Source organism: Burkholderia sp. RF7-non_BP4, from assembly GCF_001521935.1.
Lineage (GTDB): Bacteria > Pseudomonadota > Gammaproteobacteria > Burkholderiales > Burkholderiaceae > Burkholderia > Burkholderia diffusa.
The window spans coordinates 1-56,070 of record NZ_LOTA01000011.1 but is presented as its reverse complement, the minus strand read 5'-3'; the positions used below and the strand labels follow the sequence as shown (position 1 = coordinate 56,070).

Here is a 56,070-nt window from a genome sequence, read left to right as displayed (position 1 = left end):
TCGTTAGCGTGTTGCTCGTCCGTCGAGATGAAACCGTGCGTCGCCGTGCGCGGCGTCCACCGCCGAGAGCGCCGCGCCGGGCCGCTTGCGTCCCTGCGATGCCCCGGCGTCACCGTCCCGCGCGCCGCGCTCGCGATGGCCGAACCCTTGCCCTTGCCGCACCACGACGGTCACATCGCCGTGCTGTCGCGCGGCGAGATCCTGTCGAAGCGCATCGACGACCGCCTGCAATTGGCGTACGACGTCCTCGTGCGACGCGACCATCCGGATCTGCAGCGCGCCGTCCTCGTGACGAATCGCAATCTGCAACGTGCCCATCGATTGCGGCTCGAGACGAATGACCGCGTGCCCGACGCCGCGCTGCACGTTCACATCGATCTGCTCGCCCAGCGCCTTCAGGAGCTGCGGCCCCCAAGGCAAGGTGCCCGCCTGGCCTGCGGCAACGCGCACGCCGGCGCCCGATCCGTCGGCCGCCGCCGGCCATGCGATGCCAGCGTGCGGCACGCGCCCATCCGGCACGGCCCCGCTGGCGCCGATCGGCTGTTTGTCGACGACCACCGCGACGGCTGCTGGTACCGCCAGCGGCCGCGCACGCTCGCTGCGCGGCTGCATGGCGGATGGAACGGACCGATTCTCCGCACTCGATTCGCGGTCGGCGCCAGCGGCAAATCGATCGCCCCCGCTTCGCTGCGAAACAGGCCGCCGGATCGGAACGGATTCGATGACCTGGTTGTCGCGGAACGCGTGGTGCACGCTCACTTCCGGGCTGAATCCCGGACCGCCCTTCACGTCCGGCCCAGGCGCGACCGAAACGTCGCCGTCGGCTGACGCGCCATCCGTTCGACAGTCCGCCGACAAGGGCGCCGCCGGCAGGTCAAGCGTGTCGAGTATCGCCATCACATTCCGGAATGATTCGGTGTGGAAATTAATCGGCGACGTCACCGGATGTAGCACTGCGTCGCCGGCAGGCGCGACGGTCTCGTTCGTTTCGCCCCGACTATCCGGCATGACTGGCTCCGCTACGGCCCGGTCGCCGACCGCGTTCCCCGCCGCGCGATCGCGCAAGTGAGGTGTCGTTGAAATGGTTCCATTCATCTGTCGCTCCCGTTCGTCGCCGCGTAGGCCATCCCCCGTTCCTCGAACTCGCTCATACCGGCCAGCGCGTGGCCTATCACCGCGCGCGCGTCGGCGAGACCGCGAATCGCCACCGCGTATGCCCGTGCGAGGTCCCGCAACGTCGTGTCCAGCTCCGGATCGCGCGCGCCATCGCCCGCGCAGTGCCTCGCCAGTGCGCTGACGTCCGCGTCGAGCGCCGGCAGCTCGGCCCAGCGGTGTTCGTGCACGATGGCCCTCAGCAGACGGGCATGCGTGCGCAGCGCGACACGCAGACGCACACGCACGGCCGACGCATCGTCAACCGGCTGCATCTTCCGCACCTTGCCATCCCTCCCGGAGCACCGAGATCAGTCGCACGGCTTCGTCGAGCGGGGCGACGTCGAGTGCGATGCTCGCCTCGTTCAGACGTTGAACGCAGTAGTCGTACAGCGCGACGAGATTCGTCGCGACTTCGCTGCCCGACGACACATCGAGTGCGCTCGACAGGCCGTCCACCAGCTCGATGCACTTGCCGATGCTCGCGCCTTTCGCCTCGATGCGACGCGCAAGAATGTGCGCCCGCGCACGGGCCATTTCGTCGAGCAGCCCGTCGGTCAGCAGCAGCACGAGTTGAATCGGCGATCCGTTCGCGATCCGCGATTCCAGGTTGGCAGCGTGGTAGCTGCGATATCCGATGTATTCCAAGATGCTTGATCCTCCAGCCGACTGGCGCGGCACGACCCGCTGTCAATCCTTGTTCGTCGAGAACAGGGCCTTCAGCTGCTCGAGCGTGCTTTCCATTTTTTGCTGCATGATCTGGAGCTGGGTGAACTCCTTCGTGTAGCGCTCGAGCACGCTCGCATGGCGGCGATCCCAGTCCGCCTGCCTTGCGACGATCGTTTTCTCGCTCGCGTCGATCGATTCCTCGCGCCGCTTCAGCTGACCGCTCGCGGCGTCCAGCCATCGATCGAGCACTCGGGTCAGATTGCCGGCCAGTCCGCGCGTCGCGTCGCCGAAGAATTCGTCGAGTGCGGCGGCGTTCGTCCTCAGTGTCGCGTCGAGCGACGACGCGTTGACGTTCAGCATTCCGTAGCGATCCGTATCGATTCCGAGGTCGTAAAGATTGAGACCCTCGACGCGCTGGCGCAGCGCCGCCTTGATCTGACCGACCAGCGCGCGCACGCCCGCATCGGCCGAGAACGGCCCGCCCGGGTCGCCCCGCGCCGCGTCGCCGGAACGCGTCAGATCGGCGATCGAGCGCATCAGTGCGTTGTACGCATCGGCGAACGCTTTCACGCCATCCACGGTGCCGGCGTTGTCGACGGCGACCGACACCGAGCCGGACGCTCCGGCCTGGTTGAACGCGATGCTCACGCCGTCGATCGAATCGAGCGTGTTCGATGCCTGCTCGATCGCGAGGCCGCTCTGCCTGTCGCCGAGGATGATTCGCGCATCCTGCGCCTTCACGGTTTCTCGCGCCCCCTCGAAAGCGACGGCCAGCGTCGGATCGGTCAGCGTGTCGGTGGCGAACGTGATCCGGCTCTGCGCGCCCGTCCGGGCCGCGGTCAAGACGAGCTTGTCGCCGACGATTGCCGCGCGCACTGCGCCATTCGTGCTCCGGTCCGTATTGATGGCGCGTGCAAGTTCTTGCGCAGACACCTTGCCATCCGCATCCTTGTCCGCGCTCGCGATATCGACGACGACTTCGACGTCGTCACCGACCTTGATCGTCAGTCGACCGGCGTCGCGTGCGTCGATTGCGGCCGGCAGGTCGATCGCCTGCTGGTTCGCGGTGGCGAGCCGTTCGACATGAAACTGGTACTCACCTGGCTTGGCGTCCGGCGCCAGCGTCACCGTTGCGAGTTGCGGATTCGACAGCGTCGCCACGCGCCGCATCAGGCTGCCGCCCGCGACCGCGTCGCCCAGCGCCTTCTGGAACATCGTCAGCGTGTTTCTCAGCGACAACTGCGCCTTCTTGTCGTCGCTCGTTCGCGCCACCTGCATCGTCAGCAGATCCTTCGAACGCGCCATGTAAATCTGCGCGAACTGTTCCGCCGTCGCCTTCGGATTCGTCACTTTCAGCATAGGTTTCTCTCCATTCATCCAATTGGCATCCACTGCCCTGCGCTCGCCGCGCCTGCCGTCATGCCGACGCCCACCACCACACCTGCACGGCCAGCGCATCCTGCGTGCGTTGCTCCGCACGCTGCCGGACGGTGGCCAGCGCGCACCGTCGCCGCGCAAGCTCGCGCCGCCAGATCTCGCACCGGGCCATTTGCGCGGCCAGCAACTGACGGCTCAACTGCATGTCCTCCTCATGCAGGCGCAACGTCTCGCGCTGCCTGGCAATCGTGTCGCGCAACGCCTGCCGATATCGCCAGTCGTTCCCGGCCATCGCCGCCGATGCCGTGCCCGACGGCCGGGCCGCGCCATCGAGCAGCGCGCGCAGCGCGCCGAGGCTGCTCTGGTGACGCCGGCGTATCGCCTCCTGCCGCGCGAGATCCACGGCGATCCGGTCGATTTCGGCTTCGCGCGCGCGCACCAGGCCCGCGAGACTCGCGATCGTGCGTCCGTCGTTCATTCGGTCAGCGCCTGAAGCAGCGCGAGCGTCGCGTCGCAGCGCGCGATCTCGTCGAGGTCCTGCCGAAGGAACGCGTCGATTCGGGCAGCCTTCGCCACCGCTTCGTCCGTCGCCGGGTCCGCCCCCTTGACGTAGCCTCCCAGCGGAATCAGGTCCCTCACCTGTTCATGCCGGCCGATCATTTCCTTGACCTTGCGCGCACACGCGACGTGCGCGCCGTCCGCCACCTGCGTCATGCAGCGGCTCACCGAGCGGGTGACGTCGATCGCCGGGTAATGGCCCCGCTCGGCAAGCTCGCGAGTCAGCACGATGTGCCCGTCGAGAATCGCGCGCGCGGTATCGACGATCGGATCGTTCTGGTCGTCGCCCTCCGCGAGCACCGTGTAGATCGCGCTCATGCTGCCGTCGCCCTCGCCGTTGCCGGCGGTCTCGACGAGATGGGGCAACATGCCGAACACGGATGCCGGATACCCGCGCGTTGCCGGCGGCTCGCCGACCGCCAACGCGATCTCGCGCTGCGCCATCGCATAGCGCGTCAACGAATCGACGAGCAACAGCACGTCCGCGCCGGTATCCCGGTAATGCGCGGCGATCGCGTGACACAGGTCTGCGGCCTTGACGCGCATCAGCGGCGATTCGTCCGCCGGCGCGACGACCAGCACCGCCTTCGCAAGCCCCGCTTCGCCGAGCGCGTGCTCGACGAATTCGCGCACCTCGCGGCCCCGCTCGCCGATCAGCCCGACCACGACGACGTCGGCGGCGGTCGCGCGCGTGATCATGCCGAGCAACATGCTCTTGCCGACGCCGCTGCCCGCCATCAGCCCGACGCGCTGGCCGCGCCCGAGCGTCAGCATCCCGTTGATCGCCCGCACGCCGACGTCCAGCACGTCGCGCACCGGACGCTTGCGCAGCGGATTGACCGCCTGCCCCGGCTTGAGCAATACGCCGCCCGTCAGCGGGCCGCGGCCGTCGATCGGCTCGCCGAGCCCGTTGACGATGCGGCCGAGCCACGCGCGACCGATGCGCAGCTCCGCCTGGCGATCACAGGCGAACACCTGTGCGCCGGCCACGAGCCCGACCGGTTTCTTGAACGGCATCAGCAACAACTCGTCGCGGTTGAATCCGACCACCTGCGCGTCGATCCAGCCGCCGTCGCCCGCCTCGATCACACAGCGCCGCCCCGTTTCGAGCGGACAGCCCGACGCCTTCAGCAGCAGCCCCGTCACGCCGGTGAGCCGGCCGGTCAGCCGGGCGACGGGCACCTGTTCGAGCGCGACATTACGCAGTGCAGACAAGATCACGAGCGTCCCTCCCCGGATGCCGGCGTCGGCGCGACGGTGTCCACCGGCACTTCGCCGTTCGGCGCCGCGAACAACTGTTCGCCAACGCGCTCCATGCACGACTCGAACCGGTGCCGGCATCCGGCATCGGCTTCATTGCCGCCCAGCAGGACGCGGCATTCGCCGGCCTCGAGCCGCGCATCCGGGACCAGCCGCCATTGCTGCGCGCGCTCTGGAAACAGTTCGAACAGGCGCGCGCATTCGTCCGGATGCAGGCGCACTTCCGGTATGCCGGACGCGGCCGGCATCAACGCCAGGGTTTCGTCGATCAGCGCCGCCATCTGGCCGGGTTGCAGCGTCAGTTCGCAGCGGATCACCTGCCGCGCGACCCGCGCCACGAGGTCGACCAGTTCGGTGCGGCGCGCGGCGAGATACTCGGCGTGCATCCGGCCGAACGCCTCCCGCATCGCGTCGAGCACCTCGGCGGTGCCCGCATGCTCGCTCCGCAGCGCGTCGCTCGCCTCCTGCGCGCCCGTCGTGCGTCCCTGCCGCAAGCCGTCGGCCTCACCGCGCTCGAAACCCGCGCGATAGCCGTCCGCCACGCCCTGCCGGTAGCCCGCTTCGATGCGCGCGTCGAATGCCGGATCCAAAGGCTCTGCCGCGGACGCGAGCGCGCCGGCCGGCGGCGGCGTTGTCCCGGGCGATCGGAGCGGCGGAAATCGGTAACGCTGATAGGTCTTCACTCGACGACGTCCTCATCAACGAGCCGCAACTCGATTTCCTTGTCGTCGGCCAGCGCCCTCACGCGCGCCATGATGTCGCGGCGCGCCTGCTCGACGCGCGTCCCGGGCAGCGGCCCGGTGCGGCGAATCGCGTCATCGAAGACCTGCACCTGACGCCTCGGCATCACGCGTTGCAATGCGGCCAGCACGCCCGGCTCGGCGCCCTTGAGCGCGACCGCCCATTCCTCGACCGGCGCGATCTCGATGATTCGACCGAGCGCCGCATCGTTCTGGCGCGCCAGCATGTCGAAGCTGTACATGCTGGTCTCGATCTCGGTTGCGACACCCGGGTCGTGCGCGCGCATCAGCTCGATCATCCGCAGACGGTCGCCCGACAGGCGATTGATGATCTCGGCGGCCTGACGGATGCCCTCGACGACGGCGCCGCGCCGATCCAGATCGGTCAGGCAGTGCTCGATCAGTTCCTCGAGCTCCGCGATCAACGCGTGCTCGACCTCATCGAGCTTCGCGATGTTGAACAGCACGACGTCACGCGTCTCGGGCGGCAGCGCCTCGATCACTTTCGTCGCCTGGTCCGACGGCAGGAACGCGACGAATACCGCCTGCATCCGGACGTGCTCGTTCATGATGCGGTCGGCGAGCCAGCGCGGCGACACCCACTGCAGCCGCGCCATCTTCGGGCGGATACGGTCGCCGTAGACGCTGTCCAGCACCGTGTTCGCGATGTCGTGTCCAAGCGCGAGATCGAGCGCGCGCTGCAGGTACATGCGCGACGCGCCGTGAATGCCGCTCTGCTCGCGGTATTCGTCGAAAAAGAGCTGCAGCGCCGCCTTCACGGTGTCGACCTTGAGGCCGCCCATGCCGGACATGGTCTGCGTGATCTTGAGCAGCTCGTCGCGCGACAGGCAGCGCAGCACGTCGGCCGCGCGCGCCTCGCCGACGCTCAGCAAAATGATCGAGGCCTGCTCGATCGAGCCCCGCACGCGGGCGTCAGTGACTGGCGTGTCCATCGTTCCTGATCCATTGTTTGACGACTTCGGCAACCCGCTCCGGCTCCTTCTCGGACAGCGTGTGCAGGTAGTCGATCAGCACTTCGAGGCCCGAGCCGGCGGGCGGCAATTCGATATCGCCGAGGAGCGGCATGCCCCGGCCCGGCCCTGCTCCTTCACTGCCTTGCCCGGGCGCCGCATGCTCGTCATGAAGCGGCGCTGGCGTTGCAGTGGCGCCGGCGGGGCCGCCGTACGTGTGCTGAACCCATTGCTGCATCATGCGCAGCAGCGGACGCGCGATCACCAGATAGCCGAACAGCGCAGCCAATCCGTAGGTCAGATACCATCCGCCCTGTTCGAGCGTGTCGGCCCGCTGCCACCACGGCTGCTCCGGGGGCGCCTTTGCAAAGTCGAGCGACGAAACGATCAACTGGTCGCCTCGCGCGGCATCGATGCCCAGACCGCCGCGAAGAATTCCGTCGATCCGCCCGAGCTGATCCGCCGACCACGGCTTGCCCTTCGTGGGCGACGCCGCGTTGTCCAGCACGACGGCCACGCTCAGTTTCTCGAGCTGACCGCGCCCGCGCTTGATCTGCCGGATGCTGCGGTCGTACGCGAACTGGCGGGTCGTCGCGTTGCGCCGTGTGCCGCCATCCGCCGCCGCGCCGGACGCAGCGGGAACGTCCACCGGGCGATTGCTCAGCGAGCCCGGCACGCCGAGCGCGACGCGATCGCGATTCTGTTCGTCACGCGTCGCCTCGTTCAGCACCTTCGGCTCGGCGCCGTATTGCTCGCGCGTCTCCTCGACGCGGTCGTTGTTCACGACGGCCGTCACGCTCACGCGGAAGCTGCCGCTGCCGAGCGAAGGGGCGAGCAGGCTATGTACGTTCCGTGCGACCTCGTCCCGGATGCGGGCCGCCGCGTCGTCGCCGAACAGGTCGCCGTCCAGATCGACGCGCGCCGACAGGAACGCCCCGTGCTGATCGACGATGGCCACCTGCGCCGGCGCGAGATTGGGCACGCTGCCGGCCACCAGATTGATGACGGCGGCAATCTGCTCCTTCGACAACCGACGCCCCGGCTTGAGTGTCAGCACGACCGACGCCGCACTTTTCTCGCCGTCCATCATCACGAACGACGACGACTTCGCAATCGACAGATGGACGCGCGCACGCTCCACCGGGTCGAGCGTCGCGATGCTTTGCGCGAGTTCCGCTTCCAGGCCGCGGCGAAACCGTACGTCCTGCACGAATTGACTGGTGCCGAGCGGATCGTCACGGTCCACCTGGTCGAGTCCCGGCGCCGGTTTCGCCGTCACCCCGCGCGCCGCGAGAATCATCCGGGCACGCGCCAGATCGCCGTTCGACACCAGCACCTGCCCCGTGTCGGGATGAATGCGATAACCGATGCCATCGGCGTCGAGCACGGACACCACGTCGTCGAACTGCACGGGCTCCCGCGCGCCGAACAGCGGTTTGTAGTTCGCCTGGTCGTAGCGCATGTAGAGCGTGGCGAGCGCCGTCAACGCAATCGCGAACATGACGAGCGGCAGCAGCCGCGTCAACGTGGTCGACGACGGTAGTCGCAACGGCAGATCGGACGGCAGCCAGCCGGTAACGGCGGTTTTCAGTCTTGCAAACACAAGCGGGCCCTTTGGGAATGATCGTGATCGTGGTCTCGCTCAGATCTGCATCTTCAGCAGATCGTCGAGCGCCGTCGTCAGCTTGTTGCGCACCTGCGTGAGCATCGAGAATGAAAGCGACGCCTCCTGGCTCGCCAGCATCGCGCCGATCAGATCGTCGCTCTGACCGCTGTCGACGGCCGCCGCCCGGTCGGCCGCGTCCACCTGCTTCCGATCGACGGCGTTCAGCACCCCGCGCATCACGTGCGTGAAGTTGATGTCGTCGTGTTGCTCGCGCCCCGGCGCGGCGGCCGGCAAACCCGTCGGACTGCCGAGCAATGTCATTTCGCGGTCCAACCCGGACCGCGCCTGCTGAATCGTTTCCATGGTTCCTGGCTCATTCATTGATTGAGGATCAAACTCGTTTTGAACGGCGTCCGATTCGGCACGAACACGTCACGCGTCAATTCGAAATATCGAAACCCGATGCCGCATATGTCGGTTGGCAGCTCGGTAATTCATTCTTGTCGATGCGAGATTGGGGCGCCACTGATATACCGAGAATCCGGCTGAATAATCATCAGGCGCACCGCAATGCGTCTGATCATGCGATTTCCACGGGGCCTCATCCGACTCGAACACCCGCGAAACCGCGCTTGAATTGCGCCCTGATTCAGGGTCAATTTCCAGAGTCCGACGATGTTGCGCGCGGAATTCATCGCATCCGCCCGCAGGCAGCACTGACCGCGCCTGACGACGCTATTCAGGGCCGGTCAGCACCACTCACAATTTCTCGGCGGCGGACGTTTTTATTCATTCGGATCGATCGCGCAGGTCGATGCACACTGTATTCAACGAAACGGAATTCGGCGCGATCGGCATTTGCGCCATGGCGCTTCAACGAGTCGCCTGTCGCGTGACACCGATTCATTGCGTCGCCGAATTCAGACCGCTTGCATTCATGCGACGACATTTCGACCATTCACTGCGATAGCGCATGAGATTCATCAAGCGAAAACAAGGCAATCCGAAAACGACTTGAATCCGATCGAGAACCGATGACACATTGTTCGAATAGAACGACGGCCCAGCTCGGCCCTCACCGAACCCTTGATCCGCGCATGCTCGGGCGTCCCACGCACCGGCTCGACGCGTTCGGCGACACGCTCGCGCGTCGCATCGAAGGCGTGTTCGACGTGCACGCGGAACGTCGGCAAGGCGTCGCGCTGACGATTCGTCGCGTCTCGTTCGGTTCCGACGCGGGCGCCCTCCCGACGTTGCCGTGGCGATACGAACGGCTCGACGAAGGCGAGATCGGCGTCCATGTCGATCGCGCCGTGCTGCTCGCGTTGCTGGAGCAGCGGTACGGGCCGGCAGTCATGCCCGTCGCCGTCGCGCCGTCCGCGGCGGAAAACCCGAAGGACCCCGCCGACGCGCACGACGCAGCACCGTTGCCGGCGACGCCGCTCGACGACCTGCCCGCGCCGGATTCGCCTCCCGCCCCGGAGACGTCCACCGAGCGACGATTGGCGCAGCGATTCGCACGCGACCTCGCGCTTGCGTGCGCCCGCTCGATTCCCTCCGCACGAACGCCGGAGGAATCCGCGCCGCCCGACGCCTCCCGCCCCCGTCTGTTCGTGATGTGCGACGTCGCGGATGCGGCTCGACGCGAACTCGGCCAGATCGCCCTGGCGCTCGACGACGCGTGGCAGCGCCGGCTGTTCGACCATCTCGCCACGGCGATGCGCCGCACCACGCCCGCCGGATGCCACGACGCGCCGCTCGCGACGCGCCTGCAACTGAAGCTGACCGCGCAACTGATCGACGTCGAGGTGCCGTTCGGCGACGTGCTGCGGCTACGCGCGGGCTGCCTGTTGCCGGTGCGCCTCCATTCGCCGGCGCGCGTGCTGGTGGCCGGCGCGCGGCTTTTCTCGGCAACGATTTCCGAACACGACGGAAAGCTCTGCCTCAACGATTTTGACGCTATGGAGTAGTCGATGGATTCGCACAAACACGATGATCTGGATGCGCTTCTGGACGATCTGCGGCCGGACCTCCCCGACGATGCGCACGAGGCCGCCGCGACGCCGCGGCGCGATTCGCGTCGGCTGCTGACGAAGATCCCGGTACAACTCACGCTCGAAGTCGGCGCCGCGACCGTGTCGCTCGCCGAGCTGATGAACATCGACGCCGGCTCGGTGCTCGAACTCGACAGGCTGGCGGGCGATCCGCTCGTCGTGAAGGTCAACGGCACGACCGTCGGCCACGCGGAAGTCGTCGTCAGCGGAGAGAACTACGGTCTGCGTATCGTCGATCTCGAGCAGCTCGGCGATTTCACGCCATGACGTCGACGCTGCCTCCAACCCTGCGCGCGGCTGCAACGTTCGCGCTCGTGCCGATGCTCGCGGCCGTCGGCGCCGCGCCGGCCGCCGCCGATACGTTGACGCTGCCCGCTGCGGAACTCGGCCTGAGCAGCGATTACAGCGTCAAGACGCAGATCCTGCTGTTCATGACGCTGCTGGGCTTGCTGCCCGCGCTCGCCATCGTGATGACGAGCTTCCTGCGCTTTGCGATCGTGCTCGCGCTGATGCGGCAAGCGCTCGGCCTGCAGCAAGGATTGCCCGCGCGGGTCATCACGAGCGTCGCGCTGTTACTGACGCTGCTCGTGATGCGTCCGGTCGGCATCGACGTGTGGCGCGTCGCGATCGAACCCTTCGACCGCAACGAAATCACGTTTCGCGAAGCCATCGCGCGCGCCGAACAGCCGCTTTCCCGCTTCATGCTCGCGCAGACCAGCAAAGCGAGTCTCGCGCAGATTTCACGGCTGTCCGGCGAGCGCGACATAGCGCGGCCGGACGATCACGCGTTCGTCGTCAAGGCCGCCGCGTTCATGTTGAGCGAACTCAAGACCGGTTTCCAGATCGGCGCGATGTTGTTCCTGCCGTTCCTGATCATCGACCTCGTCGTCGCCTCGACGCTGATGGCGATGGGGATGATGATGCTGTCGCCGCTCGTCATCTCGCTGCCGTTGAAGCTGCTGCTGTTCGTGCTCGTGGACGGCTGGACGCTGACCGTCAACACGCTGACTACCAGTATCCGGGCCTATTGATGCTGACTTCCGATCTCGCCGTCGAACTCGTCGGCAACGCGATTCGCCTCGTCACCGTGATGGCCGCGGTGATCATCGTCCCGAGCCTGCTCGTCGGGCTCGTCATCGCGCTCTTCCAGGCCGCGACGCAGATCAACGAACAGACGCTCAGCTTCCTGCCCCGCCTGCTCGTCACGCTCGGCATGTTGATCGTCGCCGGGCACTGGCTGGTGCAGACGCTCATGGACTACGCCGTCGCGACCTTCGCGCGCGCGGCGCAATGGGTCGGATAGGCGTATGGATGCGCTCCTTGCCGCCGCGCCGGATGGGCTGGCGCGAATCTGGTGGCCGTTTTGCCGAATTCTCGCCGCATTGAGCACGGCGCCCTTCGCCGGCGACAACGCCGTGCCGATGCGGATGCGCACGATGATCGCGCTGTTGCTCGCGACCATTGCGCTGCCCGTGGCCGGCGACGCGGGCGTGCGCGTGTTCTCCGCGCAAGGCGCGCTCCTGTGCGCCGAGCAGATCCTGATCGGCTTCTTGTTCGGGGCGGCGTTTCATTTCGTTCACTCGGTCTTTCTGCTGCTGGGCTATCTGGTCTCGACGCAAATGGGGCTCGCGATGGCGGTAATGAACGATCCGCTGAACGGCGCGACGTCGGATGTCGTGTCCGGTCTGATGCTCGTCGCCAGCATCCTGCTGTTCTTTTCGATCGACGCGCATCTGATCGTCGTGCAGGTGCTGTATGCGAGCTTCCGGGTCTGGCCGGTCGGGCAGCCAATCGACATGGTGTCGCTTCGGCCGATCGTCTTTCAGGTCGGCTGGGTGCTGTCGACAACCACCTTGCTCGCCGCGCCGCTGGTATTCGCGACGATCGTGCTGCAGATCGGCAAGAGCTACCTGTCGCGTGCGACACCAAGCATCAACCTGTTTTCCGTCGGTTTCGCGCTCACGACGCTGTTCGGGATGCTGATGCTCGGCGGCGTGGTGACGGGCCTGCCCGGCGACTACCTGAAGATGACCGCACACGTGCTGGACGTGCTCGAGCGGCATCTGGGAGCCGGCCGTGGCTAGCCAGGATTCGGGAAACAAGACCGAGAGGGCGACCCCTCAGAAGCTGCGCCGCGCGCGCAAGAACGGGCAAGTCGCGCGCTCCCGCGATCTGACGACCGCGATCGGCGTGCTGCTCGCCCTGAAAGCGATGACGATGCTCGCGCCATGGTGGCTCGACGCCTTTCGCGGCCTGTTCTCGCTCGCGTTCGCCGACATGACGGGCGACGACACGCTCGCCAACCGATGGTCGATCGCGATGCCGGCGTCGCTGCTGATGTTTGCAAAGATGGTCGCGCCATTCCTCATCGTGCCGCTGTGCGTCGCGGTCGGCGCGCTGTATCCGGGCGGCTGGCTGTTTGCCGTCGCCAATCTGAAGCCGAAATTCAGCCGGCTCGATCCGGCGACGAATCTCGGCCGGCTCGTGACGGCACGGCATCATGGCGCGTTCGCGCTGTCGGTCCTGAAGGCGTTCGCCATCATCGGCGTGCTGACCTTCATCAGTCATTCGACGATCGGCGAATTCCTGCGGTTGCGGCGGCTGCCGTTGCCCGACGCGCTTGCGCGCGGTCTTGCCCTCACGACCGACGGCGCGTTCGCGCTCGCGCTCGTGATGCTGGTTTTCGCGCTGATCGACGCGCCATTCCAGCGTTTCATGTTCCTGCGGGGCCAGCGGATGACCCGGCAGGAAATCAAGGAAGAGCACAACAACAACGAAGGACGCCCCGAACTGCGATCGCGCATCCGTCGGCTGCAGCGCCAGGCCGCCCAACGCGCGCTCGCCCGTGCGGTGCCCGACGCCGATGTGGTGATCGTCAATCCGACGCACTATGCCGTTGCGTTGAAATACGACGAGCAGCGCGCCGCCGCGCCGTTCGTCGTCGCGAAGGGCGTCGACGAGATGGCGCTCGCGATCCGCCGCATCGCCGGCGAGCACGGCATCGAGGTGCTGCATCTTCCGCCGCTCGCGCGCGCGATCTACCAGACCAGCCAGGTCAACCAGCAGATCCCCGCCGCGCTCTATCAAGCCGTCGCGCAAGTGCTGACCTACGTGCTGCGCCTGAAGGCGTTCCGGCAAGGGCGGGGACACGTTCGCCCGGTCCGGCCGTCGGACGTTCCGATTCCCGATTTTCTCGACGACGCGCAATCATCATGAACCCGCTGAAGAACCTGTTCCACGACTTGCGGCAGTATCAATACGCGACACCGTTAGTGCTGCTTGCGGTGCTCTCGATGGTCATCCTGCCGCTGCCGCCCGTCGTGCTCGACCTGCTGTTTACGTTCAACATCGTGCTCGCGATCGTCGTGATCCTCGTCAGCGTGTCCGTGCAGCGCCCGCTGGAATTCTCGGTGTTCCCGACGATCATTCTCGCGACGACGCTCATGCGGCTCACGCTCAACGTCGCGTCGACGCGCGTCGTGCTGCTCAAACGCCACGACGGCACCCATGCGGCCGGCCAAGTGATCGAAGCGTTCGGCAAGGTCGTGATCGGCGGCAACTTCGTGGTCGGACTGGTTGTCTTCGTGATCCTGATGATCATCAACTTTGTCGTCGTGACGAAGGGCGCGGAACGCATTTCGGAGGTGTCGGCCCGATTCACGCTCGACGCATTGCCCGGCAAGCAGATGGCGATCGACGCGGATCTGAATGCCGGTCTGATCAACCAGGATCAGGCCCAGGCGCGCCGGCGCGACGTCGCGGCCGCGGCCGATTTCTACGGCGCCATGGACGGCGCGTCGAAATTTGTGCGCGGCGACGCCATCGCCGGCATCCTTATCCTGCTGATCAACATGATCGGCGGGATCGCGATCGGCGTGCTGGCGCACGGCCTCGATTTCAGCGCGGCGTTCACGCAATACGGGCTGTTGACGATCGGCGACGGCCTCGTCGCCCAGATCCCTTCCCTGCTGCTGTCCGCGGCCGCCGCGGTGATCGTCACGCGCGTCAGCGATTCCGGCGACTTCGAGGAGCAGGTCGGCCGCCAGATGCTGGCGTCGCCGAACGTGCTGTACAGCGCGGCGGCCGTGATGCTGGTTCTCGCCCTCATCCCGGGGATGCCATGGCTGCCGTTCAGCACGTTCGCGCTGGTGCTCGCGTATGTCGCCTGGCGCGCCGCACGACGTCCGCGGGCGCAACGCGACGACGCCCGGATGGATGCGCTCGAAACCGCGCTCAGGGAATCCGCCGCGCGCGAGCCGGATTGGGACGGCATCAGCTTCGTCGAACCGCTCGGCGTACGGGTCGGCTATCGCCTCGTCGAGATGATCGATCCATCGCACGGCGCGCCGCTGCGCAGGCGCATCGACGGGATGCGGCGCGCGCTGACCGAATCGATGGGATTCCTGATTCCGCCCGTGGCGGTGCGCGACGACCTGTCGCTGCCGCACAGCCACTACGCGGTGCTGTTCCACGGCGTCGAAATCGAACGCGCGGAACTGCATCCGGATTGCCTGATGGCGATTCCATCTCAGACGACCTATGGGTCGCTGGACGGCGTCCCGTCGAGCGACCCGGCATACGGCATGCCGGTCACGTGGATCAAGCCCGACGACAAGGCGCACGCGCTCGGTCTCGGATATCAGGTCGTCGACTGCACGTCGGTCATCGCGACACACGTCGACAAGCTGTTGCGCGACAACCTGAGTGCCCTGTTCACGCACGATGACGTGGGCGCGCTGCTGCAGCGCCTCGGTCGAATCGCGCCGCGCCTGCTCGAGGCGCTGGAGAAAGCGATGCCGCACGACCGCATCCGCCAGGTGATCCACGTGCTGCTCGCCGAGCGGGTGTCGCTTCGGGATGTCGTGACGATCGCGACGACCTTGCTGGAACACGCCGAAACCGCCGGCGACTCGATCCTGCTTGCCGCCGAGGTGCGGTGCGCGCTGCGCCGCGAAATCGTCGCGGGCATCGTGGGACACCGTCGCGACGTGCCGGCGTTCGGTCTCGCGGTCGACATCGAAAGCGCGTTGCTCGCGGCGCTCGCTCAGGCACAGCAAAGCGGCAAGGTGGCACTTGATCATTTCGCGATTGCGCCCGAACTGCTGACGAATCTGCAACGTGCAATGCCGGGCGCACGAGAGCGAATGCGGTCGCTCGGTCATGCGCCGATCCTGATCGGCCCGCCGCTGCTGCGCCCGCTGCTCGCGCGCTATGCACGCGTGTTCGCGCCCGGTTTGCACGTGTTGTCCTACAACGAGATTCCGGAACAACGGCAGATCGAAGTCATCGGCACGCTCGAATGAACGGCAGCGCCGAACGCGCTGCTTCGGTCCGCCGGAATCGCGCCCGGGCGGCTACGATCGTCCCCTTCCGGGTACGTGCGCCGTCACGTCTCGCCAGAACGCGTCCCGACGCGACTGCAACTGCGTCGAAATGGATCGGGGCAGGCAGTCTGGCCCGGTATTCGGCTGCGCCACTGCACTGACGTACATCAGTTCCCTGACGGCAGGAGGCGTGTAGCGGGTATCGACACTGAAGCCGAAAATGATGCATCCCAGATCGCTGTCGTAGAACCCGCTTCGGGTCCACATGTTCAAGGTAGTCAGCATGCGGCCCGGCACCGACACGATGTATCGCGTGCCACCGAGATCCGTCCGGTTCCACAAGGTCTGCATGCTGCCATCATCGAACTCCAGACCCAGCTCCAGCGGCGTATCGCCACTCCTGAGATGAGCCGCCACGATGTTGTATCGCTTGCCGTCGGCAGGCGGCGGAAACCTGAAGGTTTGCTTTTCCACGCCGTCCAGGTCGTCCGCAATGATCCCGTAGCGGTCGGTCCGGCCTTCGCCACGCCACATCTCGGGGCCTTTTCCGGTCGGATAGCTGACGTCGACCACGCGCGGCGTTGCGTTGAAATATTCGACATGAATGCTCGCGATCGACGACAGAGGCCGGCTATACGGAACATCGACGCCAATGCCCGACATCTGCGCGCAAGACACGTCCCAGTCGTCGGCCGTGCCGTAGGCCGCACTGTAGACGTCCTTGAACGGGATGTCGGTCACCTTGCCGGCATGCTGCGTCGGGTCGAGACAGGTGAGCAGCGTCCGGAAATCGTCGATCAGCAGCGTCCGCTTCGTATAGAAAGGCCGGTAGTAGGCGTAGATGTCCGTGTTGTGCATCCCCGGGGAGCTTGGCGCATGCCTGTCGAGCCGCGCCTTCCCATCGGCCATCACCTTGTCGAGATATTTTCCATATCGGCTCGCCGTATCGCCCGCCTGTTTGACGATGCCCGCGTAGTAATCGCTGCGCCAGCCCCATCCCTTGCCGTTGAGTACCGCGTCGCGCAGCAGCGTCATGTGCAGATTCGTGAACATCGCGCACAACGGCGCAAGCACCCATGCGAATTTTTCGTTCTGGAACTGAGGGGCGGCGCCGACAAACTCGGTATTCGTCGCGATGAATTGCATGCGTATCGCTTCGTTGTCTCCCAGTTTGACCGCTGACAAGTATTGCTTCAACACGTCGCCGAGCCCGTCGAGTTTCGCTTTCAGCAGGCTGTACACGGTGTCGTCGATTTTCTCGTCGATCATGCGCTCGACGCGCTCGCGTATCTGCGCCCAGATGTCGGGCTTGTCCGAAGGCCACAGCAGGCTGACGAGGCCCGACACGAGCCAGCCGACTTCGGGAATTTGTCCGAGCCCGGTGGTCAATACCGTCTTGAACATGGTGACGGGATCGTAGTCGGGATCGTGCAGGTTCGGGCGAGAGGCCGGCAGCATCGGTGCGGCATGCACCGGCGGCACCACAAGCGTCCATCCCGCGAGCGAGATCGTCTTGAGTAACGTACGTCGAGTGATCATGATTCCATTTTCGTCCTGGAAGTGACGGGATTTGGGTCCGATCGAACTCGATTGCGGGAATCACTGCGGCGTCGCCATGGGCTCCGTGGCGTTCGACGTCCGCGCGATGCTCCGTGGCATCGCGCGGCCCCGACGATCTCGAGCGGCGGTCACCGAGACCGTGCCCGCACCGACGACATGCGCAACCGGGTTGACGGCTGCCCCCATGATTCGCAGCGTCGTGGTGGTCGTCACGCTCGATCGATGCCCGACAAGCGTGCGGAGGATGCCGACACTTTGCGAATGGAAACGTATTCCATGGCCATTCATGGTAATTCGGCTTCCAGGGAAATCGATTCCAAAATGCGCCGGAAATTCGAACGAGCGTGGAATATTTTTATTCATTTCGCAATACGTATGGAAATACGTTCCCATTACGCATCGTTCGCCGAATGTCCGAAGGGCGCAGGACGTCGTTCATCGACGCGGCCGGACGAAGGCCGCGTCCGACCCGTCAATCCGTTGCGGCGCGCGGCGCCGTGCCGTCCGGCTCCGCGGTGCCATCCTTGATCTGCTCCACGCCGACGCCTTCGCCACGGAACTGGCGCCGCCACGCATCCTCCGCCCGCATCGTCAAGAGAAACAGCTCGACGCGCCGGTTCCGGCCGTGCTCGGGGTTGTCCTGCACGGCCGGAATGCTGTCGCCCATCCCCAGCACCTGGAACAACCGCGCGTCGTCGATGCCGCCATCGAGCAGCAGTTGCCGCGCCCGCAACGCGCGCCGGCTCGACAGGCTCCAGTTGTTGCTGAACGCGGACGCGTCCGCGAACCGCGTCGCATCGGTATGGCCGACGATCACCATCTTGTTCGTGACCGAATCGAGCACCGGCACCAGCGCCGCCAACAGCTTGACGAACGACGCGCTCAGCCTGTCGCTGCGACGCTCGAACATGCCGTTGTTGTCCGAGTCGTGAATCGCGATGCGCACGCCCTGGTCGTTGATCGTCACGCCGACATCCGTCTCCATCCCCTGCTTCCGCGCTTCATGCAGGATGCGCATCGCGAGCGCCCGGCGCGCTTCCAGCGAATCGATCGTGCGTCCCTGCACGGACGATTTCGACCGCGGCGCCGGACGCGTCGATCGAATGTCCACCATCGGCGCGACGATCGGCCTGCGCGCATCCTGCTCGAAAATGCCGACCCCGCCTTCGAACAAGGGCTTGCCGCCGATCGCAACCGCCACCTGCTTGCGCTCCTCCTCCGGCGTCACGTTCATCACCCACAACACCATGAAGAGCGCCATCAGCGCGAGGGTGAAATCCGCGAACGCCACCTTCCATGCGCCCCCCGAATGCGCTTCGTGGCGCCGGTGCGCACGTTTGATAATCGTCGTGCCGTGGCCGGCATCCTTGTGATTGCTCATGCTGTGCGCTCCGCTATCGCCCGGTCTCGGCAATCCATGTCTCGAGCCGCGCGAAGCTCGGCTTCACGTCGAGCTGAATCACCTTGCGGCCCGCATCGACCGCAAGCAGCGTCGGTTTGGCGGCCACTTGCGCGCAGAGCACGACCTTCACGCATTCGAATGCCGACATGGCGCTTTTCACGCGGTGTCCCATCGCGCTCGAAAGCGGTTCAAGAACGCCATAGCACATCAGGATGCCGAAGAATGTGCCGACCATCGCCGCGGCAACCTGTATGCCGATCGCGGACACGTCGCCGCTGATGTTCGCCATCGTCGTCACGATCCCGAGCACGGCGGCGAGAATGCCGAATCCGGGCATCGCCTCCGCGACCTTCGACAACGACCGCGACGGCTGCATCAGTTCGTCCTCGATCGCCTGCAACTCCTGATCCAGCATGCCTTCGAGCTCGTGCTGCGTGATGCGCCCCATCGCCATCAGACGAAAGTTGTCGACGACGAATGCAATCAGGTGCGGCTGCGCGAGAATCATCGGATATTTGCGAAACATGTCGCTTTCCCTGGGCTCCTCGACGTGCTGGTCGAGCGCCTTGAGCCCACCGTCCCGAACGGTTTCGAGCAGTTCGTAAAGCATCAGCAGCAGTTCGCGCTGGAACTCGATGCCATTGCCCTTTCGGGCGATCACGTGCCTGATCTGGACGATCATTTCGAACAGCACGCTGCGTGGATTGCCCATGACGAGCGCGCCGGCGGCCGCGCCGACGATGATCAGGATTTCGGTCGGCTGCCAGATGCTGCTCAGCGCGCCGCCGTGCAGCACGAAGCCGCCGAACACGCCGCCCAGGACCAGCAGTATCCCAATTGCCAATTGCATAGAGTGTTTCCCGTCTTTCAGGAGAATGCGCCGCGATACAAGGCGGGGCGGCCGGCGTCATGACACGACCCGACGCCGGCCGCCGCGCCGCCGGAAGGCGACGCGACGCTCCTCGGGTTACTGCAGGAGCGACAGAACCAGCTGGCTCATCTGCGCCGACTGCTTCAGCATCGAGCCGCCGGCTTGCTGCAGGATGTTCAGCTTGGTCATGTTCGCGGTCTCGGCCGCGTAGTCCACGTCACGGATACGGCCTTCCGCGTCCTGCGTGTTGTTGGTCATGTTCGACAGGTTGGCCCCGATGTGGGTCAAGCGGTTCTGGCCCGCACCGATCTCGCCGCGAATGTTGCCGACTGCATCGAGCGCGGTCGTCAGCTGATCGAGCAGTGCGTTGGCGCCCTTGACGGTCGAGATGTCGGTGGCGGCGCTCGATGCACCGCTTGCGCCGCTGGCACCGCTGGCGCCGCCCGTGCCCTTGTACACCTGCGACGCGGCCTTGAGCGCCGTATCGACTGCCTTGAGCGCATTCGACACGTCGAACTTCATCACCTCGCCGGACGTGTTGCCGATCTGGAAATTGTTCACTTCCGTCAGCTTGCCGGCGGCGGCGCCGGACGCGCCCGACGTCGCCATCAGCTTTTCGCCGCCGTACGACGTGTTGCTCATGATGTTCACGAGCTCGGTCCCCAGCGCGTCGAACTCCTTCTGCAGGGCGTCCCGATCCGCTTGCGCGTAACCGGAATCCGCTGCCTGCGTCGTGAGGTCCTTCATCCGGTGCAGGATGCTCTCGATCTCGCCGAAAGCGCCTTCGGCGGTTTGCAGCATCGACTTTGCGTTTTCGGTGTTCTGGGACGCAACCGTCATGCCGCGGCTTTGCGACAGCAGGCGAGTCGCGATCTGCAGCCCGGCGGCGTCGTCCGCCGCGGAGTTGATGCGGTAACCCGTGCCAAGACGCGTCATCGACGTCGTGAGGCTCTGTTGCGTGTTGCCGAGCGCGCCCTGGATGCGCATCGATGCGAGGTTGGTGTGCAGACTGATCATTCGGATTCCTTTATCAAGTGACTTTCAGGGATCGGGGCGCCTTGCGACGCCCTCGCCATCTATAGGCGTCAGTTCCACGTCAAACCTTAAACAGTGCGAATCGATATTTTTATCCGGAAGCGGGATGCGGCCTGTTGCCTTAATCGTCTTCGCCGCCAATCAACGAGAAGCCCACCACCAACGGGTCCGCGTGATCGTCCCGCGCGAGGCTCGCCTTGCCGCCGCGATGCCAGGCGGCGAACAGGCGAGACACGACGCGCTCGTCGAGCGCGATGTCGCTGGCAGCCAGCAACGCGCAGTAGTTCCGCAGGCAGAAGTAGTCGAGACACACATCGAGGAACGCCTGCGGATAAGCGCTGCGCTCGACTGCCGGAAAGACTTCGTCGTAGCACCGATAGAGGAAATAGTTCGGCCACACGTGATCGTGCTTCTCGAAAAACGCATCGACCGCGCTTGACTGCTCGAGGCCGCGCAACGCGTCGGACAGAAATCCGTCCGACAGAACCTGCAGCTCGGCACGCTTCAGATTGAGCGTGCGCTCCGCATGTGCGCCGACATCGAGATGTATCGACGCCTTGACGAGACGGCGCAGATACGCGCGCCGGTACAGGTCCGGGACCCGCACCCGGCGGAACTGCGCGTGCAGCACGTCTTGCGCAGCGAAGTCGATCAGTTCCCCGGCCACGTCGATCGGCAGCGCCAAGTCGTCGTCGTTCACGTCGGGTCGGGCGAGGCGGCTCAACAGCACGCCGATCGCATGCATGCGCTCCCGCATCGTCAGCCCGGGCGCGATGAGGAGGTAAATGCACGCCTGGTTGACGCTGCTCCGCCAGACGCTGAGCGCATCGGCTTTCCCGGCCTCGGACATGCGTTCATGCAGCTCGAACGCATCGCGCGCAAACAGCGCTTCGTGCGCGACGCTGTCGCATTGCAGCACCGCGCTGTGACGGACGTGGTTGGTCCACGCGCGCGCGACGCAAGGCGTCGCGTCTCGACAGTACGCGCACTGGCACGCATCGATGCGGGCGTGCCCGCGCACGAGGAATTGAGGAATGTAGCTGGCGATCTCGTTCATGGTGTGTGGGTTCGTTGACTCGTCGGAACGGGTCGGTCCGGCGCGCCGCCGTGGTACGCGTCCGTCATTTTCCGGAAGAATCCGGCGGTCAGATCAGGGCCGTCATCGCGTTGCGACAGATACGCGAAACTCGGATACAGCCCGAGCCATCGCGCATTCGCCATCAGCGGCAGCCATGCGTGGTCGATGCGCGCGCCGGATGCGCCGTCGTCGCCCGGCTCGGTGAGCATGTGTTCGAGATGCGTCGCGAACACGTCGTAATACGGCCGGTTGACCGCGTACGCGACCGCTTCTTTCGCGAGATTGATCTTCTGCGCGCCCGGCAGCGCGTGAAGCGGCACGCCGCTCGCGACGTCTGCGCCGAGCAGCGCGACCTCCCAGTCGATACTGGCCAGTGCGCCCAGGAAGCGGTTCGCGTTGGCCACCGCCTTCTCCTGACGGACGAATTCGATCCGGTCGTCGAGCAGCAGATAGTTGCGCCAGCCTTGTTCGCGCGCGCGCTTCGCGATCGCAAGGTGGCCGGCCGTATCGCGGCCGTCCGGCGTCGCCGCGCGGTGCTCGACCAGTTGCGCGGCATCGACGCCCAGCTCCAGCAGCGTCGACCGGAACGCCGCGCGCCGGCGGGCATCGTCGCCGGCGTGAATCACCACGCGCTCGAAGCGGTGCCATTCAACGCGCGCATTGACCGGTGCATGGCTGAGACGGCGGTAGTGCGCGAGCAGGCCCGGGTCCGTGACGAAATCCTCGATCGTCAGCGTGGAGCGCGTGCAGCTTGCGAGGATGAAGTCCTTGTCGAACGTGTTCTCACTGTGGGAAATGCACAAGAGCGCGCGTTTCGGATCGATCTGCAGAACCGGCTCCGTGAAGCCGCCAAGAAAGCTCCGTTCTTCGGCAAGCGCCGCCGCGTCATCGTATCGGTGATACCTGAGATAGTTTCGGTGATACGCGAACGAACCGTTCAGCGCATGCTGCGGGCCGAACGCGAAGGTCTGGTAGATGCGATCGATATGGCTGTACCAGATGTAAATCCGGTCGCAGCCGGAAAATGTCGCCTGCGCGCCGCGCATCGCACGAATGGTGTGCGAGATCTTGTCCGGCGGATAGTAGTCGTCGTCATCCATGCAGACGATATAGTCGCCTTGTGCGAGCTGATTCAGCCGGTTCCGTTTTCGACCGATCGTCATGCGCTCCGCACTGTGGTAATAGCGGACACGCGCGCCTGCCGGATCAGCCGCGGCCAACTGCTCGATCAGGTCCGCGCTGCTGCATGGCGAATCGTCGAGGATCACCAGTTCGCGGCGTTCCGCCGGATAATCCTGGTACTGAAACATATAGACGAGAAACGGTAGAAACGCGCGGCGCTGCCAAGTCGGACAGACGACACTCACGAACGGCGGCGGACCATGCAAGGCTGGCGCCGCCAGCAATTTCGATGTCAGCGACGGAACGCGCGCCATGCGTCCCGCAACGGTTTTTCGACTCACGATCTCCCCCTCGAGCAATTCAATAAGGTCGGCATCTGGCGGCAGCCGCGCGGACTGCGATCAGACAACGGGTCGACTGCGTTCGCATCGATGCCGCGGCGTCGCGGAGCACGTGCGCGATGGCATGCCGGCTCCGACGCCCCCCCGCCATCTGGCGACGCGGTCGCGGAAATTCTTAAATCCGTATACGGCGAGGCGCGCCAACGCTTTCGATGATTGTTCGGTGGGCATGCGTATGCCCAAAAGAGGAAGCCGACTTACGGCCGGTGCGTTGCAATCGGCGGGGGATGAGATGAGGCGCGTGGCCGACCAAGCCATACCTCGATATCGTCACACGACCCGATCGATCCCGACGATCATGTGACCAGACGCATCAGACAAAGAGGATGCGCGGATTGTTGCATAAACTACGGTGGAAAAATCCGGCATGACGTTGTCGTCAAGACCAGGAGGTCATGCCATGAAGAAGAGGAAGTTCTCCGAGGAACAGATTGCCTATGCGTTGAAGCAGGCGGAGCCGGTCTCATGCCCGCCTTGCGGACACGTGCGGGACAGCCCCTACATCTTCCCCGCCAGATGAAACCGCGATGCCGGATGCCACAATCTGACCGACGTGGCGACGTGCTCGCCGACCCACGTGCGGCGCCTCAACACAAGACACGGCTCGCCGATTTCCATCACGAGATGCCGACGCACCTGCGCGTTGGGTTTCTCCGCATAGATCCGGAACTCCGCGTGCTGGATCGGCGCCAGTCGCACCATGTAGTGGTTCGGCGTCTCGAGCGTGAAATCCTGCTCCAGATAGGCGGGAAACAAGGCCGGATTGACGTAGCGATCCTCGAACTGGATCGGCTCGTCTTCCTCGAAATGCACGATGCGTGAATGAAACACGGGCCCGGACCGCAGCCCGAGGGCCTCGATCGCGTCCGGGTCGACGCTGCGCTCGATCAGCAGCACGCGCGCGCTGTGCCGATGACCGCGTTCGGCAATCTCGTCCGCGATGTTGCGGATTTCCAGCACCGTCGATTCGTAATGCCGGCGCTCGACGAACGTGCCGGCACCCTGGATGCGGGTCAGCACGCGTTCGGCCGTCAGTTCCCGCAGCGCGCGCGACACAGTCATCCGGGCCACGCCGAATTCCTTGACCAGTTCGGCCTCGGTCGGGATCGCGCCGCCGGGTTTCCAGTCGCCCTTCGCGATCCGCTCGACGACGTAGCGCTTGATCTGTTGATAGGCCGGCAAGGCGCGCGCCGGCACGGCATCGCCCAATGCCCTCGCCGGTCGTGCGGAAGGTTGTCGTTCCGTTTCGTTCATGCGCCCTCGACCGAATGAATGATGGATGATCCGCCAGTCGCCGCCCGACGCTACCGCAGCGACGGCGGTTCGCCCGCGACGATGCCGGCCGCGATCGCGATGTCGTCCGCCAGCGGCCGGTCGTCGTGGTAGGCCGGCACGCGTTCGCGCACGTATCGCCACAGCGCATCGGTCGACGGGGCGGGCGCCGCTCCGTTCGCCTGCAGGTCGTATGCCTGCGCGGCGGCAAGCAGCTCGATCGCGAGCACGCGCGTCGCATTCTCGATGATGTCGAGCGCCTTCAGCGCGGCCGGCGTCGCATGGCACAGGTGGTCTTCCTGCAGCCCGGACGTAATGCCGCCGTCGAGGCTCGCGGGCGCCGCGAGTCGCTGGTTCTGCGCGACCAGCGCGACCGCCGTGTACTGCGCGATCATGAACCCCGAACACGTGCCGCCCGGCGCCGCGAGAAACGCAGGCAACCCGCTCACGAGCGGATTGACGAGACGGTCCAGCCGTCGCTCGGCGATTGCCGCCACCTGCGCCATCGCGGCCGCAAGGCTGTCCATCGCCAGCGCGATGCCCGCGCCGACGGCATGCGCCTGCGAATGAACGGCCGGCGCGTCGCGCGTACCGGCAACGATCGGATTGTCGGTGACGGACGCGAGCTCGCGATCGACGACGTCCGCCGTCACCGCGAACACGTCGCGGGCCGCGCCATGCACGTGCGGAATCGTGCGCAGGCTGAGCGGATCCTGCGTATGCAGGCCGCTCGCCGCCGCAAGCATCGCGCTGTCGGCCAGCATCGTCCGCAAGCGCGCGCCGACGTGCCCGATGCCGGGCGAAATCCGCAGCGAGAGAGAGGCCGGATCGAATGCGGCGAGCTGTCCGCCGAGATTCTCGAAGCTCGTCGCCGCGATCCAGTCGGCCCAGTCGAGCAGCCGTTCCGCGCGGGCGAGCGCGAGCGCGGCGAGCCCCGTCACGCACGGCGTGCCGTTGACCAGGCTCAGCCCCTCCTTCGCGCCGAGCACGAGCGGTTTGCGGCCGACACGCCGCAGCGCCTCGTCGCCACGAATGCGCTCGCCGCGATGGCGTGCATGGCCGTGCCCGATGCAGACGAGCGCGACGTGCGCCATGTGGGTCAGATACCCGACCGAGCCGTGCGCCGGCACCTCCGGCAAGCAATCGTGCTCGAGCAGCGCGACGAGCTGTTCGACGACATCGGCATGCACGCCCGAATGCCCGTGCGCGAAGTTGTTGATCGCGGCCGCGATGATCGCGCGCGTTTCGGCCGCGCCGAGCGGCATGCCGACGCCGACCGCATGGCTCATCAGGATGTTGCGCGACAGCGTGCTCTGCTGCGCCGGCGACACGATCACGTCGCACAGCGCGCCCACGCCGGTGTTGACGCCGTATGCGCGAATCCCGCGCGCGACGATCTCGTCGACGAGTTCGCGCGCGGCGACGACACGCGCGCGCGCGTCGTCGGTCAGCGCAAGCGGCTCGCCTGCCGCCACTGCCGCAACCTGTCGCCAGTCGAGCGGCCGTGCCGCACGGAATACGGTCATGGCAGCCTCAGTTCGATGTGCGGTCGTGGTGGCTCGACACGAACTGCCGGAAGCGTTCGGAGCACTGACCGCCGAACAGGTCGTCGGGCGCGCCGTCCGAGTCGACTTCGCCCTGATGCAGGAACATCACGCGATTCGATACGTGCCGTGCGAAGCCCATTTCATGGGTGACGACCAGCATGGTGCGCCCCTCCTCCGCGAGCGAACGCATCACGCGCAGCACTTCACCGACCAGCTCCGGATCGAGCGCGGACGTCGGTTCGTCGAACAGCATCACCTTCGGATGCATCGCGAGCGCGCGGGCGATCGCGACGCGCTGCTGCTGACCGCCCGACAGGTGCGCCGGATAGTAGCCGCGCTTGTCGGCGAGGCCGACGCGCGCCAGCAGCGCCTCGGCCTCCTCGACCGCTTCCGCGCGGCTGCGCTTCTGCACGCGCAGCGGCCCCTCGACGAGGTTGTCGAGCACCGTCATGTGCGACCACAGGTTGAAGTTCTGAAAGACCATGCCGAGTTGGGAGCGGATCCGGTCGACCTGGCGCCGGTCGCTCGGATGCAGCTTGCCGTCGCGCGCGCGCTTCATCGCGAGCGTTTCCCCCGCGAGCGCGACGGAGCCGTCGTCAGGTGTCTCGAGCAGGTTCAGGCAGCGCAGGAACGTGCTCTTGCCCGACCCGCTCGCGCCGAGGATCGAGATGACGTCACCCTCGTGCGCGTCGAGCGAAATGCCTTTCAGCACATGATGATCGCCGAACGACTTGTGGATGTTCTTGACCGACAGCGCAACGGGAGCAGCGGTGTTCATCGGATTCTCCTGGAAAGGATGGGGACGCTCAGGATGCGACGCGCCGGGGATTGCGCGTCGCCGCGACGGACGCGCCGGACGGCTTGGGCGCGCGCAGGTGCCCGGAGAGCCGCCATTCGAGCGCGCCGAGCAGGCGCACGACGATGAAGTTCAGGGCCAGATAGATGACGGCGGCGCAGACGAAGACCTCGGTCGTCCGATAGGTCTGCTGAATGATCTGCTGCGCGACGCCCGTCACTTCCCACACCGTGACGAGGCTGGCCAGCGCGGTCGACTTGACGAGCAGCACGGCTTCGGTCGAGTACGCGGGCAGGCACTGACGTAGCGCGATCGGGCCGATCACGCGCCGCAGCAGCGCGAAGCCCGACAGCCCGATCGAATAACCGGCCTCGATCTGCCCGACCGGCACGGCCATCAGACCGCCGCGCAGGATTTCGGCCGTGTAGCCTGCCGTACACAGCGCGAGCGACAGCACCGCGCACACGTACGGCTCGCGCAGCAGCGGCCACATGAAGCTTTCGCGGATCACGCCGAACTGGCCGAGCCCGTAATACACGAGGAACATCTGGATCAGCAGCGGCGAGCCGCGAAACACGAGGATGTAGCCGCGCGCGAAGCGGTTCGGCAGCCAGTGCGGCGACACGCGCATCGTGACGATCACGAGCGACAACAGGCCGCCGAGCACGAGCGACGCGAAGAACAGGCCAAGCGTGGTCGGCACGGCCGCGAGCAGCTGGCGCAGCGTATCGAAGAGAAAGTCGAAATCGATGGACATGCACGGTCTCCGTCAGTTGCGCGCGAAATTGCGGCGGAACGACCGGCCGACGATCGCTTCCGCCCGGTTGAACACGCGGTTCGACAAGCCCGTCATCAGCAGATACAGCGCACCGCCCGCAACGAAGAACACGAAGTACTGGTGAGTCGAATTGGCGGCGATCTGGCTCGTGCGCAGCAGCTCGGCGAGGCCGGTGACGGAGATCAGCGCCGAATCCTTGAGGCTCAGTTGCCACACGTTGCCGATGCCGGGCAGCGCGAAGCGCAGCACCTGCGGAATCAGGATGCGGCGCAGCACCATGCTGCCCGGCATGCCGATCGCGCGCGCCGCCTCGAGCTCGCCCTTCGACACAGCCAGCACCGCCGCGCGATACACCTCGGCCTGATAGGCGCCCGAGATCATCCCGACCGCGAGCGCGCCGATCACGAACGGCGGCACGCCGATGAAGCCTTCCGCGCCGAACCACTGGCCGACGGCCGTGACGAGCGTCGAGCCGCCGAAGTAGAACAGATAGATGACGAGCAGTTCCGGCACGCCGCGAAACACCGTCGTGTACAGGTCGCCGAGCAGGCGGGCGCTGCGGTGGCGCGACAGCTTCGCCGCCGCGATCGCCGCGCCGATCACGGCGCCCACCGCGAGCGCGGCGAGCGTCAGCGCGACCGTCATCAGCGCCGCGAGCAGCAGCACACCGCCCCAGCCTTCGGTTCCGAAGCCGAGCATTTCAAGAATCGCCATGCGTGCCTCCCGGCAAGCGTTGAGTGAATCTGCGGGACGCGTGCCGCCGCGCGTCGTACGAATCGCTTACGCGGCGGCCGCCGAATGCACGCTTACGGCGTGACGTCGGTCTTGAACCACTTGTCGGCCAGCTTCTTCACCGTGCCGTCCGCGAGCGCCGCGCCGATCGCCGTGTCGAACTTCGTCTTCAGATCGGCATCCTGCTTGCGGAACGCGAGGCCTTCGCCCGGCCCCCAGATCGGCCCGCCGAGCTTCGGCCCCGCGAGCACGATCGACGCGTTGTCCTTCTTCGTGTTGTTCGCCGCGTAATACGTGACGTCGTCGAACGACGCATCGATGCGCCCGGCGACGAGGTCGAGATCGCGCTCGGGCGAGGTCTTGTACACGCGAATCGACGCGATGTCCTTGAAGCTGTCGTTGATGAACTTCGTATAGACGGTGCCCGACTGGATACCGATCGTCTTGCCCTTCAGCTGCTTGCGCAGCGCGTCGACGGTGGGCTTGTCGGCGTTCGCGTCACCCGTCAGCTTGACCATCGGCGCGCCGGGCGCGGCCTTCGGCAGGATCTTGGTATCGGTGACGGCGAACGTCGCGGGCGTCGCCGCATACGGACGCGAGAACAGCAGGATCTTTTCGCGCTCCGGCGTGATCGAAATCGCATCCATCAGGATGTCGAACTTGCCGGCCTGCAAGCCGGGAATCATCCCGTCCCAGTCCTGCGCGACCATGTTGCACTGCACCTTGATCCGCTCGCACACGTTGGCGAGCAGCTCCGGTTCGAAACCGCCCAGCTTGCCGCCCGGCAGCGTGAGGTTCCACGGTGCGTAGCCGCCTTCGAGCGCGACCGTCACCGTCTTCCATTCCTTTGCCTGCACCGGTGCGGCGAGCGTTGCCGCTGCTGCCGCGATGACGCCGATCGTCCTGATTGCCCACTTGATGCGCTTGCCGTTCACGAGAGTTCTCCTTGCGTTGAAGTGCGTCATCCCTTCGGTGCAGCAAGCCGCCTCAGGAATTTGTCTATACAAGCATGCAAGAAGAAAAACAGCGAGACAAGCAGCGATCAAAAAAAACCGTGAAAACGCGGGAAATCCCCTAATTTAGGGGCTCCGACGTGCCTCGTTGCGGGGAATTCAGGCACGCAGTTGGTGCATGCCGGACGATCCAATCGGCAGGATGACTAGACAAATCCTGAATTCGATCGCACGGCACAGGCAGAGGGAACCCCGGCTGCAGCGGGCAAACACGCGGCTAGGTGATCACGCCAACCTGCCAGGGCACGAATTCGTTCTGGCCGTAGCCGTGCAATTCGCTTTTCGAGCGATTGCCAGACGCGCAGTCGAGCATGTGCTGGAAGATCGTGGCGCCAAGCTGGTCGACACTCGACGTGCCGTCGATCACGCCGCCGCAATTGATGTCGATGTCGTCTTCCTGACGCATCCACAGCGCGGTATTCGTCGCAAGTTTCAACGATGGCGCCGGCGCACAGCCGTACGCCGAACCCCGCCCCGTCGTGAAGCAGATCAGGTTCGCGCCCGACGCGACCTGCCCCGTCGCCGACATCGGATCGTAGCCGGGCGAATCCATGAATACGAGGCCGCGCGCATCGATACGCTGCGCGTATTCGTATACGTCGACGAGATTCGTGGTCCCGGCTTTCGCGATCGCGCCGAGCGATTTCTCGAGGATCGTCGTGAGCCCGCCCGCCTTGTTGCCGGCCGACGGATTGTTGTCCAGCGCAGCGCCGTGACGTGCGCAATAGGCTTCCCACCACGCGATGCGCGCGAGCAGCTTTTCGCCGACGTCGCGGCTGACGGCACGCCGGGTGAGCAGATGCTCGGCGCCGTAGATTTCGGGCGTCTCGGAAAGGATCGCCGTGCCGCCCTGCCGCACCAGCCGATCGACGGCCGCCCCCAGCGCGGGATTCGCCGAGATGCCCGAGTAGCCGTCCGAGCCGCCGCACTGCAGCCCCACCACGAGATGCGCCGCGGGCATCGCGACCCGCACCGCGCGGTTGGCGTCCGCGAGCATGTCCGTGACCATCGCGATGCCGCGCTCGATCGTCCTGCGCGTGCCGCCGCTCTCCTGGATCGTGAAGTGGCGCAGGCGTGCGGCATCCGCATGCCCGCCTTCACGCAGCACGTCGCCGATCTGGTTGGTCTCGCAACCGAGGCCGATGAACAGCACCGAGTGGAAATTCGGATGCGCGGCGTAGCCCGCCAGCGTGCGCCGAAGGATCGCGATTCCGTCTCCCCGCGAATCGATCCCGCAGCCGAGCCCGTGCGTGAGCGCGATCACGCCGTCGATGTCCGGATAGTCGGCCAGCGCATGCGGGTTCACCTCTCGCCGGAAATGATCGGCGATCGCACGCGCCACCGTGGCGGAGCAATTGACACTCGTCAGTATGCCGACGTAATTGCGCGTCGCGATCCGTCCGTCGTCGCGGCAGATGCCCATGAAGGTCGCCGGCGTGTCGTCGAGACGCGTCGGACTCGCGGCGGCGCCGAACGCGTGCTCGCGCGCGAACTCGGCCATGCCGAGGTTGTGCACGTGCACATGCTGACCGCGCGCGATCGTCTCGCGCGCGACGCCGATGATCTGGTTGTAGCGCCTGACCGGCTCGCCCTTCGCGATGTCGCGCACGGCGACCTTGTGACCCGGCGGAATCAGCCCGGACACGGCGAGCGCCTCGGACGCGATCAGGTCGCCGGACACGAGCTGGCGCGTCGCGATCACGACGTCGTCGTTCGGATGCAGCCGGATCGCGACCGGCCCGGTGACGGGAAAGGACATGACAGTGATCCTGGATTCAAGATGGGTGGTTCGGCGCCGGCAGGCCGCCTTGCGGCGCGCCGCCGGCGAATGCTTCATCGATGCGAGCCGGCCCGCGCGCCGCCCGGCGCGCTTTCCGCGCCCGCCTGGCCCATGCCGCGCAGCGAGCGCAGCAGCAGCACGCTGACGAAACACAACGCGGCGACCACCACGAAGCCGGTGCGCGAATCGTGCGACGCCGCATCCGCGAACGCCTTGATCTGCGGCGACACGAAGCCGCCGAGATTGCCGATCGACACGATGAACGCAATCCCGCTCGCGGCGCCCGTCCCGCCGAGATAACGCGTCGGCAGGCACCAGAACACCGGCTGGCACGCAACCAGCCCCGGGATCGCGATGCAGAAGGCGAGCAGCGCCAGCACCGGCGTGTTGATCACGGATATCGATGCGAACGCGAGAATCCCGACCGTCAGCATGCCGGTCGCGACCTGCAGATGGTTGTCGTGGCGATCCGCGAAGCGCGTCGCGACGATCATCGCCGCAATCGTGCACAGCCACGGAATCATCAGCAGCAATCCGATCTTTCCATCGATCTGGGTGCCCATCGTCGCGGCGAATTTCGACGGCAGGTAGAACGCGAGCGGCGCATTGCCGATCTGGATGCAGAAGTACGCGGCAATGAAGGTCAGCACGCGACGGTCCTTCAGCACGCCGAACACCGTCGCGGACAGGTGCCGCGATTTCGCGCGCTCTTCCGCGTCGAGCGTGTCGCACAATGCGCGCTTCTCGTCGTCGGTCAGCCAGCGCGCGTCTTTCGGCCGGCTCGTCAGGTAGAAGAACGCGATCACGCCGACCACGGTCGCCATCAGCCCCTCGACCAGATACATCCATTGCCAGTTCCGCAGGCCGAACATGTCATGCATCTGCAGCAGGAAGCCCGACAGCGGATTGCCGATCAGCATCGCGATGGGCACGCCGAAGTAGAACAATCCGAGCGCGCGGGCGCGCCCCTTCGCGGGAAACCAGTAGGTCAGATACAGGATGATGCCGGGAAAGAACCCGGCCTCCGCCGCGCCGAGCAGGAAGCGGATCGTATAGAACTGCGTCGGCGTATGCGCGAACATCATCGACGCCGAGACGAGCCCCCACGTCACCATGATCCGGCTCATCCACACGCGCGCGCCGATGCGATTCATGATCAGGTTGCTCGGCACTTCGAACAATGCGTAACCGACGAAGAAAATGCCGGCGCCGAATGCGAATGCCGCATCGCTCAGGCCCGTGTCGGCCTGATAGGCGAGCTTCGCGAAGCCGACGTTCGCGCGATCGATGAAGGCCAGCGCGTACATCAGCGTGAGGAACGGCAGGAGCCGGATGGCGGCCTTCCTGACCGCCGTGGCAAGGTGCTGCGATTGCTGCGGATCGTGATTCATCGTTGTCTCCGGTTTGGTTCTTGTCGTGATGCGTGTTCGATTACGCTCGCCATTCGGGCCCGTCCGGGTACGCGAATGCATCGAGCGACGCCGGCTTCATCGTGACGCCGTAACCCGGCGCCTCCTGTGGCATGTAGCGCCCGCGGCGAATCACGATCGGCGCTTCGAAATGTTCGTGAAGATGGTCGACGTATTCGAGCACGCGCCGCTCCAGCGAGCCCGACACCGCGATGTAGTCGAACATCACGATGTTCTGCGAGTACTGGCACAGGCCGACACCGCCGCCGTGCGGGCACACAGGCACACCGAACTTCGCGGCCATCAGCACGACGGCGAGCACTTCGTTGAGCCCGCCGAGCCGCGCGGGATCGAGCTGGCAGAAATCGAGCGCGCCGGCCTGGAAGAACTGCTTGAACATCACGCGGTTGTGCGCATGCTCGCCGGTCGCGACACCGATCGGCCCGATCCGCTGCCGGATCGCCGCATGACCGAGAATATCGTCCGGGCTGGTGGGCTCCTCGATCCACCACGGATCGAACCGCGCGAGCACCCGCATGTTCGCGACCGCCTCGTCGACACCCCAGTTCTGGTTCGCGTCCATCATCAGCTTGCGCTCCCAGCCGAGTTCTTCGCGCAGGATGCGTGCACGCCGCACGTCCTGTTCGAGATCCGCGCCGACCTTCTGCTTCAGGTGGGTCCATCCGTCCGCCACCGCGGCGCGTGCGAGCGCGCGCATCTTGTCCTCGGAATAACCGAGCCAGCCGGCCGCGGTCGTGTATCCGGGAAAGCCGTGCTCGCGCATCTCCCGCTCGCGCTGCGCCTTGCCCGGTGCGGCCCGGCGCAGCATCGCGACGGCTTCGTCGCGCGTCAGCACGTCGTCGATGTACGTGAAGTCGATGCAGTTCACGAGTTGCTCGGGCGGCATGTCGACCAGGAATTTCCAGACCGGCTTGCGCGCCGTCTTCGCCCAGAGATCCCAGATCGCGTTGATCAGCGCCGCCGTTGCGAGATGCACCACGCCCTTCTCCGGGCCGACCCAGCGCAACTGGCAATCGCCCGCGACCATCTCGTGCCAGTACGCGCCGAAATCGGCCGTGATCTCGTCGAGCGACCGGCCGATCACGAACAGCTTCGCGAGCGCGTGCGCCGCCTCGACGCACAGCTCGTTGCCGCGGCCGATCGTAAACGTCAGCCCGTGCCCGCGAAGACCGTCGCCGGCATCGGTGACGAGCGTCACGTAGGTTGCCGAATAGTCGGAGTTGCCGTTCATTGCATCCGAGCCGTCCATGCTCCTGGACGTCGGAAAGCGAATGTCACGTACCTGCACATCGATAATGCGTGTCGTCATCGTTGCGTGTCTCCATTCCATTTCATTCGATTTCACTTCGCTGGACGCCGGGCCGCACGCCCGCTTACCCGAGCGCCGCGATCAGGTACGGCTGCGCGACCGGCAACTTCAGCGCGCGCGCCATGTCGACCACCGGGCGCAGGCGCCGTGTCTTCTTCACGTCGTGATTGCCCGCGATATCGGCCAGCCGGTGCGCGAGGAACGGGTTCAGGAAGCGGTCGCGCACCTCATCGAGGTAGGCCAGCGCCGCGTCGCGCTCGCCGAGCGCATCGAACACCGGCATCACCTCATCGCTCCACACCGCCTCGAGCGGCGTGCGGTACGCGGGATCGTCCATCGCCGCGCCCACCGTCATGTCAGGCGCGCCGCCGCGCGTGCGCCATTGCTCCGCGAGCACCGTATGCCCGAGATTGAGCAGCAGCAGCTTCAGGCGCTCGTAACGTTCGAGATCGTCGGTCACGACGATGTCCGGGTGCTCGCACGGCAGCGTCATCCCCGCCGTGCGCCGCACCGCCCACAACGCATACGGTTCGGCGATCGCGCCGACCGGGTGAATCGGCTCCGACACGATCCGGTCGACGAGCGAGTTGACCCACACGCAGCCGCCGATCAGGTAATCGACGAACGCCGCGTCCGCGCGCCAGCCCCGCGCGACGGCGACGACCAAGTCGCGCAGCGTGTCCCCATTGCGCGCGACGAGTTCGCACGGCAGCAGCGTGACGGGCGCCCCGCCCGCGCGGAAGCGCTCGTGCAGCAGCACCGCGAGCTTCGCCGCGAAACCGCGCGGCGCGCGGTGGCCGGCCAGAAGATCGGCCCCGTCGTCGTCGAACAGCGCATAGCCGCTGTCGCCCGTGTTGGACACGATGGCCCGGACCTCGCCTGCGACGCGCTCGCGCAACCTCGCCCAGTCGTCCGCCGCATGCAACGCTTCCGTGATCGCCGTGCAGTCGACCTCGCGATCGATCGTCTCGCCGTGCCGCCGGCCGCGAATCCGCACCGGGTAGCGCCCGCTCGCGCGCAACGCATCGATGCGCGCACGGCTTTCCGCGCTCGACGTCGTCTGCACCACGGTGATCGCGCCGAGCGCGCGGCCGGCGGCCAGCGCTTCCGATACGAACAGGTCGACGTGCGCCTGGAGAAAGCGGCTGGTGCCGAACTGCAGGATCGGATTGCCCATCGGTTCGCGCTCCGCGTTCAGCATTCGACGAGCGCCTTGATCACGCCGGCGTCCGGTTCGAGGAGTTCCGCGAACCGGTCGGGCAGGTCCGCGAGCGTCAGCGCGTGCGTCTTCAGCGCATCGGTCGGCACCCGCCCCGCACGCATCGCGTCGAGCACCGTTTCGAAATCGGCCGGCGTCGCGTTGCGGCTCGCGAGCAGTGTCGTCTCGCGCTTGTGGAATTCCGGATCGGAGAACGAAATGCGGCCCTTCACGAGCGAGATCAGCACGTACTTGCCGCCGTGCGCGACGAAGTCCAGGCCGCGCTCCATCGCCGCGAGATTGCCGGTGGCGTCGAACACGACATCGAAGAATTCGCCGTCGGTCAGCGCCGCGAGACGCTCGGCCTCGGCTCCGCTCGTATCGAGCGGCACGGTGGCGTGCGCGCCCAGCGCCGTCGCGCAGACCGCCAGCCGGTCCGCGCGGCCGTCGAGCACGCAGACCCGCGCGCCGCGCAGCGTGGCGAAGATCAGCGCGGCCATGCCGATCGGGCCCGCGCCGACGACCAGCACGCGTTGCCCGGACCGGACCTCGGCACGCGCGACCGCGTGCGCGCCGATCGCGAGGAATTCGATCATCGCGGCCTGGTCGAGCGTGACGCCGTCGGCCGCGAATACGAAGGCCTGCGGCACGGCGAGGTATTCGACCATGCCGCCGTCGGCGTGCACGCCCAGCACCTCGATCCGGGTGCAGCAATTGGTCTTGCCCGCACGGCACGCGACGCACGTCCCGCACGACAGATACGGCATCACGTAAACCTGGTCGCCGGCCTTGACGCGCGCGCCCGCCGGTGCGGTCTCGACGACGCCGGCCAGCTCGTGCCCCATCACCCTCGGATAGGCGAGGTACGGCTGGTTGCCGGTGAAGATATGCATGTCGGTGCCGCATACACCGACCCGCTTCACGCGGATCAGGACATCGTCGGGGCCTGCGGCCGGCACCGGGCGCTCGGCAACGACCAGACGACCGGGTTCTTCACAAATGACGGTTCTCATCGGTATCTCGGTAATGGATGAAACAGGACGGTGCGGCGCGGACCACCGCCAAATTGGCCTGACCAGACACAGGCTATTGGTCTGGCCTTAATTGGTCAAGCCAATTGACAGGATATTCAGGAAAATCCCTAGAAGGCTCGGTGGCAAGTGCACGTCGCATGATTCGGATATTTCCATCTTTCCTTGCTGCGATTGGGCGTTAAGCGAAATCGACTGGCACGCCGAGCGGCCAGATGTTTGGTAAGGCCAATTTGCCCGCCCCGCGCGTTGCGACATCGAACGAGGCCCTCGGCGCCGCGCCAATTGGTCAGGCCATTCAAAGTGCAGTAGACTGATCGCTTCGGATCGGACAACCGCGCGACGCGGCAAGGGGGAGCATTGCTGGACCAGTTCAAACAGGTGGATACGCGCCGCCTGTATCAGCGCATCGCCGACCAGATTCGTTCGCTCATCGAAGACGGGCGGTTCGCCGACGGAGAACGCCTGCCGCCCGAGCGGGATCTGGCTCAGCAGTTGGGCGTATCACGCCCGTCGGTTCGCGAGGCGCTCATTGCGCTGGAGATCGAAGGCATCGTCGAAGTCCGGATGGGCTCCGGCGTGTTCGTGTGCCCTCCCGCGAAGGCGTCGAATGCCGCGGCGACACCGCTGGGCGAAAATCCGATCGAACTGATGAGCGCCCGCGCCGCGCTCGAAGGCAGCGTCGTCGAACTCGCATGCGCACACGCGACGCCCGAACGGTTGGCGCCCGTGCGCCGCGCGGTCGAGGCGATGCGGTCCGCCATCGCGGAAGGCCGTTCCCCGCTCGCGCACGATCGCGAATTCCACGTCGCGATTGCAGCCATGACCGGCAATTCGGTGCTGGTCAGGCTGGTGGGCGAGCTGTTCGACGGACGCCACAGTCCGATCTCCTCGCGCGTCAGCGCGCGCACCGAAAACAGGCAGACGTGGGCGAAGGCGTTCGACGAACACGAGTCCATTCTTCATGCGCTGGAGAACGGCGAGGTGCTGATGGCCCAGGCGGCCATGCGCACGCATCTTTACGCATCGCAACGACGCTGGCTGGAACAGGAGCGAAACTGACCCGGGCGGGCCGTCCCTGAAACGCGTGCGGCCCGCGCGCCAAACGGTTCGGAATCCTGCTTGAACGAGGCATTCGCGCGGAAAATCGCCGGGACGCCGGCATCGGGCGCCAGGTTGACATTGCCGTCGCGGCCCGGCGACGGCCTTAAATCGGACTGCTACGAATCCGCCCCGCCGTCGTCGATCTCGATCGACGTCTCCCAGCGGAAATAACCGGACACGGCACCATCGCGGTCCAGCACGGCGAAATCGGCCGTGCACGTGGTGGCGCCCGCGGCCAGCACGTCGCTGCGCCAGTAGTGATCCGGCATCGGCCGGCACTGCGGATGGAGCAGGTCGTCGTCGGACGGCACCGGCGTCGCGGCGTCGCGCACCTCCGGTTCGATCGGCGCGACGATGCCCGCGTCCTTCAATGCGAACCGGATGAACAGCACGCTCGCTTCGGCGCGCAGCGCCAGCGCCGTTTCGCGCAGGCGGAGCTGGTCGCCCGGCGACAGGCCGGCAAAGAGCCGGCTGTCGTTGCGGCCGAGCGTCCCGGTATCGCCGGGGCTCACCACGTAGATGTGCCGGCCGTCGATCACCGTCGGCGTATCGGCGTTCCGGCTCGCATCGGGATAGGTCGACAGCAGCGTGACGGCATCGACGATCGCAAGCACATCGCAACGAAGACCAGACATGGCACGTCCTCCGGAACGGGAATATGACGCGGGCGACCGCCACGCGGCCGCCCGCCTGCCGAGATCAGTTGTGGATCGAGATGAACGGATCCCACTGATAGCAACCCAGCGACTGGCAGTTGCGGTCGATGATCTGGAAGTAGAAGTGATAGGTGACGCGGCCTTCCGACAGCGTTTCCGACGACCAGTAGTAGTTGTCCACCTTCTGGCAGGTCGGCGTCGACGGCGAGCTCGGATTCGGAATCGGGACCGACGCGGTGGCCTTGCGCGGCGTCGGCGTCGAAATCAGGTCCTTGCCCTGGTTCGCGATGAAGCCGTAGAAAACCACCTGCTTCTCGAAGCCCAGGGACAGGCTCGTTTCGCGCCAACGGATCAGGTCGCCGACCTGGGCTCTCAGGTCGAGTTCGCCGCCCGCCTGCCCGGAGACGACGTTGTCCTGGTTCGTGACCATGTACACGTGCTTCCAGTCGATCAGCGTCGGGTTTTTCGGATCCCGGCTGGGATTCGGATATTTTTGGAGAATCGTTTCGGTATCGATCGAGACGAGCACATCGGTAACGCGTGACATAGGAACTCCCGTTCAGGTAAATGGGGCGGCCGGTGCGCGGACTGTTTCAGACGACCTTCAATCACCGATCGAGTGACGATTCGTCATGAAACCTTGAAACCTCAAGTTGTCCCGCGATTTAAATTTACACCGTGCAGTTAATCCAATGAACCTGTAAACGCTGACAGTTCTCGATTATTTTTTATAAAATTCCCGGCTCATCAAAACAATACCAATGATTGATCCTGTATTTCGCATCATTCTCATCAAGGATAAATCAACGCACCAGAAGCATGCCCCTCAAGGATGCGCGGGAACGTGAAATGTTCGACCGTTTTATTAGCATTTTTTATTAATGCCACCGCCTCCGACACGAATCCATGGCCTCGATGCGTGATTATGTGAATTAACCCTTATACCTCACACCAAATCGAAACAAAAAGACTCACGCAACCAGCCCAAAACCCCGACATTATTTAAACGCACTTTTAACGGCATTATTTCACCCCGCACGCCACCCGGCTCGATTAATGGAAAATCCGAACCGAGACCGCTGACTAGATAAGTTCGCACTCGATCTCGATCCGTACGTCATCACGGGCACATATGCATGCCCGGCTCTCCCGCTACTCGACATTGTCCGAAACGTCCGTCATCCGGATCATGTGCGGCTTCACGCCTTCGTCGTCCGCCGCCGCCTCCTTCGGATGGATCAGCGCTTCGAGCCGCGCCTTCGTCGCGACGAATTCGGGCGTATTGACCTGCGAATAATCCCGCGGCCGCGCCACCGGCACCTCGATCAGTTCCTGCACGCCGCCCGGGTTCGCCTTCAGCACGAGAATCCGGTCCGCGAGGAAGATCGCCTCGTCGAGATCGTGCGTGATGAACAGGATCGTCACGTCGATATTGCGCCAGATGTCGAGCAGGTGTGTCTGCATCCGCGCACGCGTCTGCGCGTCGAGCGCGCCGAACGGCTCGTCCATCAGCAGGATGCGCGGACGGTTCGCGAGCGCGCGGGCGATCGCCACGCGCTGCTTCATGCCGCCCGACAACTGATGCGGATACACGTCGGCGAAACGCGTCAGCCCGACCAGATCGAGCCATTGCAGCGCCTCGCGCTCGGCTTCGCTGCCGCTGCTGCCGTTCATTCGGAGGCCGAACATCACGTTCTTCTTCACGGTGAGCCAGGGAAACAGCGTATAGCCCTGGAACACCATCCCGCGATCGGCGCCCGGCCCCTGCACGGGCTTGCCGTCCAGCAACACCTCGCCGCTCGTCTGCGCGTCGAGCCCCGCCAGGATGCGAATCAGCGTCGACTTGCCGCAGCCGGACGGGCCGATCACGCACACGAACTCGCGCCGGTGGGTACGGAAACTGATGTCGTCGAGCGCGACGCACTCGCCCTGCGGCGTCGCGAAACGCTTGCCGACATGCCGCACGTCGAGAATCACGTCGCGGGCCTTGAGCCGCGCGAAGCGCTCGCGCACCGCGTCGGATTGAATCAGGTAATCGGGAACGGCTTGCGGATTCTGCATGATGCCCTCTACGGAAATCGGTCGATGGATGCGCGTCAACGGGCGTCACGCCTTCAGCGTGCGATCCCACGGAAACAGCTTGCGGCCGAGCAGTCCGAGCGCGATGTCGGTGCCGAGGCCGATGATCCCGATCATCAGGATTGCCGCATAGACGTTGTCGAAGTGCTGGTAGCGCGCCTGCTGGCTGATGTACCAGGTGATGCCCGAGCTCGTGCCGACGAGTTCGGCGACGATCAGGTAGGTCCACGCCCAGCCGAGCAGGATCCGCTGGTCGCGATACAGGTCCGGCAGCACACCCGGAATCACGACGTGCGTGAGGAGCTGAAGTTTCTTCGTGCCGAGCGTCATCGCCGCTTCGAACAGCCCGTATTCGAGCTTGCGCGTCGTGTTCGCGACGATCAGCACCTGCTGGAACAGCGTGCCGATCACGATGATCGCGACCTTCGGCGCGTCGTAGATGCCGAGGATCGCAACCATCAGCGCGCCGAACGCCGGCGCCGGCAGGTAACGGAAGAACTCCAGGAACGGCTCCTGCAGCCGCGCGAGCGCGCTGAAGGTGCCGCAGACGATGCCGAGCGGCACGCCGATCGCGGACGAGATCACGAAGCCCCAGAAGATGATCCGGATGCTGTGCCACAGGCTTTCGTGCAGCCACACGCCGTCGCGCGAGGCGGGCGGCGTCGTGAACGCCGTGTAGAACGCGCGCAGCACCAGGTGCGGCGCAGGCAGGTACACCGGGTTCGCGCGCACGCCCTCGGGCACGGCCGCGTGCGTCGCGCGCGCATGCGCGAGCTCGTCGTCGAACACGTCGCGGTCGATCTGCATGCCGGTCTGGAAATAGTCGACGCTTCCCGGATTCGTGATGCGCATTTGCGGATGCCAGACGAACGGCACATAGCTGATCAGGCACCAGACGGCGAACGGCAGCAGGAAGGACGCCAAGCCGAGCGTCCATTTGCCGCGCGCCGTCAGCTCGCGGCGCACGGCAAGCCAGCCGGTCGTGTTGCGGGTCGTTGACATGGGAATCTCCGTATCGTTTCAGGTGCCGGTCGCGCGCATGCCGGAGCAACGCGACCGGGCGTTCATTGCAATGCGCCGCTGGCGGCCTGTGCGCGGTAAGCGCGCCAGCCGCCGAAGCGCGTGATGTCCTGCGCATCGGCGAGCGCCGCGCTTTCGCACAGGAAGCCCTGCACCTGCGAGCCGTCCGCGAGCGTCAGCGTGCCGATGCCGAGCGGCGCCGCAATCCCGGCGACGAAGCTGCCGTACGCGTCGACGGGCATCTCCCAGATCTCGACCGCGATCGGCGCGCCGCCGTCCGGCACGCGCACGAGGCCCGGCTTGGCGACGCCGCCGCTGGCCGCCGCGGACAGCGCGTAGAGGCGATAGGCGGCGGCCGTCGTCGTCGCGGCGACGAACCGCGCGCCCCGCTGCGTGAGCTGCCCGTTCAACGGCTCGCCGCGCAGATGCGCGCCGACGACGGCCACGCGCACGACAGCGGACGACACATCGGGCGCGGAGGCCGCCAGTGCGAGCGGCCCGCCATCATCGGCAGCGACCGCGCCGTCGGCCCACGCCTGGGCGAGATCGAGCAGCCGCGCATCGTCGTGCGCACGACCGACGAACGTGATCCCGAACGGCAACCCCGCGTGACGTCCGCTGTCGCACGTGCCGGCCGGCACGGCGATCGCCGACAGATCGAGCAGGTTGACGAAATTCGTGTAGTAGCCGAAGCGCGAGTTGACGCCGATCGGATCGGCTTCGAGCGCGTCGACGGTCGCGGTCGTCGCCGAGGTCGGCATCACGATCGCGTCGAGCCCGCCCCACGCGCGCGCCGCCTCGACGCGCAGCGTCGCGAGCCGGTCGAATGCCGCGAACGCGTCGGCCGCGCTGAAGCGCGACGCGCCGCCGACGATTTCGCGAATCACCGGATGCAGCGCATCGGGTTCCCGCGCGGCGAATGCGCCGATCGCGGCCAGCCGCTCGGCAACCCACGGGCCTTCGTACAGCAACCGCGCGGCCGCCAGGAACGGGCCGAAATCGATCTCGACGACTGCCGCGCCGGTCACGCGCAGGCGTTCGAGCGCCGCGCCCCATGCGGCACGGTACGATTCGTCGCCGAAGAATTCGAGCTGATCGGCACGCGGCGCGCCGAAGCGCACCTGCGCGAGCGGCCGCGCCGAATGCGCGCGCGGTCCATCCGCGCCCGTCGGCGGCTGCCATGCGCGCCCGTAAGGATCGCCTTCGGTCACGCCATGCGCGGCGTCGAACACCGCCCGCGCATCGGCCGGCGAATGCGCGAACACCGACACGCAATCGAGCGACCGGCAGGCCGGCACGACGCCGAGCGTACTCACCACGCCGCGGGTCGGCTTGAGCCCGACGAGGCCATGGAACGCGGCCGGCACGCGCCCGGAGCCAGCCGTGTCGGTGCCGAGCGAGAACGTCGCGACGCCGAGCGCGACCGCCACCGCCGACCCCGAACTCGATCCGCCCGACGCATAGCGCGGATCGAGCGCGTTGCGGCACGCGCCGTAAGGCGAGCGCTGTCCCGACAGCCCGGTCGCGAACTGGTCGAGATTGGTCTTGCCGATCGGAATCGCACCGGCCGCGATCAGCCGCTCGACGACGGGCGCGCTGCGCGCCGGCGTGTACGCATAAGCCGGGCAGGCCGCCGTCGTGGGTATGCCGGCGAGGTCGATGTTGTCCTTGATCGCGAACGGCACGCCGTAAAGCGGCAACGACGCGATGTCGCGCCCGGCGAGCGCGTCGGCATACCGCGTCATCTCCGCGCGCGTCAGCGGGCGGATCCACGCATGATGCGGATCGCCTGCGTCGAAATGCGCGGCGATCGCGTCGACGAGCGCATGCGGCGTCAGGTCGCCCGCCGCGTAGCGCGCGCGCAGCACGGCAATCGAGCGCAGCCCGGGCAGGATGGAACGTTCCGTCGTGCTCATGCGACCTCCTCGGCGGCGCCCGCCTTCATCACCATCAGCCGCTGCCCGGCCACCACCGCCGCGCCCGGCGCGCAATCGATCGTCTCGATCGTGCCGTCTTCCGTTGCCGTCACCGCCACCTCCATCTTCATCGACTCGACGATCGCGACGACCTGCCCCTCGGTCACGCGCTCGCCGGCCTCGACCAGCACCTTCCACACGCTGCCCGACACGTCCGCGGCGATGGCCCGCCGCGTGTCGTCGAGCACGCCCGCCGCCCGCGCCGCCTGCGCGTCACCCTGCTCCGCGTCGCCGACGTATTCCGCGTGCCCGGCCGCCCGCCATCGCTCACGCTCGGCTTCGAACGCGGTTTGCTGCGCGGCCTTGAACGTCGCGATCGAATCCGCCTCGTCGCGCAGGAAGCGGTTGTATGCGCCCAGATCGAACACTGATTCCTCGATCCTCAGCGACGCGCGGCCCGCGACGAAATCCGCGCGCAGCGCGGTCAGCTCCGCCTCGCTGACTTCGTAAAAGCGGATCTCGTCGAAGAAGCGCAGCAGCCAGGGCTTGCCGACCTCGAATTCGCGCGTGGTGCGGTGGCGGTTCCACATCTGCACGGTCCGGCCGACGAACTGGTAGCCGCCCGGCCCTTCCATCCCGTACACACACAGATACGCGCCGCCGATGCCGACCGCGTTCTCCGGCGTCCAGGTGCGCGCGGGATTGTATTTCGTGGTCACCAGCCGATGCCGAGGATCGATCGGTGTCGCGACCGGCGCACCGAGGTAGACGTCGCCGAGCCCCATCACCAGATAGCGCGCGTCGAACACGATGCGCCTGACGTCGTCGATGCTCGCCAGGCCGTTGATGCGCCGGATGAACTCGATATTGCTCGGGCACCACGGCGCATCGGGCCGCACCGACTGCATGTAGCGCTCGATCGCGACGCGCGTCGACGGGTCGTCCCACGACAGCGGCAGATGCACGATGCGGTTCGGCACGCGCATGTCGGCCACGTCCGGCAGTTCGCGCTCGGCGGCCTGCAGATGCGCGAGCAGCGTGGCGAGCGGCAGCGTCCGCGCGTCGAACTGCACCTGCAGCGAGCGAATTCCCGGTGTCAGGTCGAGCATGCCGGGCAGGCGGTGTGCGTCGAGCCAGCACATCAGCGCGTGCACGCGAAAACGCAGGTTGAGGTCGAGCACGAGCGGCCCGTATTCGACCAGCACGTTGCGATCGCCCGAGCGCCGGTACACCACGCCGATGCCGCCGCCGGCCGACGGGTCGCGATGCAGCACGCAATCGTCCGGCGCGCCCGCGGGTGCCACAGGCGCGATCGCGTTGGCCGCGGGCGCGGGCGACACGCGGGCGCGAACGAATTGCACGGTGTCGCCCGGGCGCAACTGCCCCAGCTTCCACAACTCGTCGCGCACGACCGTCACCGGGCACACGAAGCCGCCGAGGCTCGGCCCGTCCGGGCCAAGAATCACCGGCATGTCGCCGGTGAAATCGACCGCACCGATCGCATACGCGTTGTCGTGGATGTTCGACGGATGCAGGCCGGCCTCGCCGCCGTCCACGCGCGCCCATTGCGGCTTCGGGCCGATCAGCCGCACGCCGGTGCGGCTGGAGTTGTAATGGACCGTCCACTGCGTGCCGTAGAGCATCGCGATGTCGTCGGGCGTGAAGAAATCCGGCGCGCCGTGCGGCCCGTCGAGCACGCCGAGCGTCCATGCATGCGTCAGCGCGGGAACGTCGGCCGCGGCCAGCGTCGCGCCCGCGTCGCCGCGCCCCGCGTCCGCGTGCAGATGCAGCACGTCGCCCTTGCGCAGCGCGCGCCCCGCGTGGCCGCCGAACTGGCCGAGCGTGAAGGTCGCCTTGCTGCCGAGATAGTCGGGCACCTGCAGCCCGCCCTTCACCGCGAGGCAGGCGCGCACGCCCGCGCCGGTCACGCCGCCGAGCTTCAGCACCGCGCCGGGCCGCGCGCGCAGCACCTGCCAGAACGGCGCGGGCTCGCCGTCGAGCGTGGCCGCGAGCGGCGCGCCGCCGAGCACGAACAGCGTCGCCGTGTTGAAGCGCAGCGTCGCGCCGACCATCGTGAATTCGAGCCCCGCCGCGTCGCGCGCGTTGCCGAGCAGCGCGTTCGCGAGATCGAACGCGCGATCGTCCATCGGCCCGGACGGCGGCACGCCGACGCTCCAGTAGCCGACGCGCCCGGGCGCCTGCTGCACGGTGGTCTGCACGCCGCCGTCGAGCACGTCGATCGTGTGCGGCGCGAACGCGAAGCGCGACAGGAATGCCGTCGTCGGCGCGCCGCGCGCGAACGTGTCCGAGCCGACGACGGCGCGCAGGTAGTCGAGATTGGTCTCGATTCCGTACAGTTCGGTACGCGCGAGCGCGGCCTGCAATGCGGCCAGTGCGTCGCGCCGCGTATCGCCGCGCACGATCAGCTTCGCGAGCAGCGGATCGTAATGCGCGCTGATCTCGGTGCCCGCTTCGATCCAGCCGTCGACACGCACGTCGTCCGGAAACGCGACGTGCGTGAGCAGCCCCGCGCTCGGCTGGAACTGCTTGTGCGGATCCTCCGCATACAGCCGCACCTGGATGCTCGCGCCGCGCGGCGCGACGGCCAGCGTGTCGAGCGGCGGCAGATCGCCTTCGGCCTGCAGGATCATCCACTCCACGAGATCGACGCCCGTCACCGCTTCGGTCACGCAATGTTCGACCTGCAGCCGCGTATTCACCTCGAGGAAATAGAACTGCCGCGCGTTCGCGTCGAACACGAATTCGACGGTGCCGGCCGACGCGTAGCCGACCGCGCGGGCGAGCCGCACCGCGCTCGCGTGCAGCGCGTCGCGCTCGGCGCCGGTCAGGTCGGGCGCGGGCGTTTCCTCGATCACTTTCTGGTTGCGGCGCTGCACGGAGCAATCGCGTTCGCCGAGCGCGATCGCGCCGCCCCGGCCGTCGCCGAAGATCTGCACTTCGATGTGCCGCGCGTGTTCGACGAACTTCTCGAGATAGACGCCCGCATGCGCGAAGTTCGCGTTGCCGAGCCGCACGACGGATTCGAAGGCCGCCTCGAGCTGCGCGGCATCGCGGCAGAGCGACATGCCGATCCCGCCGCCGCCGGCGGTGCTTTTCAGCATCACGGGATACCCGATTGCGTCGGCTTCGGCGAGCGCCGTCGCCACGTCGTCGAGCAGCCCCGTGCCCGGCAGCAGCGCGACGCCGTGCGCGGCGGCGAGCGCGCGTGCGGTGTGCTTCAGGCCGAACGCGCGCATGTGATCGCCGCTCGGCCCGATGAAGCGCAGGCCCGCCGCCTCGCATGCATCGGCGAACCCGGCATGCTCGGACAGGAAGCCGTAGCCGGGATGCACGGCCTGCGCGCCGGTCTCGCGCGCGGCGGCGAGGATCGCCGCGACGTTCAGGTAGCTGTCGGCCGCCGGCGCGGGCCCGACACGCACCGCTTCGTCGGCGAGCGCCACGTGACGCGCGTCTCGATCGGCGTCCGAATAAATCGCGACCGACGCGATGCCGAGCCGCTTGAGCGTGCGGATCACGCGGCACGCGATTTCGCCGCGGTTCGCGACGAGGACCTTGGCGAATCTCATGTTGCCTCCCGCGAACGATCGTGAGCGTGAGCGTAGTTCATTCAGCCTCCCAGATCGTGAGGCGCACGGGCGTCGGGTTGTAGCCGTTGCACGGGTTGTTGAGTTGCGGGCAGTTCGAGATCAGCACGGTGACGTCCATCTCCGCGCGCATCTCCACGTACTTGCCGGGCGCGGAAATGCCGTCCTCGAACGTGAGCCCGCCAAGCGGCGTGACGGGTACGTTCATGAAGAAGTTGACGTTGCCGACGAGGTCGCGCTTGCCGAGCCGCGTGCCCGCGCCGCACGTGCAGTGCGCGATCGCGTTGAGGAAGCTGTCGCGGCAGTTGTGCATGTAACGCTTGTCGAGCGCATAGCGCACGGTGTTGCTCTCGGCCGCGCACGCGCCGCCGAGCGTGTCGTGGCGGCCGCAGGTATCGGCGACGATCGTCACCATCGGGTTGCCCCGGCTGGACAGCAGCACGCTGCCCGCGCTCAGGTACAGGTTGCGCTGCGCGCGAATCGTGTCCTGCGCGCTGTAGCGCTCCTCGATGTCGTCGGACCGGTAGAACAACGTATCGACCGCCTGGTTGCCTTCCAGGTCGAGGATGCGGAAGACCTGTCCGCGTTTCAGGTCGTGCAGCCACGGTTCGCCCGCTTTCAGCGTGGTGTCGTGAATCGCGTCGCGCGGGTCGAGACGGCTTTCGATGATCGGCATGACGGGCTCCTTACGCGAACAGGCGGTCGGTGTTGGCGAAGCCGCGCAGGTTCTCTGCGCAGGCGCGGCGGCACGGGTCGTCCTCGGGCGCGGCGCCGTCCGCCGGATACGCGCGGTACGCGATCAGCTTTACGGGCTTCGGCGCATAGTCCGCACGCGGATCGAGCGGATGCGGCGCGGTCGAGAACGCCACGAGCGTGTTCATCTCGAAGCGCAGATCGAGCGCGCTGCCGGCCGGCGAATGGTCGGCGACGAAATCGAGCGTGCCGTCGTCGCGCGTGTCGAGCCGGCTGAAGAAGTTGACGTTCGCGGCGAGATCGCGCGCCGACAGGCCGTATTTCGCGAGCTCGAGCACGAGGCTGTCGCGGCCGTTGCGGATCATCGCGTTGCGATCGGCCTGGTACGAGGTCGTGCCGTACTTGTGCGCGAACAACCGCGCATCGCCGACGCCGCCGAGCGGGTCGTGCCAGCCGAGCGTGTCGGCCGTGATCGACGCGATCACGCGCCCCATGTCCGTATACAGCGCATGGCCGCGTGTGAGGTGCGCGGTGTGCTGCGCCTTCAGCGTGTCGGCCATGTTGTAGCGTTCGAGCGGATCTTCCTGGCGATGAAAGACGGCGGACAGGTTCGCGCCGCCGTCGACATCGACGATGCGCAGCGCGAGGCCGCGGCGCAGGATGCCGGACCAGTGGGTTCCTGCGGGGATCAACGTTTCCCACGCGACGTGCGGCGGTGGAACAAGGACGGGGACGGCTTGGGGGCTCGGCGACATGGCGGCTCCGTGGTCGGTTGGACAAAAGGCGTGAGAGGGCGACCGAACGACATCGCGACCTCCCGGGCTTTTATCCCTCCGTGGAGCCTCGCCGTTTCCTCGAATCGAGGCGAAGGCAAGACCGGATTGCTCTCGGACCAGTCATCGCGCGGCGCGAACGCCGCACGACCGGAACCCTAGCGATCCTGAAGATGATGCAAATTGCTTCGCACCTCTCGGGTGTCGATAAAGCGAGTTGCGTGCCAGCCGCCGTGCAACGACCGCACAGACCGCACGACATGGCGCGACGGCTCGATGACGCACGGCATGCACGAATCGGTGGTGACCGCTTGCCCTCGCGGCGGGCGTGCGACGCACCATGCGCACGCGATCGCGCACCGGCGCAGTGCGCGTCGCGCACGCGTGCACCGCGCGATCCGCGGTGGCATGGGCATTGCTGAATGGATGCATCGTCACTCGATACCCCACTCGTCATGAACAAGCTCGACCTGCTCCGGCGCGCATTGAGCGCGCTGTTCTCCGCCCGCTTCATCGAACTTCAGCGCGCCGTCCGCCGCCGTTGAATCGCGTTGCCGCGCGTGATTGGCACGCTTCTCGCTCGGCATGACGCCGAGAGGTGCGGCGGCGTCGCATCTTAGGGGTGCTAGGGTTCCGGTTCATCGAACGTCTGGTCCGAGAGCAGCCCGGCGCGGGTGCGTCCGATCGCGAGACCGGATGCACGCGCGCTACACGGCGGGACAAAAGCCCGGGAGATTGGCGATGGCAACGGCCGTCGCGCCTCTCCGTGGCCGCTTTTCGTTCCGCATCCGCAGGAACCGGCCACGCGGCCGGACCGCGCACAGGCACGGTCCGAATCGATCCCGATCCCGGTCTCCTGGAGAACTACGATGACCCGTCCCGCCCTGGCGTTCCGCCGCCTGCCGTCCCGCCGTTCCTTTCGTTCCTTCCGTTCCATCCGTCACGCGTTGAGCGCCGCCGTCACGGCCGCCGCGCTGTTGACGGCGCCCGCCGTGCACGCGGCGGCGCCGCTGAAAATCGGCTACAGCGACTGGCCGGGCTGGGTCGCGTTCCAGGTCGCGCTCGACAAGGGCTGGTTCAAGGAAGCCGGTGTCGACGTCGACTTCGAATGGTTCGATTATTCGGCATCGCTCGACGCGTTTTCCGCCGGCAAGCTCGACGCGGTCGCGGCGACCAACGGCGATGCGCTCGTCACCGGCGCGGCCGGCGCGAAGAACGTCATGATCCTGCTGACCGACTATTCGGCCGGCAACGACATGATCGTCGCGAAGCCGCCGCTGCGCACCGTCGAAGGCCTGAAAGGCAAGAAGGTCGGCGTCGAGCTCGGCCTGGTCGATCATTTGCTGCTGGAAACCGCGCTGCAGAAGCACGGGCTCAAGGACGGCGACGTCACGCTCGTGAATGCGAAGACGAACGAACTGCCGCAGGTGCTCGGTTCGTCGAACGACATCGCCGCGGTGGCCGCATGGCAGCCGAACGCGGGCGAGGCGTTGAAACGCGCGCCCGGCGCACGGGCGATCTTCACGTCGGCGGATGCGCCGGGGCTGATCTACGATGCGATCACGGTCGCGCCGGCGAGCCTCGCCGCGCGTCGGGCCGACTGGGCGAAGGTGGTCAAGGTCTGGTATCGCTGCGTCGCGTACATCAACGATCCGAAGACGCAGGCCGATGCGGTGAAGATCATGTCGGCGCGCGTGGGCCTCACGCCCGCGCAATATCTCCCGCTGCTGAAAGGCACCCACCTGCTCGACGCGGCGGCCGCGAAGCAAGCGTTCCGCAAGGGCGACGGACTCGACTCGATCTACGGATCGACCCGCAACGCGAATGCGTTCAACGTGCGAAATGCCGTGTACAAACAGTCGCAGGACGTCGACGCGTATATCGATCCGCGCCTGGCCGAATCGCACTGACACGGGCAGTAGCCGGCAGCACCTCTCGCACCGCGAGGATCCCCGGCCCCGGCCGCGGGCCTCCGGTGTCTTCGTTCCCGGATTCGTCAAGCAGCCAAATCCGCCGACGCCAACACCGGCACCTCCGGATTGAACCGCGTCATGCAGTTCAGATCGAGCGCGCGAATCTGCTCGGTCATGAAGTCGACGAAGACCCGGATGCGCGTCGGAAGGTGTTGCCGGCTCAGATAGCAGATGTAGTGGCCGCGATCCTCCGGCGCATGCTTCGCGAGTGCGACGACGAGTTGGTTCGACGCGAGATGGTCGCGGATCTGATAGGCCGCCATCTGTGCGATGCCCGATCCGTTCAACACTGAACGCACCACCAGATCCGCGTCGTTGAACGTGAGGCGCGACGTCGGCAGGTACTTCTGCACGCGGCCGTCCACGTTGAACTCCCATTCGAACAGGCGTCCGCTCGCAAACCGGAAATTGATGCACTCGTGCCGGCCGAGGTCCTCGACGCTCTGCGGAAGACCGTGCCTCGCCACATACGACGGCGCCGCGCACAGCGCCATCTGCATCGGAATCAATTGCCGGGCGATGATGCTGGAGTCCTCGATGCGTCCGTTTCGGAACGACACGTCGATCCGTTCGGACACCAGATCGACGGGCCGGTCGTCGAGCAGCAGATCGATGACGATGTCCGGATAGGCGTCCGCGAACTTCTCCAGCAGCGGCGCCACGATTTTCCTGCCGAATCCCACTGCCGAGCTGATGCGGATGAGGCCGCGCGGCGGCCCCTGTCGCAATTCCAGCATGTCGTTCATGGCTTCGACGATCTGCGCCACGCCCTGATGGCAGTTCTCGAAGAAGCGCCGGCCCTCGCAGGTCAGCTCGGTCGTGCGCGTGGTCCGCTGGAACAGCCGCGTGCTCAGCTGCGCCTCCAGCTTCTGGACGTTCCGGCTCACGGCCGGCCGCCCGACGCCGAGCAGTTCCGCGGCCTTGGTGAAACTCCCCTCGTTCGCCACGGCAACGAATGCAAGGATGCCTGCATAGCTCGCACCGAAGCTCGCCGACAATGCATCGGCGCGACTGGCCAGGTCGCGCCGCGCGCCGTGTTCCGATGGTTCCGAATGATTCATTTCCGCTGCCCCCAGACGTGCTGCTCAAACGGATCGACTCGTCGCCGGCATGCGCCGGCGTATCGCATGCGTGCGAACGTGAATCAGCGTCTCGCCAGCCACTGGTCGAGACCGATGCGGCCGAGCCGCGCGGCCCCGAGCGGCACCAGCGAGGTTTCCTCGACGCGGCCGCCGTAGTAGCGGGCGTCGCGATCCATCACCACCGCGCGCGCGTCGCCGACCGACTTCAGGAAGCGCGCAACGATCTCCGCGAACGGCGCGCGGTCCGGGCCCGCGATCTCGATCGTGCCGTTCTGCGGCCCGGCGAGCGCGGCCTGCGCGACGAGTGCCGACACGTCTTCCGCGGCGATCGGCTGAAACAGTCCGTCGCCGATGCGCACGGTGCCGTCTACCGTGGCGAAATCCGCGATGCCGCCGATGAATTCCATGAATTGCGTCGCGCGCACGATCGTGTACGGCACGCCCGCCGCCTCGATCGCCTGCTCCTGCGCCACCTTGGCCGCGAAATAGCCGTTATCCGGCATCCGGTCGCAGCCGACGATCGACAGCGCGACGTGATGGCGCACGCCCGCGGCCACTTCGGCCTTGCCGAGATTGCGTGCCGACGTGCGGAAGAAGTCCAGGACCGCCTGCGGTTCCCACGACGGTGCGTTCGCCACGTCCACGACGACGTCCGCGTCCGTCAATGCGTCGGTCAGGCCCTCGCCCGTGACGGTATTGACGCCGGTGCGCGGCGACGCGGCGAGCGCCTGATGACCTGCTTCCTCGAGCAGCGTGACGACGCGCGAGCCGATCAGGCCCGAACCGCCGATGACAACGATCTTCATCGCAAAATCTCCTGACGAATGGATTTCATGTGAATGCGAGAGGGACATGACGCGTGCCGGATCCGGCAAAGGCGGTGATGACCGTCGCCTCGCGTGGAGCAATTGTGGAAGAATCATGTCCTATCCAGCAGTGCCAAGAATCGTCGATCGGACTGGTCCATGCCGTGCCTGTTCCGTCACCCACGAGGCCGTCATGTCTACGCAACCTTCCACGCTGACCATCGAAATCGACCGGCAGCATCAGTTGCCGATCTATCTGCAGATCTGCGAGCGGTTCAGAACCGCGATCGCCGCGGGCCACTTGCGTCCGGGCGATCGCGTGCCGGCGCTGCGCGGTCTGGCGACGCAATTGAACACGGCGCGCGGCACCGTCGAGCAGGCTTACACGATCCTGGTCGACGAGGGATATCTGCAAATGCGCGGCGCGGCAGGCACGTTCGTCTCGCCGTCCCTGCCGAAATCGCTGCCGCGGGCGACGCCCGCGCGTGACGACGAATCGGCAGCGCCCGTCGACAACGCCGGCGTGCTTCAGGCGCCGGGCGCGTCGCGCGACAGCCCGCCGCCGCGGCGCGCGCAACCGATCGCCGTCGCGATGAGCGGCGAGCCGCGCCCGTTGCAGCCCGGGGTCCCTGCCCTCGACGCCTTCCCGCGCAAGGTCTGGCACCGCCTCGTGTCGCTGCGAGCGCGCAGCGGCGATCGCGCGCTGCTGGGCTACCCGAATCCGGCCGGTTACCGGCCGCTGCGCGAACACATCGCCACCTATCTGGGGCTGTCACGCGGCGTCACCTGCGTGCCCGAACAGGTGTTCATCACCAGCGGCTACCGCGCCACGCTGGAACTCGTGCTGCGCAGCCTGGCGCGCCCGAACGACCGCGTCTGGTTCGAGGACCCCGGCTATCTGCTCGCACGCAGTTTCCTGTCCGAGACCGGCGTGCAACTCGTTCCGGTGCCGGTGGATGCCGAGGGAATCGACGTCGAGTGCGGCCTGCAACTGGACGCGCACGCGCGCTTCGCGCTCGTGACGCCGTCGCATCAGAGCCCGCTCGGGCATACGCTGTCGCTGTCCCGCCGCATCGCGCTGCTGGACTGGGCCGAAAAGACGTCGGGGTGGATCGTCGAGGACGACTACGACAGCGAGTTCCGCTATCTGGGCCGCCCGCTGCAGGCGCTGAAGAGTCTCGACCGGCGCGATCACGTGATCTATTGCAGTACCTTCAGCAAGGCGATGTATCCCGGCTTGCGGCTCGCGTACGCGGTCGTGCCGGAGCGTGCGGTGGAGCGCGTCGAACGCGTGGCCTGCAGCATGAACGCCGGCTCGCCGCCCCTCCTGCAGGCGGCCTTGGCCGATTTCATCGAACAGGGCCACTTCGCCCGGCACCTGAAGCGCATGCGCACGCTGTACGGCGAGCGCCGCACGCTGATCGTGCACGCATTACGGCAGACGTTCGGCGAGCGGCTGATCGTCGACCTGCCGCCTGGCGGCATCCAGTTCGCGGTGCGGTTCGCGGCGGGGCCCGACGGGCCGGTCGACGACGTCGCCGTCGCCGCGCGCGCCCGCGAAGCCGGGCTCGCGGTCCTGCCGCTGTCGATCTGGTACACGAACAGCCACACGCAGCAAACGCCACGCGGCCTGATCATCGGGTTCGCGAACATCGCCAACGCCAACGAAGCGCAACGTCACGCCCAAACGCTGCGCGCGTGCCTGGGCCGCTGACGCGCGGCGCGGAATCGCAACCGTCTGGCGTCGTGTCCCGGTCCCGATTGGTGTCCGGAGGGCAACATTGAATCGCCCGGGACGGCCATACCGCCGTCATTGGCGCTCCTCTAGCATGAAAGCGTCTTTCGTCGTGGCAACACACTTCGACACATGAACGGCCGGGAATCGAAGCCGCGCCGAATTCAAGCATGCATCATGGACGACAAGAAGCTCCAGGCCCCTCCGCTTTCCCTCCTCGATCGGTATCGGGGCCGCGATTTTCAGCCTCTCTATACGACGATCGTCACCGTGTCCGGCGGCGAGACGGGACATGGCCGCGCATCCGGCGTCGCGCGCTCCGACGACGGAAGTCTCACCGTCGACCTGCGCCTGCCCGATGCGTTCGGCGGCCCCGGCAACGGGACCAATCCCGAGCAACTGTTCGCGGCCAGCTACGCCGCGTGCTTTCACGGCGCACTGAGCCTGCTCGCGCAACGCGATCGGATCGACATCCGGGAAACGACCGTCGCTGTCGAAGTGGCATTCGGTCGCGATCCGGTCGACGGCGGCTATGCACTGACGGCCAACATCACCATCCGCATGCCGGGCGTGGACCGGCAGGTCGCGGAGCAACTCGTTCGCGACACGGAGCGCCTGTGCCCCTATTCGAAGATGGTGCGGCAGGGAATCTGCAGTGTCGTCACCGTGTCGGCGTGATTGGTGCCGACGCGGCAACAGAGTGCGCACGTTCCCGGTTCTACCGGCCTGAGGGACCCGTGATTACGATGGTTGCCAGGCAGGTCGTGCGATGCATCGTCATGCGCACGGCCACTCGTGCCGCCTCAACCAATCAGGAGAACGGATCATGACGCAACGTATCAATTATTTTCAGCAATCGCCGGAACTGACCAGGAAACTCGTCGAACTCGACGGGCTGCTTCAGAAGACAACGATCGAGGTTCCGGTCCGCGAGCTCGTCGAGATTCGCGCGTCGCAGCTCAACGACTGCGCGTTCTGCGTCGACATGCACATCAAGATGGCGAAGATCCACGGCGAGCGCGAACTGCGCGTGCATCACGTCGCGATCTGGCGCGAGTCGCCGCTGTTTTCGCCGCGCGAGCGCGCCGCGCTCGAATGGACCGAGGCGCTGACGCATCTCTCGTCGCATGGCGTGCCGGACGATCTCTACGAACGCGTGCGCGCCCATTATTCCGAGAAGGAACTGTCGGATCTCACCGTCCTCGTGGGTGCGATCAACTGCTGGAACAGGCTGAACGTCGCGTTCCGCATCGTGCCCGGCTCGTTCGACAAGATGTTCGGGCTCGACAAGGCCAACCTGGAGTAACGACATGAAACGCATCGTGCTCGCACTTGCACCGCTTGCGTTGTCGCTGCTGATGCCCGTTCAGCCGGTCGTCGCCGCACCGCAAGCCAAGGTCACGCAACTGACGACGGAACCGTTACCCGAGTATCCGGGCAAGGAAGTCGAGATGATCGTCGTGGATTATCCGCCCGGCAGCGTCGACCCCGTCCATCGCCACGACGCACACGCATTCGTCTATGTGCTCGACGGCAGCATCGTGATGGGCCTGAACGGCGGCAAGACGGTCACGCTCCACGCCGGCGACACGTTCCACGAAGGCCCGGAAGACGTGCACACGGTCGGACGAAACGCCAGCAACTCGAAGCCGGCGAAATTCGTCGTATTCCTGATCAAGAACACGGGCGCCCCCGTCCTCACGCCGGTGAAATAGCAGGGCCGTCGTCGCCCCGGTCGCAGGGGCGGGCGACGACGAAGCCCAGCGCGATCTTCAGTGAAAGTCATGGCGCCGCGAACGGGCGCCATGATCGAACGACCTTCATGATGCGCCATGCCGCGCTGGCGTTCAGGCGCGACCGTCCCCTTCCGCACGTCGGGCGTCGCCGAGCATCGTGACGAGGACCAGCGCGGCAATCAGCCCAAGGTGCTCGAAGAAGCTGTTGAGCGCCATGAAATGCGCCGCGCCCGTGTGGTTCCAGAAATCGTTCGCCACGACCATCGCGACGAGCGTCAGCATGCCGAGACTGCCAGCGCCGAGCCACGTGAAGCGGCGAAACACCACGCAGAGCGAACCGGCGATCTCGACCACAACCGCCAGCGCAGCCCACAGCGCGGCCGGCTGCAGGCCGAAATGCGCCTGTTCGGCCACCGCTTCGTCGAAATGCATCGCCTTGTTGATCCCACCGATCAGAAACGCGGAGACGAGTGCAAGTCGTACCAGTGGACCGACCCACGGCTGCGCAAGCAGAACCCGGATCCACCCGGGGCTGTACCGGCCGGTTGTCGTCGACATGTCAGACCGCCCAGCACGAACAGCCGAACGCGCCCCAGAAGCCCTTCGCGTCCGACGTCGGCAATGCGCTGCCCCACGCGCTCGCATGCGCATGCTGGTGCACGTTGCACGCATTCGCGCAGCCGCACATCGCGGCGGCCGCCGCCCGTTGCAGCGGTGCGCCGTTGCGCTGCGTCGCGCCCCAGCCGCCGTAGCCGCCGTACTCGCGCACGGGCGACCAGTCCGGCATCGCGGGCGGAATCGGCGCGTCGTGCGACGCAAACGGCCC

At 66.4% G+C, this 56,070-nt stretch carries 53 protein-coding genes, 1 pseudogene and 2 riboswitches; of the genes and pseudogenes, 13 read left to right on the top strand and 41 right to left on the bottom strand.

From position 1 onward, the window contains the following. Nucleotides 1-3: 3 nt before the first annotated feature. The 11 genes from WS49_RS07045 to WS49_RS35980 all read right to left on the bottom strand — a co-directional run bounded on the left by WS49_RS07045 (nucleotide 4) and on the right by WS49_RS35980 (nucleotide 9,634). Nucleotides 4-1,095, bottom strand: a complete 1,092-nt coding sequence (locus tag WS49_RS07045; RefSeq protein WP_082725480.1) for a flagellar hook-length control protein FliK — start codon at nucleotides 1,093-1,095, stop codon at nucleotides 4-6. After that, nucleotides 1,092-1,427, bottom strand: a complete 336-nt coding sequence (locus tag WS49_RS07040) for a hypothetical protein (protein ID WP_059525836.1) — start codon at nucleotides 1,425-1,427, stop codon at nucleotides 1,092-1,094. The genes WS49_RS07045 and WS49_RS07040 overlap by 4 nt, the downstream gene beginning before the upstream one ends. Continuing rightward, entirely contained in the window at nucleotides 1,414-1,800 is a 387-nt protein-coding gene (fliS, locus tag WS49_RS07035; RefSeq protein WP_059525835.1) for a flagellar export chaperone FliS, read from the bottom strand. Before fliS ends, WS49_RS07040 begins: the two co-directional genes overlap by 14 nt. 42 nt (nucleotides 1,801-1,842) lie before the next feature. Then, nucleotides 1,843-3,180 (bottom strand): flagellar filament capping protein FliD, encoded by a 1,338-nt coding sequence (gene fliD / locus WS49_RS07030; RefSeq protein WP_063888580.1) that lies wholly within the window; start codon nucleotides 3,178-3,180, stop codon nucleotides 1,843-1,845. Nucleotides 3,181-3,238: 58 nt separating this feature from the next. Continuing rightward, complete coding sequence (locus tag WS49_RS07025; RefSeq protein WP_059525833.1) at nucleotides 3,239-3,676, bottom strand: FliJ family protein; 438 nt, start codon at nucleotides 3,674-3,676, stop codon at nucleotides 3,239-3,241. Continuing rightward, nucleotides 3,673-4,977 carry a flagellar protein export ATPase FliI gene (fliI, locus tag WS49_RS07020; protein ID WP_059525831.1) on the bottom strand — a complete coding sequence of 435 codons (1,305 nt, stop codon included), beginning with the start codon at nucleotides 4,975-4,977 and terminating at the stop codon, nucleotides 3,673-3,675. Before fliI ends, WS49_RS07025 begins: the two co-directional genes overlap by 4 nt. After that, the gene (gene fliH, locus WS49_RS07015; RefSeq protein WP_059525829.1) at nucleotides 4,974-5,699 is read right to left on the bottom strand and encodes a flagellar assembly protein FliH; all 726 of its coding nucleotides are present in this window, start codon (nucleotides 5,697-5,699) and stop codon (nucleotides 4,974-4,976) included. The genes fliI and fliH overlap by 4 nt, the downstream gene beginning before the upstream one ends. Next, nucleotides 5,696-6,709, bottom strand: coding sequence for a FliG C-terminal domain-containing protein (locus WS49_RS07010; RefSeq protein WP_059525826.1), 1,014 nt, complete (start codon nucleotides 6,707-6,709; stop codon nucleotides 5,696-5,698). Before WS49_RS07010 ends, fliH begins: the two co-directional genes overlap by 4 nt. After that, nucleotides 6,690-8,228 (bottom strand): flagellar basal-body MS-ring/collar protein FliF, encoded by a 1,539-nt coding sequence (gene fliF, locus WS49_RS07005; RefSeq protein ID WP_218921260.1) that lies wholly within the window; start codon nucleotides 8,226-8,228, stop codon nucleotides 6,690-6,692. Before fliF ends, WS49_RS07010 begins: the two co-directional genes overlap by 20 nt. 141 nt (nucleotides 8,229-8,369) lie before the next feature. Further along, nucleotides 8,370-8,696 (bottom strand): flagellar hook-basal body complex protein FliE, encoded by a 327-nt coding sequence (locus tag WS49_RS07000; protein WP_059525822.1) that lies wholly within the window; start codon nucleotides 8,694-8,696, stop codon nucleotides 8,370-8,372. Between the two features lie 620 nt (nucleotides 8,697-9,316). Beyond that, nucleotides 9,317-9,634: a hypothetical protein gene (locus WS49_RS35980; RefSeq protein WP_257127656.1), complete on the bottom strand. Its 318-nt coding sequence runs from the start codon at nucleotides 9,632-9,634 to the stop codon at nucleotides 9,317-9,319. A gap of 12 nt (nucleotides 9,635-9,646) precedes the next feature. Here WS49_RS35980 and WS49_RS06995 point away from each other — a divergent pair, with 12 nt between their 5' ends. The 7 genes from WS49_RS06995 to WS49_RS06965 are packed head-to-tail and all read left to right on the top strand — an operon-like array spanning nucleotide 9,647 to nucleotide 15,690. After that, nucleotides 9,647-10,303 (top strand): FliM/FliN family flagellar motor switch protein, encoded by a 657-nt coding sequence (locus tag WS49_RS06995; protein WP_257127655.1) that lies wholly within the window; start codon nucleotides 9,647-9,649, stop codon nucleotides 10,301-10,303. 3 nt (nucleotides 10,304-10,306) lie between these two features. Next, nucleotides 10,307-10,654 carry a flagellar motor switch protein FliN gene (gene fliN / locus WS49_RS06990; protein WP_059525818.1) on the top strand — a complete coding sequence of 116 codons (348 nt, stop codon included), beginning with the start codon at nucleotides 10,307-10,309 and terminating at the stop codon, nucleotides 10,652-10,654. A gap of 53 nt (nucleotides 10,655-10,707) precedes the next feature. After that, a complete protein-coding gene (locus WS49_RS06985; protein WP_373557185.1) occupies nucleotides 10,708-11,418 on the top strand; it encodes a flagellar type III secretion system pore protein FliP in 711 nt (236 codons plus the stop codon). Then, a complete protein-coding gene (gene fliQ, locus WS49_RS06980) occupies nucleotides 11,418-11,690 on the top strand; it encodes a flagellar biosynthesis protein FliQ (protein WP_059525814.1) in 273 nt (90 codons plus the stop codon). Before WS49_RS06985 ends, fliQ begins: the two co-directional genes overlap by 1 nt. Before the next feature lie 4 nt (nucleotides 11,691-11,694). After that, a complete protein-coding gene (locus WS49_RS06975) occupies nucleotides 11,695-12,471 on the top strand; it encodes a flagellar biosynthetic protein FliR (protein ID WP_059525812.1) in 777 nt (258 codons plus the stop codon). Further along, the gene (flhB, locus tag WS49_RS06970) at nucleotides 12,464-13,603 is read left to right on the top strand and encodes a flagellar type III secretion system protein FlhB (protein ID WP_059525810.1); all 1,140 of its coding nucleotides are present in this window, start codon (nucleotides 12,464-12,466) and stop codon (nucleotides 13,601-13,603) included. Before WS49_RS06975 ends, flhB begins: the two co-directional genes overlap by 8 nt. Then, entirely contained in the window at nucleotides 13,600-15,690 is a 2,091-nt protein-coding gene (locus WS49_RS06965; RefSeq protein ID WP_059525808.1) for a flagellar biosynthesis protein FlhA, read from the top strand. The genes flhB and WS49_RS06965 overlap by 4 nt, the downstream gene beginning before the upstream one ends. A 51-nt stretch (nucleotides 15,691-15,741) precedes the next feature. On the opposite strand, the gene WS49_RS06960 is transcribed toward WS49_RS06965, so the two are convergent. The 18 genes from WS49_RS06960 to WS49_RS06880 form a co-directional block, all read right to left on the bottom strand. Beyond that, nucleotides 15,742-17,250 carry an insecticidal delta-endotoxin Cry8Ea1 family protein gene (locus WS49_RS06960; protein ID WP_059525806.1) on the bottom strand — a complete coding sequence of 503 codons (1,509 nt, stop codon included), beginning with the start codon at nucleotides 17,248-17,250 and terminating at the stop codon, nucleotides 15,742-15,744. A 60-nt stretch (nucleotides 17,251-17,310) separates the two neighbouring features. Further along, entirely contained in the window at nucleotides 17,311-17,664 is a 354-nt protein-coding gene (locus WS49_RS34860) for a hypothetical protein (protein ID WP_156441351.1), read from the bottom strand. A gap of 79 nt (nucleotides 17,665-17,743) precedes the next feature. Further along, the gene (locus WS49_RS06955; protein ID WP_059525804.1) at nucleotides 17,744-18,652 is read right to left on the bottom strand and encodes a flagellar motor protein MotB; all 909 of its coding nucleotides are present in this window, start codon (nucleotides 18,650-18,652) and stop codon (nucleotides 17,744-17,746) included. A gap of 13 nt (nucleotides 18,653-18,665) precedes the next feature. After that, a complete protein-coding gene (gene motA / locus WS49_RS06950; protein WP_059525802.1) occupies nucleotides 18,666-19,523 on the bottom strand; it encodes a flagellar motor stator protein MotA in 858 nt (285 codons plus the stop codon). A gap of 117 nt (nucleotides 19,524-19,640) precedes the next feature. Further along, nucleotides 19,641-20,561: a flagellin N-terminal helical domain-containing protein gene (locus tag WS49_RS06945; RefSeq protein WP_059525800.1), complete on the bottom strand. Its 921-nt coding sequence runs from the start codon at nucleotides 20,559-20,561 to the stop codon at nucleotides 19,641-19,643. Nucleotides 20,562-20,700: 139 nt separating this feature from the next. Beyond that, entirely contained in the window at nucleotides 20,701-21,636 is a 936-nt protein-coding gene (locus tag WS49_RS06940; protein WP_059525798.1) for a hypothetical protein, read from the bottom strand. Then, a complete protein-coding gene (locus tag WS49_RS06935; RefSeq protein ID WP_257127654.1) occupies nucleotides 21,633-23,024 on the bottom strand; it encodes a glycosyltransferase family 2 protein in 1,392 nt (463 codons plus the stop codon). The genes WS49_RS06940 and WS49_RS06935 overlap by 4 nt, the downstream gene beginning before the upstream one ends. Before the next feature lie 654 nt (nucleotides 23,025-23,678). Beyond that, nucleotides 23,679-24,434 carry a histidine utilization repressor gene (gene hutC / locus WS49_RS06930; RefSeq protein ID WP_059525795.1) on the bottom strand — a complete coding sequence of 252 codons (756 nt, stop codon included), beginning with the start codon at nucleotides 24,432-24,434 and terminating at the stop codon, nucleotides 23,679-23,681. Between the two features lie 50 nt (nucleotides 24,435-24,484). Continuing rightward, nucleotides 24,485-25,978: an HAL/PAL/TAL family ammonia-lyase gene (locus tag WS49_RS06925; RefSeq protein ID WP_059525793.1), complete on the bottom strand. Its 1,494-nt coding sequence runs from the start codon at nucleotides 25,976-25,978 to the stop codon at nucleotides 24,485-24,487. A gap of 7 nt (nucleotides 25,979-25,985) precedes the next feature. Continuing rightward, nucleotides 25,986-26,777: an ABC transporter ATP-binding protein gene (locus WS49_RS06920; protein ID WP_059525791.1), complete on the bottom strand. Its 792-nt coding sequence runs from the start codon at nucleotides 26,775-26,777 to the stop codon at nucleotides 25,986-25,988. 28 nt (nucleotides 26,778-26,805) lie between these two features. Next, entirely contained in the window at nucleotides 26,806-27,552 is a 747-nt protein-coding gene (locus tag WS49_RS06915; protein ID WP_059525789.1) for an ABC transporter permease, read from the bottom strand. Nucleotides 27,553-27,564: 12 nt separating this feature from the next. Continuing rightward, nucleotides 27,565-28,287: an ABC transporter permease gene (locus WS49_RS06910; protein WP_059525787.1), complete on the bottom strand. Its 723-nt coding sequence runs from the start codon at nucleotides 28,285-28,287 to the stop codon at nucleotides 27,565-27,567. A gap of 92 nt (nucleotides 28,288-28,379) precedes the next feature. Continuing rightward, the gene (locus WS49_RS06905; RefSeq protein WP_059525785.1) at nucleotides 28,380-29,240 is read right to left on the bottom strand and encodes a transporter substrate-binding domain-containing protein; all 861 of its coding nucleotides are present in this window, start codon (nucleotides 29,238-29,240) and stop codon (nucleotides 28,380-28,382) included. A 295-nt stretch (nucleotides 29,241-29,535) separates the two neighbouring features. After that, entirely contained in the window at nucleotides 29,536-31,077 is a 1,542-nt protein-coding gene (locus tag WS49_RS06900) for a UxaA family hydrolase (protein WP_059525783.1), read from the bottom strand. A gap of 74 nt (nucleotides 31,078-31,151) precedes the next feature. Continuing rightward, a complete protein-coding gene (locus WS49_RS06895; RefSeq protein WP_059525781.1) occupies nucleotides 31,152-32,489 on the bottom strand; it encodes an MFS transporter in 1,338 nt (445 codons plus the stop codon). Between the two features lie 40 nt (nucleotides 32,490-32,529). Further along, entirely contained in the window at nucleotides 32,530-33,837 is a 1,308-nt protein-coding gene (locus WS49_RS06890; protein WP_059525779.1) for an enolase C-terminal domain-like protein, read from the bottom strand. 64 nt (nucleotides 33,838-33,901) lie between these two features. After that, complete coding sequence (locus tag WS49_RS06885) at nucleotides 33,902-35,014, bottom strand: D-mannonate oxidoreductase (RefSeq protein ID WP_059525911.1); 1,113 nt, start codon at nucleotides 35,012-35,014, stop codon at nucleotides 33,902-33,904. A 17-nt stretch (nucleotides 35,015-35,031) separates the two neighbouring features. Beyond that, nucleotides 35,032-36,048, bottom strand: coding sequence for a zinc-binding alcohol dehydrogenase family protein (locus WS49_RS06880; RefSeq protein WP_059525777.1), 1,017 nt, complete (start codon nucleotides 36,046-36,048; stop codon nucleotides 35,032-35,034). Nucleotides 36,049-36,426: 378 nt separating this feature from the next. On the opposite strand from WS49_RS06880, the gene WS49_RS06875 reads away from it, so the two are divergent. Further along, nucleotides 36,427-37,128, top strand: coding sequence for a FadR/GntR family transcriptional regulator (locus tag WS49_RS06875; RefSeq protein ID WP_059525776.1), 702 nt, complete (start codon nucleotides 36,427-36,429; stop codon nucleotides 37,126-37,128). A 158-nt stretch (nucleotides 37,129-37,286) separates the two neighbouring features. Here the strand turns inward: WS49_RS06875 and WS49_RS06870 are convergent, their stop codons facing one another. The 8 genes from WS49_RS06870 to WS49_RS06835 all read right to left on the bottom strand — a co-directional run bounded on the left by WS49_RS06870 (nucleotide 37,287) and on the right by WS49_RS06835 (nucleotide 47,894). Continuing rightward, nucleotides 37,287-37,805 (bottom strand): AidA/PixA family protein, encoded by a 519-nt coding sequence (locus WS49_RS06870; protein ID WP_059525774.1) that lies wholly within the window; start codon nucleotides 37,803-37,805, stop codon nucleotides 37,287-37,289. Nucleotides 37,806-37,869: 64 nt separating this feature from the next. Next, nucleotides 37,870-38,373, bottom strand: a complete 504-nt coding sequence (locus WS49_RS06865; protein ID WP_059525772.1) for an inclusion body family protein — start codon at nucleotides 38,371-38,373, stop codon at nucleotides 37,870-37,872. Between the two features lie 605 nt (nucleotides 38,374-38,978). Next, nucleotides 38,979-39,887 carry an ABC transporter ATP-binding protein gene (locus WS49_RS06860; RefSeq protein ID WP_059525769.1) on the bottom strand — a complete coding sequence of 303 codons (909 nt, stop codon included), beginning with the start codon at nucleotides 39,885-39,887 and terminating at the stop codon, nucleotides 38,979-38,981. Between the two features lie 45 nt (nucleotides 39,888-39,932). Beyond that, entirely contained in the window at nucleotides 39,933-40,907 is a 975-nt protein-coding gene (locus WS49_RS06855) for an ABC transporter permease (RefSeq protein WP_059525768.1), read from the bottom strand. A gap of 62 nt (nucleotides 40,908-40,969) precedes the next feature. After that, complete coding sequence (gene atzF / locus WS49_RS06850; RefSeq protein ID WP_059525766.1) at nucleotides 40,970-42,841, bottom strand: allophanate hydrolase; 1,872 nt, start codon at nucleotides 42,839-42,841, stop codon at nucleotides 40,970-40,972. Further along, the gene (uca, locus tag WS49_RS06845; RefSeq protein WP_059525764.1) at nucleotides 42,838-46,428 is read right to left on the bottom strand and encodes an urea carboxylase; all 3,591 of its coding nucleotides are present in this window, start codon (nucleotides 46,426-46,428) and stop codon (nucleotides 42,838-42,840) included. Before uca ends, atzF begins: the two co-directional genes overlap by 4 nt. A gap of 37 nt (nucleotides 46,429-46,465) precedes the next feature. Beyond that, nucleotides 46,466-47,122: an urea amidolyase associated protein UAAP2 gene (locus WS49_RS06840; protein WP_059525762.1), complete on the bottom strand. Its 657-nt coding sequence runs from the start codon at nucleotides 47,120-47,122 to the stop codon at nucleotides 46,466-46,468. A gap of 10 nt (nucleotides 47,123-47,132) precedes the next feature. After that, on the bottom strand, nucleotides 47,133-47,894 hold the full coding sequence (locus tag WS49_RS06835) for an urea amidolyase associated protein UAAP1 (protein WP_059525760.1): 762 nt from the start codon (nucleotides 47,892-47,894) through the stop codon (nucleotides 47,133-47,135). Between the two features lie 57 nt (nucleotides 47,895-47,951). Continuing rightward, nucleotides 47,952-48,085: riboswitch (guanidine-I (ykkC/yxkD leader) on the bottom strand. Between the two features lie 441 nt (nucleotides 48,086-48,526). Further along, a riboswitch (guanidine-I (ykkC/yxkD leader) is annotated at nucleotides 48,527-48,648 on the top strand. Between the two features lie 133 nt (nucleotides 48,649-48,781). Here WS49_RS06835 and WS49_RS06830 point away from each other — a divergent pair. Further along, nucleotides 48,782-49,822 carry an ABC transporter substrate-binding protein gene (locus WS49_RS06830; protein ID WP_059525758.1) on the top strand — a complete coding sequence of 347 codons (1,041 nt, stop codon included), beginning with the start codon at nucleotides 48,782-48,784 and terminating at the stop codon, nucleotides 49,820-49,822. A gap of 86 nt (nucleotides 49,823-49,908) precedes the next feature. On the opposite strand, the gene WS49_RS06825 is transcribed toward WS49_RS06830, so the two are convergent. Then, complete coding sequence (locus WS49_RS06825) at nucleotides 49,909-50,946, bottom strand: LysR family transcriptional regulator (RefSeq protein WP_059525756.1); 1,038 nt, start codon at nucleotides 50,944-50,946, stop codon at nucleotides 49,909-49,911. A gap of 83 nt (nucleotides 50,947-51,029) precedes the next feature. Further along, nucleotides 51,030-51,773 (bottom strand): SDR family oxidoreductase, encoded by a 744-nt coding sequence (locus tag WS49_RS06820; protein WP_059525754.1) that lies wholly within the window; start codon nucleotides 51,771-51,773, stop codon nucleotides 51,030-51,032. Between the two features lie 193 nt (nucleotides 51,774-51,966). On the opposite strand from WS49_RS06820, the gene pdxR reads away from it, so the two are divergent. The 4 genes from pdxR (at nucleotide 51,967) to WS49_RS06800 (ending at nucleotide 55,223) form a co-directional block, all read left to right on the top strand. Beyond that, a complete protein-coding gene (pdxR, locus tag WS49_RS06815; protein WP_059525752.1) occupies nucleotides 51,967-53,487 on the top strand; it encodes a MocR-like pyridoxine biosynthesis transcription factor PdxR in 1,521 nt (506 codons plus the stop codon). Between the two features lie 198 nt (nucleotides 53,488-53,685). Further along, on the top strand, nucleotides 53,686-54,186 hold the full coding sequence (locus tag WS49_RS06810; RefSeq protein ID WP_059525908.1) for an Ohr family peroxiredoxin: 501 nt from the start codon (nucleotides 53,686-53,688) through the stop codon (nucleotides 54,184-54,186). Between the two features lie 148 nt (nucleotides 54,187-54,334). Further along, a complete protein-coding gene (locus WS49_RS06805) occupies nucleotides 54,335-54,814 on the top strand; it encodes a carboxymuconolactone decarboxylase family protein (RefSeq protein ID WP_059525750.1) in 480 nt (159 codons plus the stop codon). A 4-nt stretch (nucleotides 54,815-54,818) separates the two neighbouring features. After that, nucleotides 54,819-55,223 carry a cupin domain-containing protein gene (locus WS49_RS06800; protein ID WP_059525748.1) on the top strand — a complete coding sequence of 135 codons (405 nt, stop codon included), beginning with the start codon at nucleotides 54,819-54,821 and terminating at the stop codon, nucleotides 55,221-55,223. A 132-nt stretch (nucleotides 55,224-55,355) separates the two neighbouring features. On the opposite strand, the gene WS49_RS06795 is transcribed toward WS49_RS06800, so the two are convergent. Beyond that, nucleotides 55,356-55,802 carry a DoxX family protein gene (locus WS49_RS06795; RefSeq protein WP_059525746.1) on the bottom strand — a complete coding sequence of 149 codons (447 nt, stop codon included), beginning with the start codon at nucleotides 55,800-55,802 and terminating at the stop codon, nucleotides 55,356-55,358. A 1-nt stretch (nucleotide 55,803) separates the two neighbouring features. Continuing rightward, nucleotides 55,804-56,070 (bottom strand): annotated as a pseudogene (locus WS49_RS06790) (amidohydrolase); the annotation flags it as partial.

What these genes read in the sequence shown, in the direction of transcription:
- WS49_RS07045 (WP_082725480.1), bottom strand. Translation starts at nt 1,095, where the DNA reads ATGAATGGAACCATTTCAACGACACCTCACTTGCGCGATCGCGCGGCG.
- WS49_RS07040 (WP_059525836.1), bottom strand. Translation starts at nt 1,427, where the DNA reads ATGCAGCCGGTTGACGATGCGTCGGCCGTGCGTGTGCGTCTGCGTGTC.
- fliD (WP_063888580.1), bottom strand. Translation starts at nt 3,180, where the DNA reads ATGCTGAAAGTGACGAATCCGAAGGCGACGGCGGAACAGTTCGCGCAG.
- WS49_RS07025 (WP_059525833.1), bottom strand. Translation starts at nt 3,676, where the DNA reads ATGAACGACGGACGCACGATCGCGAGTCTCGCGGGCCTGGTGCGCGCG.
- WS49_RS07010 (WP_059525826.1), bottom strand. Translation starts at nt 6,709, where the DNA reads ATGGACACGCCAGTCACTGACGCCCGCGTGCGGGGCTCGATCGAGCAG.
- fliF (WP_218921260.1), bottom strand. Translation starts at nt 8,228, where the DNA reads ATGTTCGCGATTGCGTTGACGGCGCTCGCCACGCTCTACATGCGCTAC.
- WS49_RS07000 (WP_059525822.1), bottom strand. Translation starts at nt 8,696, where the DNA reads ATGGAAACGATTCAGCAGGCGCGGTCCGGGTTGGACCGCGAAATGACA.
- WS49_RS35980 (WP_257127656.1), bottom strand. Translation starts at nt 9,634, where the DNA reads ATGGACGCCGATCTCGCCTTCGTCGAGCCGTTCGTATCGCCACGGCAA.
- fliN (WP_059525818.1), top strand. Translation starts at nt 10,307, where the DNA reads ATGGATTCGCACAAACACGATGATCTGGATGCGCTTCTGGACGATCTG.
- WS49_RS06985 (WP_373557185.1), top strand. Translation starts at nt 10,708, where the DNA reads ATGCTCGCGGCCGTCGGCGCCGCGCCGGCCGCCGCCGATACGTTGACG.
- fliQ (WP_059525814.1), top strand. Translation starts at nt 11,418, where the DNA reads ATGCTGACTTCCGATCTCGCCGTCGAACTCGTCGGCAACGCGATTCGC.
- WS49_RS06975 (WP_059525812.1), top strand. Translation starts at nt 11,695, where the DNA reads ATGGATGCGCTCCTTGCCGCCGCGCCGGATGGGCTGGCGCGAATCTGG.
- WS49_RS06965 (WP_059525808.1), top strand. Translation starts at nt 13,600, where the DNA reads ATGAACCCGCTGAAGAACCTGTTCCACGACTTGCGGCAGTATCAATAC.
- WS49_RS06960 (WP_059525806.1), bottom strand. Translation starts at nt 17,250, where the DNA reads ATGATCACTCGACGTACGTTACTCAAGACGATCTCGCTCGCGGGATGG.
- WS49_RS34860 (WP_156441351.1), bottom strand. Translation starts at nt 17,664, where the DNA reads ATGGGAACGTATTTCCATACGTATTGCGAAATGAATAAAAATATTCCA.
- WS49_RS06955 (WP_059525804.1), bottom strand. Translation starts at nt 18,652, where the DNA reads ATGAGCAATCACAAGGATGCCGGCCACGGCACGACGATTATCAAACGT.
- motA (WP_059525802.1), bottom strand. Translation starts at nt 19,523, where the DNA reads ATGCAATTGGCAATTGGGATACTGCTGGTCCTGGGCGGCGTGTTCGGC.
- WS49_RS06945 (WP_059525800.1), bottom strand. Translation starts at nt 20,561, where the DNA reads ATGATCAGTCTGCACACCAACCTCGCATCGATGCGCATCCAGGGCGCG.
- WS49_RS06940 (WP_059525798.1), bottom strand. Translation starts at nt 21,636, where the DNA reads ATGAACGAGATCGCCAGCTACATTCCTCAATTCCTCGTGCGCGGGCAC.
- hutC (WP_059525795.1), bottom strand. Translation starts at nt 24,434, where the DNA reads ATGAACGAAACGGAACGACAACCTTCCGCACGACCGGCGAGGGCATTG.
- WS49_RS06925 (WP_059525793.1), bottom strand. Translation starts at nt 25,978, where the DNA reads ATGACCGTATTCCGTGCGGCACGGCCGCTCGACTGGCGACAGGTTGCG.
- WS49_RS06920 (WP_059525791.1), bottom strand. Translation starts at nt 26,777, where the DNA reads ATGAACACCGCTGCTCCCGTTGCGCTGTCGGTCAAGAACATCCACAAG.
- WS49_RS06915 (WP_059525789.1), bottom strand. Translation starts at nt 27,552, where the DNA reads ATGTCCATCGATTTCGACTTTCTCTTCGATACGCTGCGCCAGCTGCTC.
- WS49_RS06910 (WP_059525787.1), bottom strand. Translation starts at nt 28,287, where the DNA reads ATGGCGATTCTTGAAATGCTCGGCTTCGGAACCGAAGGCTGGGGCGGT.
- WS49_RS06900 (WP_059525783.1), bottom strand. Translation starts at nt 31,077, where the DNA reads ATGTCCTTTCCCGTCACCGGGCCGGTCGCGATCCGGCTGCATCCGAAC.
- WS49_RS06895 (WP_059525781.1), bottom strand. Translation starts at nt 32,489, where the DNA reads ATGAATCACGATCCGCAGCAATCGCAGCACCTTGCCACGGCGGTCAGG.
- WS49_RS06890 (WP_059525779.1), bottom strand. Translation starts at nt 33,837, where the DNA reads ATGACGACACGCATTATCGATGTGCAGGTACGTGACATTCGCTTTCCG.
- WS49_RS06885 (WP_059525911.1), bottom strand. Translation starts at nt 35,014, where the DNA reads ATGGGCAATCCGATCCTGCAGTTCGGCACCAGCCGCTTTCTCCAGGCG.
- WS49_RS06880 (WP_059525777.1), bottom strand. Translation starts at nt 36,048, where the DNA reads ATGAGAACCGTCATTTGTGAAGAACCCGGTCGTCTGGTCGTTGCCGAG.
- WS49_RS06870 (WP_059525774.1), bottom strand. Translation starts at nt 37,805, where the DNA reads ATGTCTGGTCTTCGTTGCGATGTGCTTGCGATCGTCGATGCCGTCACG.
- WS49_RS06865 (WP_059525772.1), bottom strand. Translation starts at nt 38,373, where the DNA reads ATGTCACGCGTTACCGATGTGCTCGTCTCGATCGATACCGAAACGATT.
- WS49_RS06860 (WP_059525769.1), bottom strand. Translation starts at nt 39,887, where the DNA reads ATGCAGAATCCGCAAGCCGTTCCCGATTACCTGATTCAATCCGACGCG.
- WS49_RS06855 (WP_059525768.1), bottom strand. Translation starts at nt 40,907, where the DNA reads ATGTCAACGACCCGCAACACGACCGGCTGGCTTGCCGTGCGCCGCGAG.
- atzF (WP_059525766.1), bottom strand. Translation starts at nt 42,841, where the DNA reads ATGAGCACGACGGAACGTTCCATCCTGCCCGGGCTGCGCTCGATTGCC.
- uca (WP_059525764.1), bottom strand. Translation starts at nt 46,428, where the DNA reads ATGAGATTCGCCAAGGTCCTCGTCGCGAACCGCGGCGAAATCGCGTGC.
- WS49_RS06840 (WP_059525762.1), bottom strand. Translation starts at nt 47,122, where the DNA reads ATGCCGATCATCGAAAGCCGTCTCGACCCGCGCGACGCGATTCACGAC.
- WS49_RS06835 (WP_059525760.1), bottom strand. Translation starts at nt 47,894, where the DNA reads ATGTCGCCGAGCCCCCAAGCCGTCCCCGTCCTTGTTCCACCGCCGCAC.
- WS49_RS06830 (WP_059525758.1), top strand. Translation starts at nt 48,782, where the DNA reads ATGACCCGTCCCGCCCTGGCGTTCCGCCGCCTGCCGTCCCGCCGTTCC.
- WS49_RS06825 (WP_059525756.1), bottom strand. Translation starts at nt 50,946, where the DNA reads ATGAATCATTCGGAACCATCGGAACACGGCGCGCGGCGCGACCTGGCC.
- WS49_RS06820 (WP_059525754.1), bottom strand. Translation starts at nt 51,773, where the DNA reads ATGAAGATCGTTGTCATCGGCGGTTCGGGCCTGATCGGCTCGCGCGTC.
- pdxR (WP_059525752.1), top strand. Translation starts at nt 51,967, where the DNA reads ATGTCTACGCAACCTTCCACGCTGACCATCGAAATCGACCGGCAGCAT.
- WS49_RS06810 (WP_059525908.1), top strand. Translation starts at nt 53,686, where the DNA reads ATGGACGACAAGAAGCTCCAGGCCCCTCCGCTTTCCCTCCTCGATCGG.
- WS49_RS06805 (WP_059525750.1), top strand. Translation starts at nt 54,335, where the DNA reads ATGACGCAACGTATCAATTATTTTCAGCAATCGCCGGAACTGACCAGG.
- WS49_RS06800 (WP_059525748.1), top strand. Translation starts at nt 54,819, where the DNA reads ATGAAACGCATCGTGCTCGCACTTGCACCGCTTGCGTTGTCGCTGCTG.
- WS49_RS06795 (WP_059525746.1), bottom strand. Translation starts at nt 55,802, where the DNA reads ATGTCGACGACAACCGGCCGGTACAGCCCCGGGTGGATCCGGGTTCTG.